The following is a 54,400-nucleotide window of genomic DNA, read 5'->3' as shown; positions in this document are numbered from 1 at the left end:
CGAACTGCTCCTGTCCGTGGCGGATTGGGCCAAGAGCCAGGCCCACGCACGCCTCGCACGGCACGGCCTGACGCCCGCGCGCGGCAGGATCCTGACGATCCTGGCCGACCGCGGCCCGACGCGCGTGACGGCGCTCGCCCAAACGCTCGGGATCACCGCCCGCAGCGTGACGGAATCACTCGACACCCTGGAACTGGACGGTCTGATCAGCCGCGTGACGGACCGCACGGACGGCCGGGCGGTGCTCGTGGATCTGACGGACCGCGGAAGCGCGCTCATCACCGGCGGCTCCCACTCCAAGGAACAGGCGCTCCACGCGATCTTCGAAGTCCTCGACGACGCCGAGCGCAGGGAGTTCCACCGGATACTCGCGAAGATCGACGGCTCGTCCCGCGCGGGCACGGTGCCCGGTTGAGAGCCTGTGCCCGTACGGACGGGAGGGCCGCGCTCCACGCACGGGCAGCCGTGCCCGTGCGAGCGCGAGAGCCGTGTCCGTACAGCCGCGCCGCGCCCCCGGCCGTACGGACCGCGCCGCCCCCAGTGGCATCGGCCCGGTGCGCCGGAGGCTCCCGCGGCCCCACCGCGGGCTCGGACTAGGGTTCGGCTTCAAAGTCGTCGACACCGACTGGGAGGCAGGACATGCACGACGTGCGCCCGGCCCGTACGGCCGACTACCCCACGCTCGTGGGGTGCGTACAGCGGTGGTGGGGCGACTCCCGCACCCCCGAGCAGGCGCGGGAGCTCTCGCTGCTGCTGCCCCGGCTGTTCCTCCAGCATTTCGCGGACACCAGTCTGGTGCTGGAGGACGAGACGGGGATCCGCGCGTTCCTGGTGGGCTTCGACTCCGCCGACCGCGCGCACGAGGCGTACATCCACTTCGTCGGCGTGGACCCGGAGCTGCGCGAGCGGGGAGTGGCCCGCCGGCTCTACACCGCCTTCTTCGAGCGCGCGGCGGCGGCCGGCCGCACCGAGGTGCGCGCCATCACGTCACCGGGGAACACCGGATCCATCGCCTTCCACCGGGCCATGGGCTTCGTGCTGGACGAGGGGGACCGCGAGGCGAACGGCCTCCCGGTGCACAGCGACTACGACGGACCGGGCCAGGACCGGGTCGCGTTCCGCAGGAAGCTCGGCGCGCCGGAGGTCCGTACGCTGGAGCCCTTCACGACGCGCGCGGCGGTGCCGCGGGACTTCGACACCGTCGTCGCGGTGGTCGACGAGTGGTGGGGCCGCCCCGCCTCCCGTGACCTGACCCGGGTGTTCGTGAACCACTTCTACGACACCAGCCTGATCGCCGAGCGCGACGGCGAGTTGGCGGGCTTCGTCGTCGGCTTCCTCTCCCCCGCCAATCCGCGGGAGGCGTACATCCACTTCAGCGGGGTTTCCCCCGCCTGGCGCCGCAGCGGCCTGGGCCGTTCCCTGTACGAGCGGTTCTTTGACATGGCGCGGGCGGACGGCCGCAGCGTCGTCAAGGCGATCACCTCGCCGCAGAACGACCGCTCCATCGCCTTCCACAGCGCCCTCGGCTTCGTCCCCTCGGCCCCGGTCGCGGACTATGACGGGCCTTCGCTGGACCGGGTCGCCTTCCGGCTCGACCTCTGAGCCGGCCCCCGGCGGCGAGCGGGGCCGCGGCTCCCGTGCCCGTTCCCTGTGTCTCCCCTCAACCCCCGTATGAGGAGAAGACACGGGGAACGGGTACGGGAGCCCGAAGGAAACCCCCGTGCCGTTAATGCGCACAGACACGCGTTAAGCTCTGTGGGACACTATCCGGACTGACCGCGTCTCGCAATGCAGGGCGATGAACGACAGATCACACTCCCCAGGTTCGGTCCGCCCCGGCGGGCGCACGGCCCGTACGCGCGAGGCCGTACTCAGCGCCACCCTGGACCAGATCGCGGAGGGCGGCTACGCCGCGCTCTCCGTGGAGAGCGTCGCCCAGCGCTCCGGCATCCATCCGGCGACGATCCGGCGGCGCTGGCGCACCGTCGAGGGCATCATGTGCGACGCGATGATCCAGGAGGGGGCGGCGAAGGTCGTGATCCCCGACACCGGCAGCCTCCAGCAGGACATGCGCCTTCTCGCCCAGGCCATCGGCGGCTTCTACGAGGTCGCGCGCAACCATGCCTTCCTCGAAGGGATCGTCTCCGCCGCCTCCCGTGAGGCGTTCGCCGGGAACGCCCTGCGCGACACCATCTCCGAGCGCCTGCGACTCGCCTCCGCGGTCATCCACCGCGCGGTCGAACGCGGCGAACTCCCCCCGGACACCGATGCGGAGGAGGTCATAGCGGCGATGTCGGCACCGTTCTACTACCGGATGCTCGTCTCCCGCCGTCCGCTCGATCCGGAGCTGCCCCGGATCTCCGCCGAAGCGGCGTACCACGCGGCTCGCGCCGGGGCGTTCTCGGCCTCCGGGGCCGCCGCCGAGCCGGACCCTGTCTGACGAACTGTCAGGTCTATCGGTGCACCGTTTCCGCGGACGCGGGCACCGCCCGTCCACGCGCCCGCCGATACGGCGCTCTCGTGCCCGCGGATGCGACGGGGCCGCGCCCGCCAACCACGGTGATGGTTGCGCTTGCGAATCCCGATGTCTTCTCGGTGCCCTCTCCGGCACAGACTTCACCCGCGACGCCGACTCCGGAGATTCACCAAAACGTTCACCCCACGACGCTAGGCTGACTTTCGCCCGGTGGATCATCGCCCGCGACCGCCGTACCGCGCCGGCCAGGAATCGGGAAGTCCGCCCGACCGCGCCATCGCCGGTCTGGCCATGATCATTAATTGGATGGCACAAGCCTCATGTCGTGGTTCGAATCCTTCGTCCTCGGGCTCGTCCAGGGGCTGACCGAGTTCCTGCCGATCTCCTCCAGCGCCCATCTGCGGCTCACCGCCGCTTTCGCCGACTGGAAAGATCCGGGCGCGGCCTTTACCGCGATCACGCAGATCGGCACCGAGACCGCCGTTCTCCTCTATTTCCGCAAGGACATCGCGCGGATCGTCTCGGCCTGGTTCCGGTCGGTCGTCGGAAAGGGCGCCCGGGACGACAGCGACGCGCGAATGGGCTGGCTCGTCATCATCGGCTCGGTCCCCATCGGCGTACTCGGTCTGCTGCTCAAGGACGCCATCGAGGGCCCGTTCCGCGATCTGCGGCTGATCGCCACCACTCTGGTGGTGATGGGCGTCGTGCTGGGCTTCGCCGATCGGCGGGCCGCGCGCGACGAGGGCGGCGGGCGGCACCGGGCCGCGGCCCAGCGCAAGGAGCTGACGGACCTCGACGTCAAGGACGGGCTGATCTACGGCGCGTGCCAGGCGCTGGCGCTGGTCCCCGGGGTCTCCCGGTCGGGCGCGACGATCAGCGGCGGGCTGCTGCTGGGCTACACGCGCGAATCCGCCGCCCGGTACTCCTTCCTGCTGGCGGTGCCCGCGGTGCTGGCCTCCGGCGTCTTCGAGCTCAAGGACGCGGGCGACGGGCATACGGCGTGGGGGCCGACGGTCTTCGCCACGGTGATCGCCTTCGCGGTCGGCTACGCGGTGATCGCGTGGTTCATGAAGTTCATCTCGTCCAGGAGCTTCATGCCGTTCGTGATCTACCGAATCCTGCTCGGTCTGCTCCTGTTCGCGCTGGTCGGGTCTGACGCACTGAGCCCGCACTCGGGCGAGAGCGCGGGCTGAACGGGGCTCGGCGGCCAAGCCTGCCGGCGCACTCGACGGCGCGACCAGCAGCGCACTCGGCGGCACTTTCGGCGGCACGGAAGGTGGGCCCTGCCGGACAGCGCGGGCGGGGCCCTCCTCACTCACCCCGACACGGGCTCGCCCTCAGGCGGCGCCTCGTCGGCATCGGCCGCCGCGCTCGGCGCCCCGGCCCAGGATCGCAGCGCGTCCATGTCGGCGAAATTCGCTACGTCCCGGTCCAGATTGCCCGCGGAACTGTACTGGTGGAAGGTCCACGGGTGTTTGACCGCGGGGTGCCCGGCCGCGTGTTCCGGGTCCGCGATCCACAGCCCGTCGCCGGCCTCGCTGGTGGTGTCCCGGTGCAGCCAGTAATCGCGGTTGCAGTAGAGAACGACCTTGTGCCCGGGCGCCTTGCGCTTCACATGGGAGAGCCAGGCGTCCTTTTCCGCGCACGTGACGCTGGTGCTCTCCCAGTCGAAAGCCAGGATGTCCCCGGCCCTCAGCTTGATTTTTCCGAGGAAGTAATCTCCCTGAGCGGACATGGAGCCCGCGCTGCCGAAGTGGTAATAGCCGACGACGAGCCCGGCCTTACGGGCCCGGTCGCGCTGAACCACCCACTTCGGGTTCGTGTACGAGGTGCCCTCGGTCACCTTGACGAACGCGAAGTCGATGTCGTCTACCGGGTATTTCTCGCTCTGGTAACTGCTGACGTCAATGCCGTGAAGCATGCCGGTCTCCTCCAAGGTTGCGGACAGCGACAACTCGCTATCGCAGTATCGGTGTTGGCCCCGCGCCAGAGCGAGAGCACTGTCCCTCGTACGAGGGACAGCATCAAAGGTTTCGCAAGACGTACTCGGGATAAAGGCGGATACGCCTCGAAGGCCCGGCCGTGCTCCTCTTCTTGTGGGCGCTCTCGCAGCGCCCGCGCGCCCCTCGCGTGCTCTTCTTGTTGTTCCCTGACAGCTCCCCGGCCAATCTCTTATGGCCATTTGCTTCCGATGCTCATTAAAGTTCGGCAGATGACAGATTCGATGATGAATCCGGGCACACCTGACCGCCGTAGCGCCGGCCGGTACCTGTGGTGGCTGGTCGCCAGCCAGCGTCATCGGGTCGCCGCGGGTGCGCTGTTGGGCAGCCTTTGGATGGTCTGCCTGACGCTGCCGCCGTACGTCCTCTCCCGCGCGATCGACGACGGGCTGCGGCCGGGCCGGGCCGACGTACTGGCCGGCTGGGCGGCCGCGCTGCTGGGCGTGGGGGTCCTGAACGCCTGGCTGGCCATCATGCGGCACCGCACCATGACCAGGATCCGGATGGACGCCGCCTTCCGCACCGTGCAGGTCGTGGCGCTCCAGACGACGCGGCTGGGCGCCTCCCTGCCCCGCCGGATGACCGCCGGAGAGATCCTCACCATCGGGATGGGCGACGTCCAGGGCATCAGCCAGACCCTGACCATCACCGGTCCGGGCGTCGGCGCGGTCCTCGCGTACATCGTCGTCGCCGCGCTGCTGCTGTCCGTCTCCTGGCTGCTCGCCATCGTGGTGCTGCTCGGCGTGCCGCTGCTCGCGGTGGTGCTCGGTCCGCTGCTGGAACGGCTGCAGGGCACGGAGGCCGCGTACCGGGAGCACCAGGGCGCCCTCGCCGCCCGCTTCGTGGATCTCGCCGGGGGCCTGCGGGTCCTGAACGGCCTCGGCGGCAAGGAGGTCTTCGCCGGGCGCTACCGGCAGGGCTCACGGGCGCTCCAGGCCGAGGGGTACCGGGTCGGGTCGGTGACGAGCTGGATCCAGGCCCTCGGCATCGGGCTGCCGACGCTGTTCCTCGCCGCCGTGACCTGGCTCGCGGCTCGGATGGCCGCTCAGGGCACGATCAGCGTGGGCGAACTCGTGGCGGTCTACGGCTATGCCGCGGTCCTGGTGGTGCCGGTGTCGTCCTTCATCGAGGGCGGTTACGACCTCAGCCGCGGGCTGGTCGCGGCCCGGCGCGTCATCCGCCTCCTGGACATGGAGCCCGATTCCGCGGGCAGCGGGGCCGCGGTGGACGGTCCCGGGGCGCCGTCCGTGCTGCGTGATCCCGACTCCGGTGTCGACGTGGCGCCCGGGAGGCTGACCGCGCTGGTCAGCACCAGGCCGTCGGAGTCCGCGGCCGTGGTCGAACGCCTCGGCCGGTTCGCCGATTCGGCGGCGGTCTGGGGGGACGTACGCCTCGGGGACGTCGACCTGCCACAGGTCCGCGCGCGGATCCTGGTGGCGGACAACGAGGCCGATCTGTTCGCGGGAACGCTGCGCGAGGTCGTCGCGGGCCGAGCGGACCCCGCCGCATCCGGTGAACCTGACGCACCCGGTGAGGGCGACGGGCCCCACGCACTCGACAGGACGGCCGTCGGCCGGGCCCTGCGCGCCGCCGCCGCACAGGACATCGTCCTCGGCCTGCCGAAAGGGCTCGACTCGCACATCGACGCGCAGGGCCGCAACCTCTCCGGCGGCCAGCGGCAGCGCGTCCGGCTGGCCCGCGCGCTGCTGGCCGAACCCGAGGTACTGATGGCCGTCGAACCGACTTCCGCGGTCGACGCGCACACCGAGGCGGCCGTCGCCGACGGGCTGCGCGCGTTCCGCGCCGGCCGGACCACGGTCGTCACCGGCACCTCCCCGCTCCTGCTGGACCGGGCGGACACCGTGTACTACCTGGAGGACGGCCGCGTCGCCGCCGTCGGCACCCATGGGGAGCTGCTGCGCGAGAACGCGGGCTACCGCTCGCTGGTCGGGCGGGGCGGAGGCTTCCCGGACCCCGCGCCCGGCCCGGACGGGACGGGCGGCGCGGACCGCGCAGGCGGCGCGGACCGCGCCGACGCCAGGGCCGCCCAAGGCGGCGACAGCCGTACGGACACAGATCACGGATCATCCGCCCCTCGGTCGCAGGAGGCCGCTCGATGACGACCGCCCCCGCCACACCGGCCGGCCCCGACCCGACGGACGGGCCGCCCGGCCAACTGCCCGTCGCCGAACCGGCCCAGGTGCGCCGGTCCGCGTTCCGGCTGATCAAGGTGGACAGGCGGGCCTTCGCCGCCATGCTCGCCCTCAACGCGCTGGCCGCTGCCGCCGGGCTCGTCGGCCCATGGCTGCTCGGCCGCATCGTCAACGCGGTCGGTGCCGGTGAGGGGGTGCGGACCGTGGACCGGTACGCGCTCGCCATCCTGGTCTTCGCCCTGGCCCAGCTCGTCCTGGCGCGCTACGCCCGCCGCGTCGGGCACCGCTTCGGCGAACGGACCTCGGCGCGCGTCCGCGAGCGGTTCGTCGACCGGGCGCTCGCGCTGCCCGCCTCGGTCGTGGAGCGGGCCGGAACGGGCGACCTGACGGCCCGTGGCACCACCGACGTCGCGGGCGTCGGCACCGCCATGCGTGACGCCGCGCCCGAGGTGTTCGTCGCCGCGGCCGAGGCGCTGTTCATCCTCGGCGCGGTCTTCGTCCTCGAACCCGTCCTCGGCGTGTGCGGGGTGCTCGCGCTGATCGGCATCCGGTTCGCCACCCGCTGGTATCTGCGCCGGGCGCGCTCCGCCTATCTCGATGAGGGCGCGGCCAACTCGGCGCTGGCGGAGGTGCTCGCGGCCACCGCCTCGGGCGCGCGTACGGTCGAGGCCCTCGGCTTGCGGGAGCGTCGGCTGATCGCGTGCCAGGAGGCCATCGAGCGGTGCCGTGCCACCCGGACCCGGACGCTGGCCCTGCGCACGGTGCTCCTCCCCGCCGTGGACGTCTCGTACGTGCTTCCCCCGGTCGGCGTCCTGCTGATCGGCGGCGTGCTGCACGCTCACGGCGCGGTGAATCTGGGCACGGTCGTCGCCTCGGCGCTGTACTTGCGGCAGTTGTCCACGCCGCTGGACACGGTCCTGCTGTGGGTGGAGCAGCTGCAGAGCAGCGGTGCCTCCTTCGCCAGGGTCGAGGGCCTGGCCCGGGCCCCGCGACCGGCGCAGGACGCCTCCCCCGCCCCCGCCGACGACCGGATCCAGGTGACCGGCGCGCGCTACGCCTATGACGGCGGCGGCGATATCCTGCGCGGGGTCGATCTGACGGTGCGGCCCGGCGAGCGGTTGGCGCTGGTCGGCCCCTCCGGGGCGGGGAAGTCGACGCTGGGCAAACTGCTGGCGGGCGTGGAGGCGCCGGGCGCCGGGACCGTGACGGTGGGCGGCGTCCCGATCGCCGGACTGGCCCCCGGCCGGCTGCGCGAGCACGTCATGCTCGTCACCCAGGAACACCACGTCTTCATCGGCTCGGTACGGGACAATCTGCTGATCGCCGCGGACCGCGCCACCGACGCGGAGCTGCACGCGGCGCTCGCCGCCGTCGGCGCCGAGTGGGCGGCGGAGCTGCCGGACGGTCTGGACACGGACTTGGGCGCCGGCGGGAACCGGCCGGACGGGGCGCGGTCCCAGCAGCTGGCCCTGGCCCGCGTCGTCCTGGCCGATCCGCACACGCTCGTACTCGACGAGGCCACCGCCCTGCTGGATCCGACGGTGGCGCGCCATACGGAACGGGCGCTGGCCGCCGTGCTCGAAGGCCGGACCGTCATCAGCATCGCGCACCGGCTGCATACGGCCCATGACGCGGACCGCGTGGCCGTGATGGACGAGGGGCGGCTGACCGAGCTGGGGACGCATGACGATCTGGTGGCGGGCGGTGGCGCGTACGCCGCCCTGTGGCACTCGTGGCACGGCGAGCCGGTGGACGAGTCGCCCTCACGGCCTCCGGCGTGAGCGGTCCGGGGCTGGGCTCGTCCGTCCCCTCCCCCGGTTCCGGAGGCGCACACTCCATTGACTAAGGTCAGGCTTACCTAAGCCAATGGAGTGCCCGTGCGCGTCAACCGTCTGCTCCCCCTGCCCGTCCTGCTCCTCGCCGTCGGCGGAGCCACCGCCCTGACCGGCTGCTCCGCCGACGGCTCCGGGGCCACCGGCGCGGCGCGGGGCTCGTCGCGGGCGGACGGCGCGTTCCCGCGAACCGTCACGCACTTCCAGGGCGGGACCACGATCAAGTCCCGGCCCAAGCGCGTAGCCGCCCTCAGCACCGGGCAGCTCGACGACCTCCTGACGCTCGGCGTGGTGCCGGTGGCCACCACCCGGGCCGATCACGCCGGTCTCGTCCCCGACTATCTGCGCCGCGCGTTCCCCAAGCAGTCGGACGCCCTCGGCACGATGGCCGATGTCGGCACCCGCAGCTCTCCGAACCTCGAAAAGCTCGCCGCCGCCAAGCCCGACCTGATCCTCATCAACAACACCCAGGGCGCGCTCTACCCCACCCTCGCCAAAATCGCCCCGACCGTGGTCACCAAGGGGCGGGGCGTCAATTGGAAAGACGACCTGCGCACCGTCGGGGACAGTGTCGGCAAGCGGTCCGAGGCGGAAAGGGACCTCTCCGACTTCGAGGGCGATGCCGCGCGTCAGGGGAAGAAACTGGGCGGCAGGAACGTGGCCGTCTCGATGGTGCGCTTCAACCCGGACCGCGTCCGCATGTTCGGCGCATCCTCCTTCACCAATACCGTCACCGACGACATGGGACTCGGCCGCGCCGCGGCCCAGCGCTTCGACGGCATCTCCCAGGACCTCAGCGGCGAGCGGATTCCGGAGATGGACGGGGACTGGATCTTCTATTCGATCCAAGGGCAGCGCGACAGGACACACGCCAACGCCTATCTGTCCAACCCGCTGTGGAAGAATCTGAAAGCGGTGAAGGCGGGGCACGCGATACAGGTGGATGACGATCCGTGGTACCTCAACGCCGGTCCGACCGCGGCCCGTACGGTCCTCTCGGACATCGCCCGGCGCGTACGGCCCTGACCACCGCGCGGCGCTCCCCCTTCGAGTGAGGGCACCGTGACGTCTCCGGGGCGGCCCGGGAATCCGAGGGCCGCCGAATTCCGGCGCATTCCGCGCCGTACGGTCAGCGTTCCTCGTACGGGCCTTGCGCCATCCCGGATTCGGCGACGATTCTGCGTTTCGCGTGCCGCACATGAGAGCGGACAACGGTCTCGTCCACGTTCAGGAGAGCACCGATCCGGTCGTCCGAATAACCGATCACAAACCGCAGCACCACCACGTCACATTGCCGCTCGGGAAGCCGGGAGAGCGCACTGTCCGAGCCCCCGCGACCTTCCAGCAGAACGAGTTGCTGCCCGTACTTCCGCAGCAGCGCGTGAGTGACGGCCGCGAGGGCGGCGGCCTGCGCCGCGGCCGTGCTGCGGCCGCTGTTCAGGAACCACTCGGCGATGTGCTCCTTGAACACCGTCCAGGCATAGGAGTCCACCGAGGGCTGGAGCAGGACATGCGCCCATTGGTCGGCCAGTTGCCGGTAGACGGCCTGGGTGAGTTTCTCCGCGACGAGTGCGTCACCGGTATGCAGACGGGCGTATTCCAGCCATTTGCGGGCGTGGAATTCGTGGAACGCCTCAAAGGAGATCTCCAGTCGTCGGCTGGGCCGCCGCGACGGCACACCGCCGGCCGCGGGCAGGTCGACATCACCGGTCACGGCCGTCCCTCGGTGCCGTCCGGGCCGCCCGCACGGACCGCGCGGCACCCGACCGTACGGGCCCCGACCAGCCGTTCTCCGGCGCTCGACCGCCGGAGCGTGGGCCTCCGTATGCCGTCGGCGGCAGACCGCGCCACAGTACAGAGCGAGAGGGAACGGACCCGGTCCGCGGTCACGAGGCACCTCGTTCCATGTCACCGCCGCTCTGCGCCCTTGAACAGACGTTGACGTCAGCGGGAGAGCGCGGGACTCCCGTCCCCAATGAACCTGATTTCAGGGCTCGTTGGGGCATGAATCCGAGAATTCCCCCGCGCTCCTTCGGCATATGACCACGGAATGCCAGGTGGCAGGGGCTTGGTCAATCCGTTCGAAGGGGTAAGTACCGTCCTGGCCGGAATTCCTATGGACCGGACGGTCACTCCGTGGTGGCGGGGAGCCGGCCCTCGGGCGTCAGGTCGGCCGGGTCCGTATTGGCGCCGCAGAGGATGACGGCGACGGTCTCACCGGCGGCCGGGGTATATCCCCGGGGCGCGCCGAGGGCGGCGAGGGCGGTGGCCGCGGCGTGTTCGACGGCGAGCCGCCGGCCGTCCCAGAGGGCCTGGCGGGCGCGGACGATTTCGGCGTCGGGCACGAGCACCGAGCGCACGTCGCCGCCCCGGGCGGCATCGAGGGCCGTCTGGGAGGCGCGCCGGGCCCCCAGGGAGTCCGAGGCGACCGAGTCCACGTCGACGTCGACGATCCGCCCGGCCTCCAGGGCCGCGTTCAGGGCGCGGCAGCGTTCGGGTTCGACGGCGACGGTGCGCAGCCCATGGTGCTCGGCGGCGGAGGCGACGCCGGAGAACAGCCCGCCGCCGCCGACCGCGACCACCACGGTGTCCAGGCCGGGTATCCGGTGGTGGATCTCATCGAGGAGCGTGCCGGCTCCGGCGGCGATCAGCGGGTGGTCGTAGGCGTGCGAGAGGAGCGCCCCCGTGGTGGCGGCGAACTCCTGGCAGGCTTCGGCGGCCTCCGCGTACTGGGTCCCGACGAGTCGCACATCGGCCTGGTAGCCGCGGAGCCTGGCGACCTTGACCGCCGGGGCGGTCTCGGGCAGGAAGACGGTGGCCCGTACGCCGTACCGCTGGGCCGCCCAGGCGCAGGCGAGCCCTGCGTTGCCGCCGGAGGCTATGGTGACGCCCGCGTCGGGGAGGGTGCCGGCCTCCCGGTGCGCCGCGAGGAAGTTGGCGGCGCCCCGCGCCTTGAACGACCCTGTGTGCTGCATGAATTCGAGGGCGAGCCACAGCCGGAAGGGCTCGCCGGCGGGTGCGCCACAGGCGTCGGCACGCGCGACGGTGACGGGCCGGATGTGCCCCGCGACACGGTCGGCGGCCTGCTTGACGTCACTGTAGGTGAGCTGCACGAGGGTTCCTTGAGAGTGGTCGGCGGCGGGCGGCGGGCCCCCGCCGGGGCCGGGGCGCCGGCTGGTGCGCGGGTCGGCGGGTCACCCGCGTACCGGCGCGGGTACCTGCCCATGATCCCACGGCGCCGTGGCAGCCACGAGAAATGCGGAATGGCCGATTACGCACCGTAAAGGTTGGCGCATTTGGCGCGGGTCCGTCGGAGCGGCCCCATGCCAAGATCTCGTCGACTTCAGCGCGCCACTCGACCGAAGGAACCTCCATGCAGACCCCTCGTCGTCTCGCCGCCACCGCCGTATCACTCGTCGTCGCAGCCGGCGGACTCGTCGTCATCAGCGCGCCGGCGTCCTCCGCCCGCGCGCTGAGCTGCGGAGTTTCCCGCATCGATGGGAGCGCGGGGCACAAGGGCGCCTACGCCAGCTGCGACGCGATGGGCAGCAAGTGGAGGATCTCCATCAAGTGCTTCGGCAATGGCAACCACTACACGCACTTGGGCAATGTCATCAAGGCCAACAAGTCCGGCGTCTCCACCGCGTGGTGCGACACCAACGGCGAGATCGAGGACGACGGCATCTCCATCGTCCCTGCCTGACAGGTCTTGGCGGGTCTTGATGGGTCTTGACGGGTCGTCTCCCGGCGCTCCGCTGAGGGGGACGCCCGCGCGGGCGAGCAGACCGAGCAGCGGTGGCAGGGGCCCGGCGCGACAGCCGCCGGGCCCGGGCCCTGCCTCCGGGCGCTCGCGCTCCGTACCGGTCAGGTGTGCTGAACACGCTGCGACCGCGCGCCCTACGCGGCTCGGCGCTCCTCGTCCGGCGCCTCGTCGTGGGCGGCGTCGTGGGCGTTCTCTCCGGCCAGGAGGGTGTACAGCGCCCCCGGCGTGACATAGCCCGACCAGCGCCGGTCGGCGAACAGGTGCGCTCCGGCGTCCTGATAGCACTGGTCGACGAGCTGGGAGCAGATCATGTGCTTCGTGCTGGCCACGTAACGGCGCAGCCCGGGAACCGGCAGATGGACGCGGTGCGTGGCGATGGCCAGGAAGTCGAGGAAGCTGTACTCCACTCCGACGTACCGGCCGCTCGCCTCGCACACGGCCCCGCGCTGCTCTTCGGTCAGGTCCGCGGGGCAGGTGTACACGACGGTCGAACTGTCGTACTCCGAGAGGGGCTTGATGCGGGCGCCGCCGGGTTCGGCTTCCAGCAGCCGTTCGTCGGGCAGGACGAGGAAGGCGTGTTCGTAGTCGGCGAATCCGTTGCCGTTCAGCCACTGGCCGAAGCGGATCAGCTTCCCGGTGGTACCGGATATCCGGGTGAGCCCGATGTCTCCGGGCATGGGCGTAGCGTGGATCACGTACTGCTCCTGTGTCGTGGGGGGAGGAGGACGGGCGGCGCAGGTGGCCGGCGGTGCGCGATGACGCCTCGTCACTCAGGTGATGCCCCCCGGGACCCCGGCAATAACACGCACAGGGGCGCGGACATGCCAGGTTTACGACGCTTACGACCGCGTGCCCTGCCGACGCCCCCGCTCTACGCTGAGCGCATGTGCCGCAGCATCAAAACCCTCCGCCCGCCCATCACCCCGGATGTCAGCGACGAGGACATCCGGGCGGCGGCGTTGCAGTACGTACGTAAGGTCTCCGGGTTCCGCGCGCCCGCCGCTCACAATCGGGGCGTGTTCGACGAGGCCGTCGACGCGGTGGCCGAGGCGACTCGGAAGCTGCTGGACGGACTGGAGGTCCGGCGGGCCGGGGGCCGGGGCGGCGGCAAGCCGACCTGATCCGCCGCCGCCATCGCCGCGGACCCTGCTGCCACCGGCCCCGGTGCCGCTGTTGCCGAGTGGGCGCCCTGGCCGGATCATGGTCATGACCTCGGGGAACGAGGTCCGACGGGGCGGCATGCCTGGTGGCCGGCACGCCGACGACGCGGTGAGCGGGTGAGCGATGGAGCCGGTGGAGGCGCTGGACCGTATCGCGTTCCTGCTGGAGCGCGCGCAGGCCCCCACGTACCGGGTACAGGCGTTCCGTACGGCGTCAGAAGTCATCGCCGCACTGCCGTCAGGGGAGCCGGCGGAGCGTGCCGCGTCCGGGACGCTGACCGAGCTGACGGGCATCGGTCCCAAGACCGCGCGGGTGGTGGCCGAGGCGCTCGCGGGTGACGTACCGGAGTATCTGGCCCGGCTGGAGGAAGAGGCCGAGGCGCCGCTCGCGGAGGGCGGCACCGCCCTGCGAGGCGCGCTGCGCGGCGACTGCCATCTGCACTCGGACTGGTCGGACGGCGGCAGCCCCATCGAGGCGATGGCCCGTGGCGCGAGGTCGGTGGGCCACCAGTGGGCCGTGCTGACCGACCACTCCCCCAGGCTGCGGATCGCGAACGGGCTGACCTCCGAGCGGTTGCGGGAACAGGTCGAGGCCGTGCACGAGGTCGACCGGCGGCTCGGCAAGGGCTTTCGGCTGCTGACCGGCATCGAGTGCGACATCCTCGCCGACGGCTCCCTGGACCAGGAGTCAGACCTCCTGGACCGCTTGGACGTGGTCGTGGCCTCCGCGCATTCCAAGCTCCGGATGGAGGAGGAGGCGATGACGCGGCGGCTGGTGGCGGCCGTCGCCAGCCCGCTGGTGGACGTACTCGGGCACTGCACCGGGCGGCTCGTGGCCGGCAAGGGGCGTCCCGAGTCGCGGTTCGACGCGGCGATGGTGTTCGCGGCCTGCGCCAGATTCGGCACCGCGGTCGAGATCAACAGCCGGCCGGACCGTCTCGATCCGCCGCTGCGTCTGATCCGCCAGGCCCTGGACGCCGGGGTCCTGTTCGCGATCGACAGCGACGCCCACGCGCCGGGCCAGCTGGACTGGCAGATCCTCGGCTGCGCCCGGGCCGAGGCGTGCGGTATCCCCGCCGAGCGCGTCATCAACACCTGGACCGCCCGCCAACTCCTGGACTGGACCCGTAACCGGCGGACACCATGACCGTCCCGCGTCGCCTTCGGTGAACGGCTTCGGTGAACGGCCTGCCGGACGGCGCGCGGCGGCGCTGCCCGTATCGGGTTCCGCGGGCGAGTGGGACAGTGAGGTCATGGATCGCGTCCCCCTCTTTCACCACGAGGCCCTGGCGTTCGAGGCCGCCGCCCGCCGGGCGGCCGGTATGGGTACGTCGCCCCTGGTAGCGGCCTGTCCCGGCTGGTCGGTGGCGGATCTGGTCCTGCATCTGGGGTAAGTGCACCGGCTGGTCATCCGTATCGTCGGTGAGCGGCTGAAGCACCTGCCGGACACCTCGGACCTCACCTTGTTCGGCCTCCCCGCAGATACCGAGGGCTGGCCGATGCCGGAGAACGCGCCGAGCCGGGCCGCGCCGCCGCGACAGCGTCCGCATGACAGCGCGTGTCACTCCTGGGCCACCGCCATCGCCGTACGACGCATCCGGCCGGCGGTGCGCTCCGGCCCGCCGCTACCCTCTCCCCCATGCACTCGGACGACGACAAAGCCTTCGCGGAACGCCTCACCGACCAGTTCGCGAGCCTGCCCGGCGTGCGGGCGGTCGCTCTGGGAGGGTCGCGGGCCACCGGTACCCACCGGCCCGACAGCGACTGGGACTTCGCCGTCTACTACCGGGAAGAGTTCTCGCCCGAGAGCCTGCGCGCGCTCGGCTGGCCCGGAGAGGTCTCCGAGATCGGCGAGTGGGGCGGCGGGGTGTTCAACGGCGGCGCCTGGCTCAAGATCGGCGAACGCGACGTGGACGTGCACTACCGCGATCTCGACGATGTCGAGCATCAGTTGGCCGAGGCCCGCGAGGGGCGGTTCGGCATCGAGCGGCTCATGTTCCATCTCGCCGGAATCCCGACGTACTTGGTCGTCGCCGAACTGGCCGTCAACAAGGTGCTCCACGGAGAGCTGCCCCGCCCCGAATACCCCGCGGCCCTGCGGCGCCAGGCCACCGAGCGCTGGTGGGGCACGGCTCAGCTGACCCTCGCGTACGCCCGTTCCGCCCATGCCGAGCACGGCCGCCTCACCGATTGCGCGGGCGCCATCGCCACCGCCGCCTGCCAGGCGGCGCACGCGGTGCTGGCGGCGCGGGGCGAGTGGGTCACCAACGAGAAGACACTGCTGGACCGGGCGGGGCTGCGCGGCGTCGACCGGATCCTGGCCGCCCTGGTCCCGGAGTCGAAGGCGCTCACGGCCGCCATCGACGAGACAGACGACGTGCTGAGGGCCGCGATCGAATCGCCGTGACGGTACGCGCGTACGTACGCCGCCGTCCGTACGCCGCCGTGCGGACCAGAGCAGGAGCAGGAAGCGCACGGCGGGTAGTCGGCAGTCGGCCCGCCCGGACTCCGCCGGAGATCAGCCGATGTCCTCGGGCGTCAGCCGATGTCCTCAGGAGCCAGATCGGGCCGCATCCGATGCCATGACGGATGCCGCAGGAGCCCGGCGCGGGTGCGGGTCGCGTACCCGATCTCGCCGACCAGGCGCGGCAACACCCATCGGGCGCCGGCCACCGGCGGCACGGTGTCGAAGGGGCAGTCGTCGATCGCGGAGATCCGCAGCAGGTCGGCGATGGCGGCGCGTTCGCGCTCGCTCCACCCGGTTCCCACGCTGCCCAGATAGCGCAGCGCGCCGCCGTCCTGGCGCTGTCCTACGAGCAGCGCCCCCGGGAGCCCGGCCAGCCGACCCCGGCCCGGCACCCATCCGCCGACGATCGCGTCCAGTGTGCGCACGTGCCGGATCTTGATCCACGCGCGCGAGCGGACCCCGGGCTCGTACCCGGAGTCGGTCCGTTTGAGCACCACGCCCTCCAGGCCGCGTTCGCGGGTGGCGTCCAGCGCCTGTTGGGCGTGGCCGACGACCGCGGCCGGCGTCGACCAGTGCGGACCCCGCAGGTCCAGCCGCTCCAGCAGCCGGCGGCGCTCGGCGTACGGGAGCCTCGTCAGGTCGCGGCCGTCGAGGAACATGACGTCGAAGAGGATCAGCTGAACCGGGACGTCCCGCGCCAGCCGAGCGGCCTTGGCCGGCGATCCGGACAGCGCCATCCGGGGCTGCAGCCGCTCGAAGTCCGGGCGGCCCCGGCCGTCGAGCGCGACGATCTCCCCGTCCAGTACGGCGGGGACGTCTCCGAGAGCGCCGCCCAGGGCGCCCAGCTCCGGGTAGGCGCCGGTGATGTCGGCGCCGGAGCGGGCCCTCAGCTCCACCGAGCCGTCCCCCGGCAGATACAGAACGCTCCGCTGACCGTCGTACTTCGTTTCCGCCGCCCACCGCTCCACCGCCCCCGGGACCGGCAAGTGCCCCGCCGTCGCGAGCATGGGGGCGATCCGGGGCAGGGGCGGGGACTGGCTGGCCATGGCCGAGATCTCGCCCGGTCCGGTACGGTTCACACGCGGTTGGCGGCCTTGTCCCCCGAACGGCGTATGGCCTGGTCAGCACAGGTCCGACGGCCTCACGGCAGCTCAGGGACAGCTCACGGCAGCCGTCCCCGCACCCCCTCGTCGGTAAGCGGCGCCAGCAGGTCGCCGCGGTCGGCCACCCGGTCCAGCACCTGTTCCGGCGTGAAGGCGAGATCCTGCGGCGCGCGGCAGTTCTCGACCTCGTCCCAGTCGACCGGCGTCGCGATGTGCGGGTGGTCGCGCAGCCGCAGCGTGTACGGCGCGGCCGTCGTCTTCGCCGTGGTGTTCTGCGACCAGTCGATGAACACTTTCCCGGCACGCGCCTCGCGCGCCATCGTCACGACGACCAACCCGGAGTGTTCGTCCTCCATCCGGGTGGCGAGCTCTTTGGCGTACGCGCTCACGGCCCGGCCCGCCGCCGGGTGCAGGGGCGCGTAGAGGTGCATCCCCTTCGAGCCGGAGACCACGGGGCAAGCGGTCAGCCCGTCGTCGGCGAGGAGCTGCCGCAACCGCAGCGCGACCCGGCAGCACACCACCAGGTCCGTGCCGGGGCCGGGGTCGAGGTCGAGTACGAGGCGGTCGTGGCCGTCCGGTCCCGCCGTGCCCGTCCATTGCGGCACATGGAACTCGTACGCGCCGAGGTTCGCCATCGCCACCAGTGTGGCGGTGGAGTCGACGGTGATGTGGTCGACGGGCCCTTCCTTGCCGGGTACGGGCACCAGGCGCACCCAGTCGGGGGTGCCGCCGGGCGGGTTCTTGGCGTACCAGGACTGCCCCGCGGGGCCTTCCGGGGCGCGGACGAAGGAGGCGGGGCGGTCGGCGGTGTGCGCCACCATCGCGTCGGCGATCGTGGCGTAGTAGTGCAGCAGCTGGGCCTTGGTGTGTCCCGAGGCGGGAAATACCACGCGGTCCAGGTGGGTCAGGGCGAGGCGGTGGCCGTCGAACTCCACGGCCTGCCGGTCCGGCGATGTGGGCATAGTGTGGAAATTCCCCATGGAGGTACAAAATTATGCGAACCATGTGGAAAGGGGCGATTGGTTTCGGGCTGGTATCCGTGCCGGTCAAGCTGTACGCGGCCACCGAGGACCACGGTGTCAGGCTCCACGAGGTGCACGACAAGGACGGCGGGCGCATCCGCCGCAGGAGCGTGTGCTCCGTGTGCGGGGAGGAGGTCGGCTACGAGCACATCGCCAAGGGGTACGAGGACGACGAGGGCCGTACCGCGATCCTGACCAAGGACGACCTGGCCGACCTTCCGCTCCCCAGCAAGAACCTCATCGACGTGCTCGCCTTCGTGGACGCCGACAAGATCACGCCGCTGCAACTGGCGCGCTCCTATTACCTGGCCCCCGACAGCGGCGCCGCCGACAAGCCCTACGTCCTGCTGCGCGAGACGCTGAAGAAGACGGACCGGGTCGCCATCAGCAAGATCACGATTCGGACCCGGGAGTCGCTGGCCCTGCTGCGCGTCCAGGGCGACCTCATGATGGTGCACACCATGTACTGGCCCGACGAGATCCGCGACAGCGCCGGTCTCGCCCCGCCCGACTCCGTGACCGCGCGGCCGCAGGAGCTGAAGATGGCGACGAGCCTCATGGACACCCTTTCGGAGGACTTCGACCTCGAAGAGCTGGAGGACGAGTACCAGCGCGCACTCGACGAGCTGGTCACCGCCCGGCTGGACAAGAAGACGGCCACCGCCACGTCGGACACCACCGCCGCACCGGACAACGTCATCGACCTCATGTCCGCCCTCCAGGCATCCATCGACCGGGCGGACAAGGACGACAAGGAAGATAGGGGGGATAAGGGCGGCAGGGGTGAGAGGGGCGGGCGGACGGCCCGTAGAACCGCCGAGTCCGCCCGATCCACCGGGGCCGCCAAGAAGACCGCCGCGAAGAAGAGCACGGCGAAGGACAGCGCGAAGAGCCCCGCGGCGAAGACCACGGCGAAAAGCAGCGGGGCCAAGAAGAGCACGGCGAAGAAGGCCACCGCCAAGTCCGCGAAGACGGCCGCCGCCAAGAAATCGTCCCGCCGCGCCTCCTGAAGCGGGGCCGACGACTCCGCCCGGCCGCGCATGGCCCGGCACATGGAGGGGAGACGGCCCGTACGCCCGTACCCGACGAAGGGCTGTTCATGGAGACGCGTACGCCGCTCGACGCGGACGAACTCGACCAGTTGCTGGCACACTGGCGCGCCCTGAACTACCTGGCCGCCTGTCAGCTGTACCTCACCGGGAACCCCCTGCTCCGCGAGGAGTTGCGGCCCGAGCACATCAAGCCCCGGCTGCTGGGGCACTGGGGCACCTGCCCCGGCCTCAACCTCGTCTACACCCATCTCAACCGGGTGATCACGGCCCGCGACCTCGACGCGGTCTGCGTGTGGGGCCCCGGGCACGGCGGTCCGGCCGTGCTGGCGGGGGCCTGGCTGGACGGTTCGTACGGCGATGTCGACCCGGATCTCGGCCGGGACGCCGCCGGGATGGCCCGGCTCTTCCGGCAGTTCTCCTTCCCCGGCGGGGTGCCGAGCCATGCCGCGCCGGAGGTCCCCGGGTCCTTTCACGAAGGCGGTGAGCTGGGCTACTCCCTCGCGCACGCCTATGGCGCGGCGCTCGACAACCCCCAGTTGCTGGCCGCCTGCGTGATCGGCGACGGCGAGGCCGAGACGGGGCCGCTCGCCGCGTCCTGGCACGCGAACAAATTCCTCGACCCGGTGCACGACGGTGCGGTGCTGCCGATCCTGCACCTCAACGGCTACAAGATCGCCAACCCCGCCGTGCTGGCGCGCCTGCCCCAGGACGAGCTCGACTCACTGCTGCGCGGCTACGGCCACGAGCCGCTGCACGTCCAGGGCGACGACCCGGCCCGCGTCCACCAGGACATGGCCGCCGCCATGGACCTCGCCCTCGACCGTATCGCCGGCCATCAGCGGGCGGCCCGCGTGGACGGCGAGAGGCGGCGTCCCCGCTGGCCGATGATCGTGCTGCGCACCCCGAAGGGCTGGACCGGCCCGGCCGAGGTGGACGGGCTGCCGGTCGAGGGCACTTGGCGCGCACACCAGGTGCCGCTGGCGGGCGTACGGGAGAACGCCGACCACCGGCGGCAGTTGGAGAGCTGGCTTCGCGGTTACGCGCCGGACGAACTCTTCGACCCCGACGGCCGCCCGCGACCGGAGGTGCTGGCCTGCGTGCCCTCGGGCGACCGCAGGCTCGGCGCCAATCCGCACGCCAACGGCGGCCGGCTCGTGAGGGAGCTGCCGCTGCCCGATCTGAAGCGCTTCGCCGTGCCGCTCGACAAGCCCGGCGACCAGTCGCACGAGCCGACCCGGGTGCTCGGCGCACTGCTGCGCCAGGTGATGGCCGACACCGCCCTCCGCCGTGACTTCCGGGTGATGGGCGCGGACGAGACCGCTTCCAACCGGCTGCAGGACCTGTACGCGGCGACGGACAAGGCGTGGCAGGCGGAGACGCTCCCGACGGATGAGCATCTGGGGCCGCACGGACGGGTGATGGAGGTGCTCTCCGAGCATCTGTGCCAGGGGTGGCTGGAGGGCTATGTGCTCACCGGGCGGCACGGGCTGTTCTCCTCCTACGAGGCGTTCGCGCACATCGTCGCCTCCATGGCCGCCCAGCACGTGAAGTGGATCGACAGCGCCCGCGCGGTCCCCTGGCGGGCTCCGGTGCCGGGCTTCAACTACCTGCTGACCTCGCATGTATGGCGCCAGGACCACAACGGCTTCTCCCATCAGGACCCGGGCTTCATCGACCACATCCTCAACAAGAGCCCGCACGCCGTACGCGCGTATCTGCCGCCGGACGCCAACACGCTGCTCTGCGTGGCCGATCACGTGCTGCGCACCCGGGACGCCGTCAACGTCGTGGTCGCCGGGAAGCAGCCGACGTTCGACTGGCTCGATCTGGAACAGGCCCGGGCGCACTGCGCGCGCGGCGCGGGCGTATGGGAGTGGGCGGGGACCGAGCGTCCGGGCGAGGGGCCCGACGCCGTCCTCGCCTGCGCCGGCGACGTTCCGACGCAGGAGGCGCTGGCCGCGGCGAGCCTGCTCCGCGAGCACCTGCCCGAGCTGGCCGTACGCGTCGTCAACGTCGTCGACATGACCCGCCTGATGCCGCGCGAGGACCACCCGCACGGCATGACCGACCGCGACTTCACCGCCCTCATCACCCCGGACCGGCCGGTGATCTTCGCGTACCACGGCTATCCCTGGCTGATCCACCGCCTCGCCTACCGGCGGCCCGGCCACGCGAATCTGCATGTGCGCGGCTACAAGGAGATGGGCACGACGACCACGCCGTTCGACATGGTCGTCCGCAACGACCTGGACCGCTACCGGCTCGTGATGGACGTCATCGACCGGGTGCCCGGCCTGGCCGTGCGGGCCACCGGGGTGCGGCAGGCCATGGAGGATGTGCGCGCCCGGCACCACGACTGGATCCGCGAGCACGGCACGGACCTGCCGGAGGTCGCCGACTGGCGGTGGCCCGGCTGACGCCGCCCGCGCGCTCCGGGCGAGGGGCCCGGCCCGTTCTTCGCGCTCCGCTCCGCGCGGCTTGCCGTCCGCGCGGGGCGGGCGTGCACCGCCCGTACCGCCCGGCCGACAGCCTCGTACGACGATCGGCGTACGGGCGGGTGGCGCGGGTGCCTTCATGGGCGGCCTCAGGCCGCCCCCTCACAACCCCACAGCCGCCAACTCTTCCCGCGCCTTCTTGGCGACCCCGTCCGCCCCGCAGTCCTCGGCGAGGCTCAGCCCCTGCCGGAGCTGTTCGGCGGCCCTGGCGCAGTGGCCGCGCAGCCGCAGCGCCGCGCCGTGGTCCACCAGAGCGGCGGCGTACTCGTATCTGCTCGGGGACCGGCGCAGATGGCCGACGGCGCTCTCCAGCATGGACAGGGCCTTGCCTTCCTCGGCGAGCGCCGAGGCCCGGCGCAGCGCCTCGCCCATGGCGGTGTCGGTGCCGAACCGGGCGGCGTGCTGGACGGCCTCTGCCGACAACGCACGGGCACGCTCCGGCTCTTCGGCGGCCAGCGCCTCCGCGAGGTCGAGCGCCCAGGGCGCCCACAGGGTGTTGTGACGGCCGCGCTCCGCCAACTGGCGCCCCGCGGCTTCCAGTTCGGCGACGGCCTCCGCGCGGTGGCCGCGGGCCAGCAGCAGCCGTCCCGCGAGGCAGGCGGCGTCGGGCATGACGATCGCCGGCGAGTAGGGCGCGCGGAAGGAGTTGACCTCCGCGACGGCCTGGGCCTCGGCCACATGGCCGCGGGCGAGCAGGGTGTCGATGAGCAGGCAGGTGCCGTCCCACTGGACGGGCAGGCCGGGGCCGAGGCGGCCGGCCAGCCGGAGCCCCTCGCGGAGAAACGTCTCAGCAACTGCGAGCCGACCGCGTCGGCGGTGGACGAGACCCACGAGGTCGTGGGCGAAGGCGAGGTGGGCCCCGCTCCAGCCGGAGATCTCGAAGGCGCGTACGGCCTCGTCCGACAGGTCCGCGGCATGGTCGAGCCGGTCGGTGTAGGCGAAGGTCAGGCAGATGATGCTGGGGATCTCGAAGCCCCACTCGGTGTTGGTCCAGCCCATACCCGGGGCGAGGCGGCCGTCGATGAGCGCGCGGTCGTTGATCTCGGTGACGCGCAGCGCGTTCTCGCCGCGGATCATGCCGTCGAACGCGCACAGTGCGAGCAGCGCCCGCTCGGCGTCGTCGCTGCCGCCGAGACGGTCGGCTATACCGGCGACCCGCCGCGCCCGGCCGGCGCTGTCCACCTCGTCGACCTGCATGCTCTTCCAGAGGTAGTGCGCGACTTGGAGCCGCATCAGGCCGGGGCCGTCGGGCGTACGGGCGGCCTCGACGGCCACCACCTCGGCTGCTTCGGGGAGTTGGCTGTTGTGCCCGTACGCCTGGGAGAGCCGGTAGGTGGCGTCGACGCGCAGTTCCTCGGGGAGATCGGGCAGGGCGAGCGCTTCGCGCAGGTGGTCGATGGTGGTGTGCGGCGAGGTGAGCAGGGTGGAGCAGCCGAGTTCGTACAGGAGGGCCGCGCGCTCCTCGTCGGGCGGGGGCTCCGCCAGGGCCCGCTCCAGACAGCGGCGGGCCGCGAGCGGGGCGCCGACGGCGAGGTGTTCGCGGGCGGCGGCGCGCAGCTGCCGCACCAGTTGCGGATCGTCCTCGGGGTGGACCTCCAGCAGATGCCGGGAGGCGGCGGCCGGGCCGTGGCCCGCCTGCGTGACCGCCCAGGCGGCCTGACCGTGCATGGCGGTGCGGGTGGCGGCCGGGATGGCCTGGTAGATGGCGGTGGCGATGAGCGGATGGACGAATTCGAGGTCACTGGAGCCGGTGAGGATACGGGCCTCGCGCAGCCGGTCCGCGCTCTCGGCGGCCACCGCCGGGGACACCGCGGCCAGGTTGGCGGCTAACCGGGGCGAGATCTCGGTGCCGAGTACGGCCGCGGCCCACGCGAAGCGGACAGTCTCCGCGCCGAGCCCCGCCAGCCGGGTGACGAGGCCGTTGCCGCGGGCCTCGGCGCCGAGCCCGCGCAGCAGGGCGGCGCTGTCCTCGACGGGTTCGATGGCGCGGTCCCGGGCCTTGGCGATCAGCTCCACGGCCTCGTACGGATTGCCGCCGGTGACGGCCCAGACCTCGCGGCAGAAGGGGGCGTCCGCGCCGTCGCCGAGCGTCGTGCGCACGAGCTCGGCCACGGCGGCCGGGGTGAGTTCGCGCAGCACGGCGGGGCGGACGTCGCGCCCGCCGACGAGGTCGGCGAAGTCCGGTGCGTGGGCGGGCAGTTCGTCGGGGCGATAGGAGAGGACGACGAGGAGGGGGAGTTCGGGCAGCCGGACGGCGAAGGAGGTGAGCCAGGCCAGCGACTCGGCGTCGGCCCAGTGCGCGTCGTCGATGACCAGCGCCAGCGGGTCGCCGCCGGCGGCGAGCCGGGTGATGACCCAGTCGATGCCGTCGCGCACGCCCTGCGGGTCGGCCCGCTGCTCACGGGGCGGCGCCACGCCCAGCGCCGGTCCGGCGATGTCGTACCAGCCTCCGAAGAGCTCTCTGCGCTCGGCGGCCGACATCGGTGCGATGGCCGGCTGGAGCAGTTGCCGTACGACGTGGAAGGGCACGGACCGCACCGATTCACTGCCGCGCGCGGAGAGTACGGTGCAGTGGCCGCGCTCCATGGCGATCCGCCGCACCTCGGCCAGCAGCGCCGTCTTGCCCAGGCCGGCCGCCCCGCTGTACAGGAGCAGTCCGCCGAGGGGTGCGCCCCCTTCGGCGGCGTCTGCGCAGAAGCTGTCCACCGCCCGCTCGGCAGCGGCGATCTCCGGTTCACGCTCGAACAGGGCGGCGGGGTACCGCTGTTCGCGCTGGTGCCCCGTCATGGCGGTGTCTCCCGACGGTCTGTCCGTATACCTGGTGCGGCGATCCTAGCCGCGTCGGGAGCCTCGCGGGCGGGGTTCCGGGCAGGAGCACCGGCACGGGTGACACCCACGGTCGAACGAACGCGCGTCCTATGAATTCGCATAATAATTCGCACGCGAAAGCGTGGGGCATTATGAACCCCTTCGAATTCACTCATCAGTGCGTCACTCCGAATATGACATCTTCGTCCCGGGGGCCGGCGTGACAAGCTACGCTCCATGGCGCGAAGTGGGTTGCCGTGACTACAGCACACCCCTGCCAACTGCTGCGCTGCCGCTGTTCTTCGAGGTAAATCGGGTCGGCGCCCAATCGCACACGCAGCTCAGCCCCCTTTCCACCCCCCTTTCCAAGAGCTCAAGGATCTCGATGGTTGGTATTGGCTCGTCATCTCACGCCAGGCGGCCCACCACCGCTTTCATATGGCTGCTCCCTCCCGCCGTGGTCGCGGTCTGCGCGGTGGCAGCGGTGGCGGCCGTCCGGGCCGAGGCACGGACGGCGGTGATCTGGTGCGGCACGATGGCCACCCTCGCGGTGGCACTGGCCGCGGCCGAGGCGGTCCGGCGCGGGCGGCTCATCGAGGCGTTGCGCGCCCGGTCCGCCGAGCGGGAGGCCGCCCTTCAGGGCCAGCTCGACCAGCAGGAGGCCGAGACCCTCCGACTGGCGCGGGAGATGCTGCCCGCGGCGGTGACCCTGCTCCGGCGCGGCACCCCGCTCGACGACGTGCTCGGCCGCGTACAACCGGTCGTCCGGCTGGAACCGCAGTACGCGAAGGCGCACCGGCAGTTGCTGCGCGCCGTGGTGGAAGCCGTCCACACCGAGGAGGGCATGCGCGATTCCGCGCAGCGCGCCTTCGTGAACATCGCCCGGCGCGTACAGGCCATCGTCCATCAGCAGGCGACGGACATCCGGGAGATGGAGGACCGGCACGGCGCCCAGCGGGAGTTCTTCCGGGACCTGCTCCACCTCGACCATGGGAACGCGCTGGTCGGGCGGTTGGCCGACAGTATCGCCGTACTCGGCGGCTCGCGGCCCGGCCGTCAGTGGAAATACCAGATCCCGCTGTACAACGTGTTGCGCGGCGCCATGTCGCGCATTCTCGACTACCGCCGGGTCGACCTGCATTCGGTGGCCGATGTCGCGATCGAGGGGCCCCTGGTGGAGCCGCTCATCCACGCCGTCGCCGAGCTGCTCGACAACGCCACCCGCTACTCCCCCCCGGAGACCCGGGTACACCTCACCGCGATCCAGGTCCAGTCGGGCGTGGCCATCGAGATCGAGGACTCCGGCGTGGGCCTCACCGACGAGACCCGGCGGCGTGCCGAAGCGGTGCTCAACTCCCTGCACGGCGGGCTGGACCTGGACGACCTCGGCGAGGCGCCGCGGCTCGGTCTGGCCGTGGTCAGCCGGCTCTCCAAAACGCACGACTTCCTGATCTCGCTGCGCCCCTCCGCCTACGGCGGCGTCCGGGCCGTCCTGGTCGCCCCGCAGGACATCATCCGGCCGACCCACGCGCCCGGTGGCGAGGTGGCCCGGGCCGCCACCTTCCCGCCCCCCAAGATCAGGAGGCGTCCGGGCTCGCCGCCTCCTCAGGTGCCGCCGCCCATGGAACACCCACCGGCCGCCGAGCACGACGGGGACGGACTCCCGCAGCGACGGCGCCGTATGCCCAACACCCCGCGCATCCGCTCGTCCCGCACGCCCGTGAACGCGCCGGACAAGCCCGCCGAGAGCGAGCCGCCCCGGGAGCCCGGGCTGTGGATCGACTCCTTCATGAGCGGCTTCAACGGCTTGACGCCCGCGGCCGATTCGGGCCAGTCGAACAGCGACGCAATGTCAGACAAGGAAGAGTAGCCAAGTGACGCAGCTGCGGTTCAACATGGACTGGATGCTCAAGGATCTGGCGACAGGTGTGCCCCAGACCCGCCACGTGATCGTGCTGTCCTCCGACGGCCTGCGCATGGCCCAGCACGGCCCGGACACCGACGCCGCCGACCGGCTCGCCGCCGCCTGCGCCGGCCTGCAGAGCCTGTCGACGGCCGTCGCCACCGAATTCCCGCACGGCGACGGGCAGATGAGACTGGTCGTGATCGAGGTCAGCGGCGGCTTCTTCTACATGATGGCGGCCGGGCCGGGCGCGTATCTCGCGGTACTGGCCGACGACGACGTGGATACGGGCCTGATGGGGCAGCAGATGCGCGATCTGGTGGCCCGCATCGGTGAACACCTCACCAGCCCGCCGCGGGTCAGCGGACCGGTGACATGAGCCAGGCGGGACGCCGCGCCTGGGATCCGGGCAACCCCGAACGGCTGTTCACCATCTCCGAGGACGCCGGCTCCGCGCAGCACAAGGGCCCTCTCGACCTGGTGACACTGATCGTGACCCGCTCCGTGCCGGACTCGGGGTTACAGCCCGAGCAGGCCGCGATTCTGCGGATGTGCGACTACCCCCTCTCGGTGGCCGAGATCTCCGCGTATCTCACCCTGCCCGTCAGCACCCTGCTCGTGCTCCTGGACGAGTTGGTCGCACGGGAGCAAGTAGAGGCGCGGCCTCCGGTACCGGCCGCCGCGCTGCCCGATATCCAGCTTCTGGAGGCGGTGATGCATGGACTACAGAATCTCTGACGCGTACACCGGCCCCAGGAGCGAGGACTACCTCCCCGCCTCGGTCGCCACGGCGGTGAAGGTGGTGATCGTCGGTGGCTTCGGTGTCGGCAAGACGACCCTGGTCGGCTCGGTGAGCGAGATCCGCCCGCTGACCACCGAGGAGACGATGACGCAGGCCGGCGTGGGGGTGGACGACATCGCCGGGGTGGAGGAGAAGACCGAGACCACCGTGGCGATGGACTTCGGCCGGATCAGCATCAACGAGCGGCTGGTGCTGTACCTGTTCGGCACCCCCGGCCAGCAGCGCTTCTGGTTCCTGTGGAACGGGCTGTTCGAGGGCGCCCTGGGCGCCGTGGTACTGGTCGACACCCGTCGGCTGGAGGTCAGTTACGACGTGGTCGGCCGTCTGGAGGAGCGCGGCGTGCCCTTCGTGGTCGCCGTCAACACCTTCCCCGGAGCGCCCTCCTATCCGATGCGTGAGCTGCGGTCCGCCATGGACCTGCCGGACGACGTGCCCATGGTCGAATGCGACGCCCGTGACCGCGGCTCCTGCCGCGACACCCTGATGGCGCTCATGCGATACCTCCACTCCATGACGACCGCATCCCCGGAGCGACAGTGACCTTCCCTGACGAACACACCCGCGTCCAGCCCCCCCTGGTGCCACCGCCGCAGTGCCCGGCGCACGGCGGCGCCGACGGGATCACGCGGCTCTACGGGCCCGAGGCCGAGACCGATCCCATGGGGCTGTACGAGCGGCTGCGCGAGCGGCACGGCCCGGTCGCGCCCGTACTGCTGGACGGCGACCTCCCGGCCTGGCTGGTGCTCGGCTACCGCGAGAACCTGGAGGTGGTCCGTACGCCCACCCGCTTCTCCCGCGACTCGCGGCACTGGAGCGCCCTGCGCGAGGGGCGGCTCACCGCGGACCACCCGCTGGCCCCCGTCTCCGCCTGGCAGCCCATCTGCGTCTTCGCCGACGGGCAGGTGCACGAGCGCTGGCGCGGGGCGGTCAACGACAGCCTGGACCGCTTCGACCGCCGCGGCATCCGCCGCCATATCACGCGGTTCTCCCACGAGTTGGTCGACGCCTTCTGCACCGAGGGCACCGGCGACCTGGTGCACCACTTCGCGGAGCCGCTGCCGATGCTGGTGATGACCCAGTTGCTCGGCATGCCGGACGACTACGGTCCGCGGCTGGTCGAGGCCGCTCGTGACATGGTCAAGGGCACGGAGACGGCGGTCGCCAGCAACGCCTACCTCCAGGAGACCCTGAGCAAGCTGGTGGCGCGCAAGCACCGCAGCCCCGGTCTCGACCTCACCAGCTGGCTGCTCGAACACCCCTCGGGGCTCACCGATGAGGAGGTCGAGCACCATCTGCGGCTCGTCCTCATCACGGCGTTCGAGAGCACCGCGAACCTGATCGCGAACACGCTGAAGATGGTGCTCACCGATCCGCGCTTCCGCGCCCATCTGGCGGGCGGCCATATGACGTGGCCGGACGCGGTGGAGCAAGTGCTGTGGGACGAGCCGCCGTTCACGACGATCCTCGGCCGCTGGGCGGCGCAGGACACCGAGCTCGCGGGACAGCAGATCAAGGCGGGCGACGCCCTGGTGATCGGGCTCGCGGCGGCGAACACGGACTCCGTGATCCGCCCCGACCCGATGGCGCCGGTCCACGGCAACCGGTCCCATCTGGCGTTCAGCGGCGGCACCCACGAGTGCCCCGGCCAGGACATCGGCCGGGCCATCGCGGACACGGGCATCGAGATGCTGCTGACCCGGCTGCCCGATCTCGTCATCTCCTGCGAGGAGTCCGAGCTGACCTGGAGCTCGTCCTTGATGGTCCGTCATCTGGACGCTCTGCCGGTGCAGTTCACCCGCCAGACCCAGCAGCCTCCCGCGCCCGAACCGGGCGCCGCGTGGGAGGCGTCGTTCGAGGAGGAGGACGCCGCGGCCGAGGCGCTCCGTCAGCCGCCCGCGGCGTCCCCGGAGCCGCCGGCCAGTGCGCCGCTGCTGCTCAAGTCCTGGTGGCGGTCGCTGGTCCAGTGGTGGCGCGGGCTCTGACGCGGTACGCGCAGCTGGTCCCACCACCAGGCCACGGTCGGTATGGGCAAGGGCTCGGTGCTCGGGTCGGTGGGGCCGTCCCGCCAGGTGACGTTCAACGTGGCGCCGGGGACGGGGAGTTCATGGCGGTTGCGCGGACTGGCGTAGCGCGGTGCGGTGTCGGACCACCGTATGTTCCCGGCTATGAAGTGGCCCAGCCCTTCGAGGTAGCGGCGCAGCGCCGGTCCGGCGTCGCTCAGGAGCTGGTCGCGCAGGGTCAGGAAGAGGGCCATGGTGCGGTCGCGGACGACGAGTGCGTCGGCGACCGCCCGGTCGAACGTGCAGCGGTTGTGGTGCATGAGGACGTTGATGACGTTCTGGCCGGGCTGCTGGCCGGTCGCGCGCCGGCTGTCCTCCTTGGCGTAGGAGAGGAGGTCGTTGTCGCAGGCCACGATCAGGCCCGTGGCCTCGGTCACCGCCCGGACGGGATCGGAGTACAGCTGCTCGGCCGGCACTTCGATGGCGTTGGCTATCTCGATGAAGGCCGCGTCGAACCGGCCGCCGACATCCGATATCCGGCCGGGCAGGTACTCCGCCAGGGTCGGCATGATGCCGCGGGCGCTGTTGCCGTTCTGCCAGGCGACCCCCAGCAGGAAGTCCCGGATGCCTTCGGCGAGCCGCTGGAACTGCACGGGGGTGGTCAGCTCCCGGGTGCGGGCGACGAGGTCGTCGAGGGCGGCGGCCACCGGGCCCGCGCCGAGCATGCCGGACCCCGGCGCCTCGACGCAGCGCGTCAAGCGGAAGCCGAGGTCGACGATGTCGAGGTGGCGGGCGGCCGGTGACCCGGTGTCGAGCCGCACGTCGTCGAGGGCGAACATCCAGTGGTTCCAGATGGCGAAGAGGAACAGCGGTTCCTCTTCGCCGTGCGGGGCCACCCGGCAGCTGAACTCCGTGGCGTGGGCGGCGAGGTTCCAGGCCCGGTCGACGTCGTTGGCGAAGATGCCGCTGGCGTCCAGCCAGGCGACGGCACGCCGTTCGATCCGGGCGGCCCGCGGATGGACGGCGGATTCGATGGGGCAGTAGAACGGCGGCAGTCGCCGGCCGGTGAGAGGCGCGCGGGCGGGCATCTCGGCTCCTGGTGTCAGCGGTCCTTGGGGCGGGTGTCGTGAGGTCTGGGGCCCGGGGAGGGCGGCGGACCTCGGGGGCCAGTACTCCTCCGGAGGGCCGCGGCCGGCGCTCCGGAGGCGATGGTCCTGGGGCAGTGAATCCTGGGGCCGGCGGTCCCGGAGGCCGGCGGTCCCGGAGGCCGGCGGCCCTGGGGCAGTGGTCCCGGAGGCCGGCAGCCCCGAGGTCAGCAGTCCTGAAGGCGGAAGAGGAGCTGCCGGGTCTCGACCGCGTGGTCGCGCCAGATGCGGAAGAGCTTTCCGTGGGTGAGAGCCGACTCCGTCAGCCGCTCGATCGCGATCGGCGACGGCGTGCCCGTGCGCTTGGCCAGGTCCAGTTCCGCCGTCGTCCAGGCCATGGACTGCACCCAGAACTCCGCCACCCGGTCGGTGATGTCCTCGTCCTGCTCCAGTTCGAAACCCGCGGCGTTCGCGGCGGCTATGTACTCGGCCAAGGTGCCCAGCCGTGTCTTGTAGTAGCCGTCGATGAACCGGGTCCACTCCGGGCGGCAGAGGAAGTGCTCCTGGATGCCGAACCAGCCCCCTGGCTCCAGCGCCCTCGCCACGACCGAGAAGAGCCGCTCGCGGTCCATGTAGCCGGAGCTCTCGAAGGCGACAGCCGCGCCGTACGCCCGTTCCTCCCGCAGGTCGTGGACGTCCGCGAGGACCGGGGTGACCAGCTTCCCCACCCCGGCCTGCTCGGCGAACTCCGCCACCAGCGGGACGTGTTGCGCGGCCACGGTCATCGCGGTGACGGCGCAGCCGTGCTCCTGCGCCCAGTACAGGGAGCCGCCGCCCAGGCCGCAGCCTATGTCGAGGAGCGCGGCCGGCCGGTCGCCCATCGGGGTCCAGGCCCGGGCGGCGTGCTCGATCGCGGCTTCCTGGGAGACGAGGAGACGGTCCTTGAGGACTCGTTGGGCCACCGTGGTGTTCGGGGCGGCACCGATGTCGAACAGTCCCATGTGGAAGTGCACGCGTGGACCCGGGCCGTACTTGTGCAGGATGTCAGTGGTCTTCCTCGAATAGTACGAGGGCACTTTCGCCTCGCCGATCACCGTGCCGCGATCAGCGGTAGCCTCGGCCACAATACTGTTGTCCATGGAGTCCCCTCCGAGACGTCGGCTCCCGGTGGACAGATGATCCGGGTGGTTCGACGCGCAGCGGGACATCTTCCGACAGCCGGATTCAGCTCCGGTCACGTATGTCCGTCACGCCGCCCCTCCGCTGACCTTTGGCCAACGTTCCTGTCCACTTTTGCGCGGTACCTGCCCAAGCCATCTCGCCGATAACCCGCATCGTGCGCCAGCGCACACCTTTCCAGCACGACAACTCGGGCTCACTTCGGATCGCTTTGACACCGGATGCGGCATATTTGGTTTTCTTCAAGACTAGAATCGCTGAATATTGGGCATCGTTGTCGGGGTTTTTTCCGCCCGGCGAGCCTCAATCTGGACAGAGAGGGAATGGCCGGAAATCACGCATGAGTCGGGTGGATATGCATATGCCGGAAGCCGTTGTTCGCGGCGCGCACTCCCAGGCGAACGGCGCTTTGACTCGGCGCGCGCCCCCAAATGGAACAACGGCCGGATGAACGCGGCGAAGAAATGCCCCGCCATCGCGTAGCCGAAGGCGCGCGGCGCCACTCCTCGCTCCTCGTACTCCGCGCTCCTCGTACTCCTCGCTCCCGGCGCCGTTGCCGGCCGGAGCCTCATCCAGCGCCGTAGTCACAGCCGTCACCGGGGCCTCGGACGCCGCCGATGCCTCAGTCGTCGCCGGAGTCGCGGCGGCCGCCGGAGCCTCGACCCCCGCCGCTCTCGGAGCGGACTCGCGGGCGGAAGCACGGCCGATCACTGCGTCCACCGCGGGCGACCCCGAATCGGCGCTGCGTGTCGCGCCCACGGCACCCTGTGCCTGATCGTCTCTCTCCCGCACACTGGTGACCGGCCAGCACGAGGGAGGCACGGCATGGCGGGGTCGATCGGCGGATGGCGGCGCCTCAGCTCACCGTGGTGGCGGGGGGCGGCCGCGGTCCTCGCGGGCGCGCTGCCCGCACTGGCGTTTCCGGCCCCCGCCCTGTGGTGGCTCGCCTATGCCGCTCTCGTGCCGTGGCTGCTGCTGATCCGGTCCGCTCCCACGGGCCGCCGCGCGGCACTGGACGGGTGGCTCGGCGGCGCCGGGTTCCTGCTGGCCGTGCACCACTGGCTGCTGCCGAGCCTGCACGTCTTCATCCTGGTGCTGGCCGCCCTGCTGGGGCTGTTCTGGGCGCCGTGGGGGTGGCTGGTGCGCCGGCTGCTGGGCGGCACGCCCGGTACGGGCACGATGGCGGCGGCGCTCATCCTCGTGCCGTCCGGGTGGCTGATGGTCGAACTCATCCGCTCCTGGCAGTACCTGGGCGGGCCATGGGGCCTGCTGGGCGCCAGTCAGTGGCAGGTCACGCCCGCGCTGCGGCTCGCGTCCGTCGGCGGTGTGTGGCTCGTCAGCTTTCTCCTCGTGGCGGTGAACACGGGTTTCGCCGCGCTGATCGCGCTGGACCGGGCCCGTACGGCCGCCGTCGCCGGGCTGCTGGTGTGCGCGGCGGTGGTCGGTGGGGTGTGGGCGTGGGCGCCGCTGCCGGAGGCCGCGGGCACGGTCCGGATCGCGATCGTCCAGCCGGGGGTGATCGCCGGCGGCGCGGACGGGCAGCGCCGCTTCGACCGCGAGGAAGCCCTGACCCGGCGGCTCGCGGGGCGCGGCGTGAGCCTGGTGGTGTGGGGCGAGAGCAGCGTGGGCCAGGACCTGGCGAACCGGCCGGACCTGCGGGCCCGCCTCGCCAAGCTGTCCCGGACGGTGGGGGCGCAGTTGCTCGTCAACGTCGACGCCCGGCGCGCGGACAAGCCGGGGATCTTCAAGAGTTCGGTGCTGGTCGGGCCGGACGGATCGACCGGTGACCGCTACGACAAGATGCGGCTGGTGCCGTTCGGCGAGTACGTCCCGGCGCGGTCGGTACTGGGCTGGGCCACCTCCGTGGGCAAGGCGGCGGGTGAGGACCGCAGGCGCGGCGACCGCCCGGTGGTGATGCGCATCGGGAGCGCGGGCGGCCTGCGCGTCGGCCCGTTGGTCTGCTTCGAGTCGGCCTTCCCCGACATGAGCCGGCATCTGGTGCGCACGGGGGCCCAGTTGCTCATCGCGCAGTCGTCGACCTCGACCTTTCAGCACAGTTGGGCCCCGCGGCAGCACGCTTCGCTGGCCGCGCTGCGGGCCGCCGAGACCTGGCGGCCGATGGTGCACGCGACGCTGACGGGGGTGAGCGCGGTCGCCGGGCCGCGCGGCGAGACGGTCGGCGACCCGCTGTCGACCTCCCGCAGCGCGTCCGCCGTCTACGACGTGCCGCTGGCGCGCGGCACCAGTGTGTACGTACGGGTCGGCGACTGGACGGTGTACGGGGCGCTGGCCGCGCTCGCGGTGTTCTGCGCGGCCGAGGGCGTACGGGCCTTCAGGAAGCCTGGTCGAGCGCGAGGTTGACGACGCGCTCGCACAGCTCGTGCGTGCGCAGGGCGTCCTCGGCGCCCCAGGGTCCACCGGTCCGTACCGCGTCGAGGAAGGCCAGTGTGATCTGCTCGATGCCGCGCTGGCGGGCCACCGGCACCCAGTCGCCGCGCCGGCGCACGCCGAGCCTGCCCTCGTGGTCGACGACGTCGGCGAGGTTGAGCACCTGCCGCTTGGCGTCCTGCCCTGAGACGTCGAGGATCTCCTCGGTGGAGCCGCTGAGCCGGTTCATGGTGCCGATGGCAGTGAAGCCGTCGCCGGAGAGCTGGAGCACGACGTGGTGCATGAGGCCGTCGCGGATCCGGGCCCGGACGTCGATGTGCTCGATGGCTCCGGGGGCGAGGAAGCGCAGGGTGTCGACGACGTGGATGAAGTCGTCGAAGACGAGGGTGCGCGGCGCCTCGGCGAGGCCGACGCGGTTCTTCTGCATCAGGATCAGCTCGCGCGGGTGCTCCGCGCACTGGGCGTAGCCGGGCGCGTAGCGGCGGTTGAAGCCGACCGTGAGGCCGACGCGGCGGCGCTGGGCGAGGCGGACGAGCCGCTCGCTGGTGGCCAGGTCGTACGCGAGGGGCTTGTCGACGTAGGTCGGCACCCCGGCTTCCAGGAGGCGGGTGACGATCTCCGGGTGGGCGGCGGTCGAGGCGTGCACGAAGGCCGCGTCCAGGCCCGCGGAGAGCAGCGAGTCGAGGTCGGTGTGGCGGTGCGCGGCGGGGATGCGGTAGGTGTCGGCGACGCGGTGGAGGGTGGCCGGGGTGCGGGTCTGCACGTGCGGTTCCAACCCCGGCTGGGTGGTGAGTACCGGCAGATACGCCTTCTGCGCGATGTCTCCGAGCCCGATGCAGCCGACCTTCACGAGTGCTCCCTGGTGCGCGTTCCGTCCGATCTTTGCCCCGGCAGCATACGGGCGCCACGGTGGCCGCCGGTCCGCGACGGCGTCCGGGGTGCGCGGGAGCCCCGGCAGCCCGATAATGGCTCGCTCCGTCGCCGCCCGAGTGGTCATGATTGCGCTCATGACGACTTCCGAGATCGAGATCCCCTCACCGTCCACGACCGCCGACGAACGCGCCATGCTGGAGGGCTGGCTCGACCAGCACCGGGCCACCTTGGCCGCCAAGTGCGCCGGACTCGACGACGCGCAACTGCGCGAGGCGTCCGTGCCGCCCTCGGACCTCACGCTGATGGGGCTCGTACGGCACATGGCGGATGTCGAACGCGGCTGGTTCCGGCGGGTGCTCGCCGGGGAGGACGCCCCGCCGATCCACTACAGCGACGACGACCTGGACGGGGACTTCCGCGTCACCGAGCGGGACACTTTCGAGAACGCCTTCGCCACCTGGCAGCACGAGATCGAGCGGGCCCGGGAAGCGGCCGCGTCCCGGTCGCTGGAGGACCGCAACTCCGGCACCCACCGCACCGGCTACGACTTCAACCTCCGCTGGATCATGACCCACATGATCGAGGAGTACGCGCGCCACAACGGCCACGCCGATCTCATCCGCCAGTGCATCGACGGTGCCACCAGCGACTGACCGCGTGTGTCGGCCCCTCCTCCCCATGGCGGCCCGGTCCAGTTTTCGACGATTGGACCGAGCCCTGCGGCCTTCGCCGGATTAGCGTCACCATCGCGAACCGACGAACGGAGCCCGTAGTGCACCCTCAACTCGCCGCAGACCTGGACCGGCTGCCGGATCTGCTGGAGGACGTCCGCCGGCATGCCGCGGCCTTCCTCGGCGGTCTGGACGAGCGGCCGGTCGTTCCCACGGCTCAGGCCCCCGCCGCCGCCGCTCTGCCCGCACGCGGGGACGGGCTGAGCGCCGCGCTGCGGGAGTTCGCCGAGCGCTGGGAGCCGGGGCTGTCGGCGGGGGCGGGGCCGCGCTACCTCGGCTTCGTCACCGGCGGCGTGACCCCCGCGGCGCTCGCCGGGGACTGGCTGACCTCGACCGTCGACCAGAACCCGATGTCGTCGCTGGACCCCGCCGGTCAGCGTCTGGAGCACGAGACGGTCGGCTGGCTGCGCGATCTCTTCGGCCTGTCCGGCGGCCATGGGGGGAACTTCGTGAGCGGCGCCACCATGTCCAACATCGTGGGCCTGGCCGTCGCCCGCGAGTGGCTCGGTGAGCGGCTCGGCGTCTCGCCGGCCGAGGCGGGGGCCGCGGCCCTGGGCCCGGTGCGGGTGTTCTCGGGCAGCCCGCATTCCAGCGTGGCCAAGGGCCTGTCGATGCTCGGCCTGGGCCGCTCCGCCCTGGTCCCGGTGGCCACCCTCCCCGGTCGGGAGGCCGTCGACCCGGCCGCCCTGGAACGGGCCTTGCGGGAGACCGGCGGCCCCTGCGTCGTCGTCGCCAACGCGGGCACGGTCAACACCGTCGACTTCGATGATCTGCGCGCCATCGCCGCGCTGCGCGAGAGGTACGACTTCTGGCTGCACGTGGACGCCGCCTTCGGCGCGTTCGCCGCCCTCTCCCCCGCGCACGCGCACCTGGTCGACGGCATCGACCAGGCCGATTCCCTCTGCGTGGACCTGCACAAGTGGCTGAACGTGCCCTATGACAGCGCGGTGCAGTTCACGCGCCGCCGCGACCTGCAAGCCCGGGTCTTCCAGAACGCCGCGGCCTACCTCGGCCCGCTGGACGGCGCGCCCGAGGCGGTCCATCTCACCCCGGAGAACTCCCGGCGGCTGCGGGCGCTCGGCGCTTGGTTCACCCTGCGCGCGTACGGGCGGGACGGCTACCGCGAGATCGTCGAACGGTGCGTGACCGGTGCCCGCACGGTGGGCGAGGCCGTCGACGCCCATCCCGGTCTGCGCCTTCTCGCGCCGGTCCATCTCAACGTCGTCTGCTTCACCCTGGCCGAGGACCCCACCGCCGAGCGGCTCGCCGCTCTCGCCCGGGAGATGGCGGGTACGGCCTTTCTGACGCCCACGGTGTACGCCGGGGAGCCCGCGCTGCGGGCGGCGTTCAGCAATTGGCGCACGACCGCGGAGGACGCCCAGCTGGTGGTCAAGGCCCTCACGGACGCGGTGAGCACGCTGCGGGGCACGGCGTCCGGCTGATCCACGGCCCTCTGCGGTACGGGTGTACGGACGGTACGGGCTATGTGCCCGTACAAGGCAGGCGCGGGCCCGGTACGGACGTACCGGGCAGACGCGGGCGCGGCACGGCCGGCCGTGACCGTACAGGGGACCGCCGCACCTCATGTCGGCTGCCCGTACCGCCGCGCCAGTTCCCCCACCTCCTCGGCGAGCGCGGCTCGCAGCTCCGGCGGGCCGAGCACCTCGGCCTCCACGCCCAGCCGCAGCACGTCGTGGACCGCGACCGGCAGCGACTCGACGGGCAGCGTCACCCGCACCCAGCCGTCGCCGTCCGGCTCCCCCGCCGCCGCGGCGGCCGCCCCGCCCACCGCGCCGAACTGCGCGGGCAGCAGCCGCAGCCCCCTCGGTGATATCCGCAGCAGCGCCTCGCCCTGGAAGCGCAGGTCCTCCAATCGGCGCGAGGACCGCTGCCAGTAGTCGGCCAGGTCGAAGCCTGCGGGACGCTCGAAGGGCTCGTCGAGGACATCGGCGGCCAGGATCCGGGAGACCCGGTACGTACGGACGCTCTCCCCGGCCCGCGCCACCAGATACCAGATGCCGCCCTTGAGGACGAGGCCCAGAGGCTGGAGATCGCGGTGCACCTCGCCGCTCCAGCGCCGGTAGTGGACGCGCAGCACACGCTGCTGCCAGACCGCCTCGGCGACCGCCGCGAGCTGCGGCACCGGATCCGCGTCGCGGAACCACGCGGGCGCGTCCAGATGGAACCGCTCCTGGATGCGGCGCGAGCGCTCCCCCAGCCCGTGCGGCAGCGCGGCCCGGAGCTTGAGCTGTGCGGTGGCGAGATCCGCGCCGAGGCCCAACTCGGCCGCGGCGCCCGGCGTCCCGGCGAGGAAGAGCGAGTCGGCCTCGTCGCCGGTGAGCCCGGTCAGCCGGGTGCGGTAGCCGTCCAGCAGCCGGTAGCCGCCGGCCGGTCCCCGGTCCGCGTAGACCGGCACGCCGGAGGTGCTGAGCGCCTCGACGTCCCGGTAGACCGTGCGGACGGAGACGTCGAGCTCCGCGGCGAGCTCGGGCGCGGTCATCCTGCCGCGGTTCTGGAGCAGCAGGAGCAGGGAGAGCAGGCGGTCGGCGCGCATGACGGCATTGTCCGCCGTCTTCCGCCGTACCTGACAGGAGGTGTCAGGTATGGCGGTCACGCTGGGCGCATCGCCGTACGGACAGACCCGTACGGCAGCTGAAAGGAACCGCCATGACCACACACGCCACCGGCACCTTCACCTTCGCCGACTGGGACGAGAGCCGGGTCAGCCAGGTCGAGGGCGCGGCCCGGCTCTCCCACGCGCGGGTGACCAACGGCTTCACGGGCGCGATCGAGGCGACCGGCACCTCGTGCGAGTACACGATCGTCTACACCAGCGAGACGACGGGTGTCTTCGCCGGCTACGAACAGGTCGACGGCGCCCTCGACGGCCGCAAGGGCAGTTTCGTCCTCACGCACCGCGGACACTTCGACGAAGAGGGCGCCGTGCACTGCGTCTTCGAAGTGCTGGCGGGGGCCTCCGGCGGCGCGCTGACCGGCCTGGCCGGAAAGGGCGCGTTCACCGCCCAGAAGGGCGAGAAGGAGACGCCCTACACCCTCGACTACGACCTCGGCTGACCGGTCCGGTCGACCGGCTGCGACGCCGTCCGATCCAGGTCGGGCGGCCGGCTGCGGCCTCCTCCGAGGAGGTCAGGCGGCGAGGTCCGGGATCCGCCAGTCTATGGGCCGGTGCCCCTGGGCCCCGACCGCCGCGTTGATCTGGGTGAAGGGGCTGGAGCCGAAGAACTTCTTGGCGGACAGCGGAGAGGGGTGTGCGCCCTTGACCACCGCGTGCCGCTCCTCGTCGATGAGCGGCAGCTTCTTCTGCGCGTAGTTGCCCCAGAGCACGAAGACCGCCGGGTCGGGGCGGTCGGCCACCGCACGGATCACCGCGTCGGTGAACTTCTCCCACCCCTTGCCCTTGTGGGAGTTGGCCTCGCCGCCGCGGACCGTCAGCACCGCGTTGAGCAGCAGGACTCCCTGCTCGGCCCACGGCATCAGATAGCCGTTGTCGGGGACGGGGTGGCCCAGCTCGGCGTGCATCTCCTTGTAGATGTTCCGCAGCGACGGCGGGGTCTTGACCCCCGGCCGCACCGAGAAGCACAGGCCGTGTCCCTGGCCCGCGCCGTGGTACGGGTCCTGCCCGAGGATCAGCACCTTCACCTGGTCGTACGGCGTCGCGTCGAGGGCCGCGAAGACCTCCTCGCGCGGGGGGTGGACCGGGCCCTTCGCCCGCTCCTCCTCGACGAAGCCCATCAGCTCCTTGAAATAGGGCTTCTCCAGCTCGTCGCCGAGGACGCCCGTCCAGGACTCGGGCAGCATGTCGGTCACGTTCAACAACCTCCGGTGTGTGATCCGCTGTCGACCACAGAACCTACCGGCGACCACTGACAGCGGGGGTGGGGGCGGCGGACCGGGGCCCGCCGCTCCCACCCCGGCGGCGGCTACACCCCGGCGTTGAGGAACAGTCCGCCGTCGACGACGAGGTTCTGGCCGGTGATCCAGCCCGCCGCGTCGGAGAGCAGGAACGCGGCGGCGCCCCCGATGTCCGCGGGGACGCCGAGCCGCCCCATCGGGTATCCCGCGACGGCCTCCGCCTCCCGGTCCTCGTAGAGGGCGGCCGCGAACTTGGTCTTCACGATCGCCGGAGCGATCGAGTTGACCCGGGCCATCGGGGCCATCTCGTGGGCGAGCTGCAGCGTGAGGTTGACCATCGCGGCCTTGCTCATGCCGTACGCCCCGATGAACGGGGAGGCGGAGACGCCGGCGACGGAGGCGATGTTGACGATCGCGCCGCCGTTCTCCTTCTGCCATGCCTGCCACGTCTGCTGGGCGAAGCCGAGCGCCGAGAGCACATTGGTCTCGTAGACCTTGCGGGCCACGCCGAGGTCCAGCTCCGTGATGGGGCCGAAGACCGGGTTGGTGCCCGCGTTGTTGACGAGGTAGTCGACGCGTCCGAAGGTCTCCATGGCGCGTTCGACGACCGTCGCCCGGTGCGCCTCGTCGGCGGCCTTGCCCGCGACGCCGATCGCGCGGTCCTCGCCGAGCCGCTGTACGGCCTCCTTGAGGGCTTCCTCACCGCGCCCGGTGATCACGACGCGGTCACCGCGCGCCACGAGCGCCTCGGCGATGCCGTACCCGATGCCCCGGCTCGCGCCCGTGATGATGGCGACCCGCCCGGAGCCGCGGCTCCCGGCGTCGTCGGTGCGCCCCTGGTCCTGTGCAGTCATGTGATGTGCCGTTCCTCGTCAGTTGAGCGGGCCGCCGGCCACGTACATGACCTGCCCCGATACGAACCCGGCCGCCTCGCCCGCGAAGAACGCGATCGCGTTGGCGATGTCGTCCGGTACCCCCACCCGCTGGACGGGGATCTGAGTGGCGGCAGCGGCCTGGAACTCCTCGAAGCCCATGCCGACGCGCTCGGCGGTGGCGGCGGTCATGTCGGTGACGATGAAGCCGGGGGCCACGGAGTTGGCGGTGATGCCGAACTTGCCGAGCTCCTTGGCGAGGGTCTTGGTGAGCCCCTGGAGGCCGGCCTTGGCCGCGGCGTAGTTGGCCTGGCCCCGGTTGCCGAGCGCGGAGGAGCTGGAGAGGTTGACGATGCGGCCGAAGCCCGCGTCCACCATGTGCTTCTGGCAGGCGCGCGACATCAGGAACGCGCCCCGCAGATGCACGTTCATGACCGTGTCCCAGTCGGTCTCGCTCATCTTGAAGAGGAGGTTGTCGCGGAGCACGCCCGCGTTGTTGACGAGGATCGTCGGGGCGCCGAGTTCGGCCGCCACCCGCGCGACGGCCGCCTCGACCTGTGCCGGATCGGAGACATCGCAGCCGACGGCGAGGGCCTTGCCGCCCGCCGTGGTGATCTTCTTGACGGTCTCCGCGCAGGCGGCCTCGTCGAGGTCGAGCACGGCGACGGCGCGGCCCTCGGCGGCCAGCCGCACGGCGGTGGCCGCGCCGATGCCGCGGGCCGCGCCCGTCACGACGGCTACGCGCTGCTCAGTGGTGGACATGCGGAATCTCCTCACCTCGGAAGCGGCTCACCGCCCCGGACCGTGTATGGGTGAGCAACCGCTTAGTACCTTCAGCAGAGCTGACGCTAGAAGCCCGGCCACCGGCTGTCAACGCCTCCTCCGCTCACCTCACCAGCAGGTCGAGCAGGCGCTCCGCCTCAGCCTCCGCGTCCAGGGTCAGCCCGGTGTGCACCGGCCCGGGCTGTACGACCGTACTGCGCGGCGCGATCAGCCAGCGGAACCGCCGCCCCGCGTCGTCCGCCGCGGCCTGGCCGGCCCGCTCGCCGCCGAGGCAGACGCCCTCGACCGCGCCGAGCGCCGCCCGTACGCCCTCGACGTCCACGGCGGGGGCCAGCGCGAACAGCCGCGCCTCGTCCAGGTGCGTACGGGCGACGACCAGGCTCTTCGCCCGGCAGTAGACGAGGACGCCCGCGTTGATCATCTCGCCGCGCTCGACGCTCGGCACGACGCGCAGCAGCGCGTACTCGAAGACGTCGCGGCCATGGTGCGGGGCGTTCACTTCACGGCCTTCCGGTGCAGTCGGGACGCCAGCCACTCCGGCGCCTGCGAGGGCTTGTCCTTCGAGGGCGCGCCGAGCGTGATCCCGTCGGTGACCGTACGGGCGCGCTCCAGCAGCGCCTCGACGTACGCGCGGCGCAGCGCGTCCGTACTGTCGAAGCCCGGTTCGTCGACCAGCCATTCCTCGGGCACGTCGGCGGCGACCTCGGTCAGCAGCTCCTCGGTGACCAGGGGCGCCAGCTCCGCGGCGGCAGCGGCGATGTCCGGCGCGAAGGGCGCCAGGACGTGGTCGGAAGCGTCGTACGGCTTGGCGGCCGACTTCTGGGCGCCGGGCCAGTTGTGGTGCCAGATCATGGTGGCCCCGTGGTCGATCAGCCACAGCTCACCGTGCCAGACCAGGAGGTTGGGGTTGCGCCAGGACCGGTCGACGTTGTTGATGAGCGCGTCGAACCAGACCACACGCCCGGCCTCCGCCGCACCGACCTCGAAGGCAAGCGGGTCGAAGCCGAGCGACCCGGGCAGGTAGTCCATCCCGAGGTTCAGCCCGGCGCTGGACTTGAGCAGCTCCTGCACCTCCTGGTCCGGCTCGCTCAGCCCGATGACCGGATCGAGCCGCATCCCCACCAGCTCCGGCACCCGCATCCCGAGCCTGCGGCCGAGCTGCCCGCAGATGACCTCGGCGACGAGGGTCTTGCGGCCCTGCCCGGCGCCGGTGAACTTCATGACGTACGTACCCAGGTCGTCGGCCTCGACGATGCCGGGGAGCGACCCGCCCTCACGCAGGGGCGTTACATAGCGGGTCACGACGACCTCATTCAACATTTTCCCAAGCCATCCATCTCTTCAGCCTTTCAATCAACGGCCCGCTCCAGAGAGGTCCAGCAGCGGGAATCGCCCCTCAACATCCCTGGGGAGAATTTGGGGAGTTTCCACTGGCACGTGGTCTATCCCCGCTCCCCGAGCAGACCGTCGATGGCAGTACGCCCCTTGCTCCCTGCCTCGGGCATGAAGTGAGCATAGTAACCGAGGGTGATCGCCGGGGAGGAGTGTCCGAGCCACCGCGCCAAGGTCACGACGGACTCTCCGGCCTCCAGCATCAGCGATGCGAAGATATGCCGCAGTACATGGAAGCCGTCCTTCGGTGCCGCCCCCCACTGCCAGGCTTTGGCACCCTTAGTACGCGGCGGGATGACGCCGGCCGCGGCCAACGCGGGCTTCCAGGTGTAGGTGTTCCACGTGTTCACCGCGACAGCGTTACCGAAGCGTGTAGTGAGCAGCAGCGAGAACTTCCTCCCCTGCCCCTCCGGCTTCCCCCACGGAAGCTCCACTTCCACCGGCGGGAACGCTTCGACGTGGCGTTTCAACTCCTCGGCAACCGAGGGGGGCATGTCGACGAGACGGGCCTTCTTCCCCTTCGGCAGGGAGAAGTACAGCTTCCCGTGGATCGTCTGGACTTGGCGCCGGACATGAAGCGCGCCTCGCGCGTAGTCGATGTCCTCAGGGCTCAACCCGAACACCTCGCCCTGCCGGAGACCGCACCCCAGACCGACCACGACAGCTATCCGGTTGCGCGGGTTGATGACGTCGCGGACTCGCAGCGCCCTCTCCAAGGGCCAAGCCTCGCGCCGCTCCTGCGGCGCCTTGGGCCACTGCACGGACTTGGCGTGCATGAGGTTACTGGCGAGCCGCCTGTCATCGACGGCCGCCTCCAGAATGGAAGAGAGCTCGGACAGGATGCCGCGCTGGTAATCGACCGAGGCGACGGTCTTCCCCAACGTGGCTATGTACGCGCGCAGAACCGCCGCCGTGATGCTCCTGAGCGGGAGCTGGCCCAGGTGCGGAATGATGTGAAGTCGCGCCCTCCGCTCCTGGTTGTCCCGGGTCTTTGGAACTCCGCCTCTGCCCGGCGCCCAATGCATCGCGATGTAGTCGGCCAAGGCGATGGACCCGTCGCGCGGGTCCACGAACTCGCCTCGCTCCTCATCCGTGGCTGCCCGACGGAGTCACGCCTTGGCATCCTCCAAAACGTCGAAGGATCGGTCCCGCACTCCGGGCACGCCGGCGACCTTGTACCGCTTCCCTTGGCCGTAGCGAGCGGTCTTCTCCCTTTTCCCGGTGGCCGGGTCCTTCTTCTTCTTGATCCAACGGTCTTCTAGCGGTAGTTCGTTGAACTCGTCGGTAGTGGGGGTTGACGGCCGGCCGGGGCGGGCGTACGGCGGTGGTGCGGGGGTTTCGCCGAGCTGGGGGCGACGATGACCGCGCGACGTCCGTGTCCGCCCGCGCCGGGGCCGCTGGAGGAGTACGCGGCGCGCTTCGACGGCCTGTTCGTCAGCCTGGCCCAGCGGCGGGGGTTCCGGGAGTACCTGACGGGGCTGCTCGCACCGCGGGACCGGAACAAGACCATCACCTGCCTGGCCGGAGCGGAGCCCGTGGCGGGGGCGGGCTCACCGGCGGTGCAGCGACTGCAGTTCTTCCTCGCGGAGTCCACCTGGGACGCCGACAGGATCAACACCCGGCGGCTCGGGCTGCTGCGCGAGCAGGCGGAAACCGCGCCGCACGAGGGCGGGGTCATCGTGATCGACGACTCCGGGGACCGCAAGGACGGCACGGCCACCGCGCATGTGGGCCGCCAGTGGCTGGGCCGGCTCGGCAAGACGGACAACGGCGTGGTCACCGTGACCACGGTATGGACCGACGGGCGGGTGTACTACCCGCTGCATGCCCAGCCCTACACGCCCGCCCACCACTTCCCTCGCGGCCGGAACGATCCCGGCTTCCGCACCAAGCCGCAGCTGTCCGCCGCCCTGGCGGCCCAGGGCAAGGAGGCAGGGTTTGCCTGCCGGGCGGTGGTGGCCGACTGCGCCTACTCCGCCAGCGACGACTGGTATTTCGCACTGCGCGAGGCCGGGCTGGCCTACGTGGTGGCCCTCAAGCGGCACCGCGGCACCTGGACCCCCGCGGCCGAGCCACACACCCCCGTCGACGCCGCCCGCACTCTGGCCTGGCAGGATGCCCAACACCCTGGGGACTGGACACCGGTTGAACGGCGCTTCCACGACGGCCATACCGAGACCTGGTGGGCGGCCGACGCCACCCTCCTCGGCTGGCAGCCGCTCGGCCCGTGCCGCCTGGTCATCGCCACCACCGACCCGGCCACACTGCCGGAGAAGGCCACCTGGTATCTCGCCACCAACCTGCCCCACCCCGACGCACCACACGCCGCCACCAGCGCGCACCCGCCCGCCGACCTCGCCGAGATCGTCCGCCTCTACGGGCTGCGGCCGTGGATCGAGCAGAGCTACAAACAGATCAAGGACGAACTCGGCTGGGCCGACTTCCAAGTCCGCTCCGACATCGCCATCCGCCGCCACCAGACCCTGGTCAACTGCGCGTTCACCTTCTGCTGGGACCAGTGGCTCGCCCCACCCGGACCGCTGGACGCCACCGCACCGGAACCCTGCCCCACCCCTGGGCCAGAGAGGGGGAACCGCCACACCCCACCAGCACCAACTACCCTGCCGGCCCAGGGCATTGCGCGCCGTCCGCTCCTGGCTCACCCCCGCCACCACCCTGCACCGCTGGTGGCAAGCCTGGACGGACAAGGACCCGCCCGCCGAACTCCAGGCCCTGCTCGACGCGGTCACCACCGGCAGACCCCTTGATCTCTACCACCAGGTTTAACGAACTACCGGTAATACTCCGGTCGACCGCATGGCCTGCGCTCGCTGCGACTTCTACACGCCCAAGGCTTCCAGCAAGGGCCAGCTCCTGGAGGCCAAGGACAACCTCCAGCGCATGTTGGCGAACGTTCCGCTCAACGACGACGAACGCGCCGCCGTCGACGACGGGCAGGCCGCACTCAACCAGCTTCTGGAGCGGCTGGTCGACGTTCCTACGCCAGCTGGCGCGACGCCTCGACAGATCGGTGTTCCGGCGACCGCGACGCTCCTGCCCATCGTCGCCGTCAACCAGGGCAAAGGCTGAACTACTTGACAAATCAGATTCCACAGAAGCTTGGGCAGCACGACGAAGCCCCGCATGTCGCCGCTGCGTTTGACGATGGCGAGGACCAGAGCGAGGGCCGCGAGGCAGTACTCGACGAGGCTGCCGGTGTATCCGCCGTCGGCCCAGACCAGGGCCAGCAGGTGGTGCGCGGCAGTGACCTGGGCGAGCAGGACCTGCGCCGCGACACGGTCGCCCACATCCGCTGCGGCGACCATCACCGCGAGCAGCAGGCCAAGGGTGTCGACCACGACGTGCCGCTTGCGGCCGTTGATCAGTTTGCCGCCGTCAAAGCCGCAGCTGTCAGAGCCGACGACCGCGTCCGCTTTGACCGACTGCGAGTCGATCACGCCCGCGCCCGGCTCCGAGTCTCGCCCGGCCCGCCCGCGGACCCGGCGGCGGAGCCGGTCGTGGAACTCGCGGACCAGATCGTGGTTGCGCCAGCGCCGGAAGAACGCGTAGACCCGGTCCCACGGTGGGAAGTGGTAGCAATGGCCCGCCACTTCGTGCCATTGTCGACCAGGTAGCGGATCGCGTCCAGCATCGCGCGGTGGCAATAAGCCTCCGGTTGCCCGCCCCGGCCCCGCAGCCAGCCCGGCACCGGCAGCAGTGGCCGGACCACCGCCCACTCGGCATCCGACATGTCGGTGGGATACCGACGCTCGCGCACCCCGTGGTCTCTGGCATTCCCGAACCTGTGATCCAGACAGTCACATGCAAGAGTGGCCGAAGTGGACCCCACTCCCGCGTTGCCGTAGAAATGCGACAACAGGGCTTCCTGGACCGCACGTTGGCTTCGACACCTTTCGAGCTACCAAGAGGCCCTGCTCTCATGCACGGCAGCCACCGCAGTCACCCGATCGACTGACTTCTCGACGAGATCGGGACGACGGCAGTCGCGTCGCTTCTCCTAATCGCTGGGACGGACAAATTCGCACTGCCATCCAGGTAGACGGTCGGCTTGGTGACGCCCCGAGGCCGCCTCGCGGGTTTGAGCCCGGTGCCGCGACTGATGAACCTGGCGAAGAATCGTGTCCTACCGGCTCGAGGCCCGGCCACCGCCCCCGCTACGTCCTACTTCTCCTCCGGCTCCCAGGCGCGGAGCAGGTCGAGCAGCCCTGCGTCTCCGTCAACGTGCAAGGAGTCGGCCTGGATCCGGTCGTACAGGTAGAGGATCAGCTCACTGGCCGTGCAGTGGACGGAGGCGCCGGCTGCGTCCAAGTCCTCGCCGGTCGCGGCGGTGGGCGCGGGGATGCGGGTGGTGCGTGCGCCGTCGCCGTCGACGGCGAGGCGCCAGGAGCGACCCTCGGCGGCGTGGAAGTCGAAGGCCGTGGGCTTGTGCGGCCAGGCACTCGGCGTTCCGCAGACGGTGAACAGGAACTCCTCCACACCGTCGAGTACCACCTCGACAGGCAGCGGCTGCGGAGCGCCCCAGGCGAGCTGGGCGTCGTAGGTGTGCACCGCGGTCTCCTGGACCCGGTGCCGAGCGGTGCCGCCGGCGGTCTGCGGTGACTGCGACGCGGGCCACCACGTCCAGCAACCGCTCTCCGGTCCCGCCGCGCGCAGGGCGCCCAGCAGAAGCTGCGTCGACGCGGCCAGCCAGGCCAGCAGGGCCTCATGCTCCCGAGGCACTTCCAGCGCGGCGCGCGCGGCGACGGCCTCGGCCGGGGGCGCGTCGGCGGGCCCCGCGCCGACGATGGCGGCCCAGAAGCGGTCTCCCCCGCCCAGGTGCTTCACCAGATCGAACAGCGTCCACCCGGGGCAGGTCGGCACCTGCGCGTCGAGACCGGGCGCGGCGGCAACCACGGCGCGGAAGGCAGTCGACCGTTCATCGATCAGTCGCAACAGGTCGGGGAACTCAAGGTTCTTTTCCACGCCGGATGTCTATCACCGTGCTCCGGTGATCGGACAGCGATTTTCACAGTGAGCCCTTTCCAACCTGACGGTGGGGGCTGGCGGTTGGCGGACCGTACGAACTAACGAAGCTCCTGGCAGACGGGTTCACGACCAAGATCGCCCGTGCCGACCAGGAGCTTCGTGTGCTTGTCTACCCATCGGCGATCGATCTGTCCAGCAGGGCACCTTCGTGAGCTCACTCAGCACCTGGCTGCTCGCCGTCGCGAGATCGGCACCCGATGGCGGCGCATCTTACCGGGCCGTCAGGCCCTGCTGGTCCTCGCCCACCTGCGCTGCGGCGACAACTACGCCCAACTCGCCGCCGGGTTCGGCATCGGAATCGCGACGGTCTACCGCTACATCCGCGAGGCGGTAGAGGTCCTGGCCGCACTCGCGCCGAGCCTGGCCGAGGCCATGCGGACCGCGAGCCGACTGGCCTTCGTGATCCTCGACGGAACGCTCCTGCCGATCAACCGGATTGCCGCCGACACCCCGTACCACTCCGGCAAACACAAACGACATGGCATGAACGTCCAGGTCCTGACCGCCCCGTTCGGACGGCTGCTGTGGGCCTCGCCCGCTCTTCCGGGCTCTACGCACGACCTGACCGCCGCTCGCACTCACGGCATCGTCGACGCACTCACCGATGCGGGGCTCAAGTGCTGGGCGGACAAGGCATACCAAGGAGCCGGCGGGCTCATCCGGGTCCCGTTCCGGGGCCGCCGGCTGAAGCGATGGAAGCGCCGCCACAACAGCAGCCACGCCAAGATCCGCTGCCTCGGCGAACAGGCCATGGCCACCCTCAAGGGCTGGCGCCTCCTGCGAAAGCTCCGCTGCAGCACCAACCGAATCACCGACGTCGTGAAGGCCGTCCTCGCCCTTCACCACGCATCAACGTGAGGTTGGAAAGGCTCAGTTACAGCCTGGGTCTGTACAGGTTCGTGGACCGGGAACTGGACGAGCTGGACGCGGACACGCCGGGGCCGTGCGCCACGCGGATACCGACGAGCAGCAATTCGTCGATGCCCTGCCGGAGGAGGGAGGGGATCTGCCCGCCGCACACCTCCATGATCCGCCAGGGCGGGTGGCGACGCAGCGCGGTTCGGCGAGCAGTCGGCGGACGCACAAGGGGCGGCCGTACCCATCGAGGTACCGCATCAGAACATCGGGCCCACAGCCGGGGGATCGGGTGCCCGCTTCGGGAGGCCGGTCAGATCGAACCGGATGTCCACCACTCCCTCGACGGCGCGCACCAGCCGCGCCGCGACCGGGACCAGCGAGGTGTCACGGATCTGCCCGGCCAGAGTTACCACGCCCTCCTCGACGGCGACGGTCACGGTCCCGTTCGGAAACAGACGGTCCACGGCCTCCCGGCGAGCCTCCTCTGCGAGGTCCTCGTCCGACCGCAGGAAGACCTTCAACAGATCACTGCGGCTGACCACACCCTGAAGCATCATCCGCGCGTCGACCACCGGCAGGCGTTTGACCTGCCGGGTCGCCATGATCCGAGCGGCTTTCGCGAGAGGCGCGTCGGGGTGGACGGTAATCGCGGGCGAACTCATCACCTCCCAGGCCACCAACGCCCCGGCCTTGGCCAGATCGGCCAGCCGCCGACGCTGGACGAGGCGGCTGGGATCACTGTCGCGGAACTCCTCCTTCGGCAGCAGGTCGGCCTCGGAGACGACGCCGATCACTCGCCCCTCGCCGCCCACCACGGGCAGCGCGCTGACCTTCCATTGGTCCATCGTCCGGACGATCTCCTTGAACGGAGCGTCCCGGCCGATGGCGATGACCGTGTGCGTCATGACGTCACTCACGGTGCGCGGGCTCTTCTTGACGTCGTCCATGGCAGACTCCCTCAAGTGCGGTCGACGGCGAGATCGAGGAAAAGCGCGGAGCGGCAGACACACAGGTCATGGCCGCGGGCTCCGCGTCCGTACGCTGCGGCGACTTCCGTGTCGATGGCCGCGCCGCGGTAGAGCCGACCCTGGCGGATACCGGCCCGCCCGTGCGGCAGTTGCTCCGAAGAGGCGATCTCCGCGAGCACGGCCGCCCCGCCCCGTACGGTGGGCCCGGCAACCGTATGCCCGCTGTCGGCGAGCGCGCGAGTTCGGCCCGGTCGAGCACTACCGTGTTTCGCGCTCTCGGACATCCATGCCTCCCCGCATGCCAGGCTTGCTCCAGACTGCGGCGGGGCCCGCCGGGGCGGGATGGGTCGAACAGCCCTGACCGTTGCCGGTCGGCCCTCGCGGAGCTCGTACGGAGGCACCGATTGCATGGACGGTCCATGACGACAAGTTCCGGGCAGGTCCCTTGGCCACCACACGATCATGCCGGGGCGCCGAGTCGCCGGAGGACGTCGCTGTCATCCGCCCGAGCGCACCCGAGGAACAGAGACCAACTTGGCGGACGCTGCCAAGGAGTCCCGCACCGCATCGGCTACGCCGGAACCCGTCCAGGGCGTCTTGGGGGGTTGTGTCCGCCGCCGCACCGGGGCGGACACTCTCCGCGAGTCCTCCCTGCTCAGGCAGCGGAAGCTCTGGGGCGAATGGAAGGCCCCTGTCACCCGCGCGCGCAAGCTGTCGGCGAGGGCGTCCCTACGGCTGGGGCGCGTCGCGGCGAGTGTGTCAGCCGCGGTCGGGGGCAGCGGTGGCCGAGTAGCCGTCGTGCCAGGCGGCTTTGGCTCCTGAGTCGCCGAAGCGGTAGACCTGCGCACCCGCGCCGACTCCGATGACGAGGGCCAGTACCACGGCGGCGATGCGCAGCGGCGCGGTCACCGTGATGCTGGTGGCTCCGGCTGCGCCGGGCGCACGGTGGGTGGGGCGACGGTAGAGCCACCACACCGCCGCGGCTACCAGAAACAGGGCGAAGGCCCACGGGAGTGCGGAGCCACCGCCACAATGGGCCGGGCGCACGCTGAGATCGAACGCCTCTCGCGGCGCATAGCCGCCGACCTGGATATCGCCGACGCCTCCGGCGCGAGGTTGTGGCCCGAACGGGCCAAAAACTTGCGCGCCTGCCTGTACGGCCTGCACACCGTCCTGAAGCTGCATTTCGCGCAGGAGGAGGAGAACTGCTTCTCCCTCACCTCCTGTCCTCCTGATCGGCGGCTCTTCTTCACGGCGCTTGCGGCGGTCAGCGCGGCGCCATCCCCGAGACGCGGCCCTGTACCGTTCCGCTCACGCTCGGACCGTTCGGCACCTGACGGCCGACGGCGGGAGCGGACTCAGGGCGGCGGCTCTCCGCAGGACCCTCAGGACCGTGGGGTACGGGCACACCAGCGGCAGGCGACCGCTTCCGGCTGCAACCCGGTGACGGGCTCGGCACAGGAGGCGCAGCCCGGGGCAGTCGAAGAAGGCGGCCGGGGGCAGATCGCTCACGGCCAAGGGTTCCGGCGGGGTGGTGGTTCTGTCCAGACGCGGGGCAATCGGACCTCGGGGACGGCATGGGCGAAGATATACAAGATGAGCTTGCGGACGTTGTCGTAGATACGGCGGCCGGCCTCGATGGCGGGGACGATGGTGTTGAAGTCGTCGTCGGTGAGCACCATCGTGGAGGCTTCCCGGGCGACGTCGGTGCCGAAGGGCCCGTGGCGATCCCGATGTCCGCCCTGCGCAGTGCGGGGGCGTCGTTGACGCCGTCCCCGGGCATGGCGACGACCTGGCCTTCGGCGCGCAGCGCGTCGGCGATGCGGAGCTTGGCCTCCGGTGTACTGCGGGCGAAGACCACTTCGCCCTCCGCTGCCAGGAGTTGACCCAGTCCCGGTTCGGTGAGCCGGTCGAGTTCGGCGCCGGTGATGATGTGGGCCACTCGGGCGCGGGAAAGCCCCTCCGGCCCGGCTTTGCAAGCGCTACGGGCAGAATTCGACACCGCCGACGAGGTGGTGCCGACGACACTGGCCGCCGCGGCCGGAGGGCCGACCGACAGCACCAGCCTGTACGACGCCGTACAGCGTCGCGAACGCCGGTTGACAGCCAGCAGCGAACTGACCCGCAGCCTCCTGCCCTCAGGCGGGGCCCGTAGAGGTCCGGTCCTGGAGACCTTCACCGCCATGGCCTGCGAGATAGCCCATGTCAGTTTGGTCATACTCGCCGTGCCCGTGCCCGTGCCCGTGCCCGGCACCGGAATCCTGATCGCCGCTGACATCGCCGACCGGCTGCCCCTCGTACTCGGCGTAGCCCTCACCAGCACCGCCGGCACGCCAACGCCAACGCCGCATGTGGCACCGCCGACGCCGCCGTCACCCGCCTGACGCCGCGGGTCACCCACGACGGCTGGACCTCCCAGGACGAACCCCGGCGCGTCGGGGACCGTTCGGCCCAAGCGGCGGAGGCACGCGACGAGCGATGCTGAGCACACAGCGGGTCCGCGGCCCGCGTCGCGCTCACGTGACAGCGCGCCGTTCACGAAACGAGCTGAGCGCACCGAGCACCGAGCACCCCGAGTAGACGGACAGTGTGCCGGTGTCCCCGCGGCTCACACACCGCCGCCCCATCCCCGGGACCTCTCGCGACAACGAAGTGGTCCTCACCTGAGGAGCAGCACATGGGAGTCCTGATCTTCCTACTGGTCACCGTCGCAATCCTTGCCGTCCTGGCACTCGCGATGGCCGTGAGAATCGTCAAGCAGTACGAGATGGGAGTGCTGTTCCGCTTCGGCCGCTTGGTGGGAACCCGGGATCCGGGGCTGCGGTTCATCATCCCGTTCGTCGACGTCCTGCACCGGGTGTCGCTGCGGGTCATCACCATGCCCATCCAGTCCCAGGGCATCATCACCCGGGACAATGTGAGCGTGGACGTGTCCGCGGTCGCCTACTTCCGGGTGGTCGACGCGGTGAAGTCGGTCATCGCCATCGAGAACGTCCATGCGGCGATCAATCAGATCGCCCAGACCACCCTGCGGAAAGTCGTCGGACAGCACACCCTCGACGAGACACTGTCCGAAACCGATCGCATCAACCTGGACATCCGCACGATCCTCGATGTCACCACAGCGGAATGGGGCGTACAGGTCACCCTCGTCGAGCTCAAGGACATCCAGCTGCCCGACACCATGAAGCGCGCCATGGCCCGCCAGGCGGAAGCCGAGCGGGAGAAGCGAGCGAAGATCATCAACGCGGAGGGCGAGTCCCTGGCCGCTGCCGCGCTGGGCGACGCCTCGGACACCATGATGGCCCACCCCCTCGCCCTCCAACTGCGCAACCTGCAGAGCCTGGTGGAGATCGGCGTCGACAAGAACACCACTGTCGTCTTCCCCGCCCCCCTCATGAGCACCATCGGCGAACTCGGCACCTTCCTCGCCCGGGAAGCAACCGCGGCCGCCTCGCCGGCGCCGCCCGCCGACCTCATCAAGACCATCCCCGGCCCCACACCGAACGGCGTACCCGAGACCGTCTGACTGTCATACACCGGCGCCACCCTTCCGCCTCGCGGGACCTCGCGGGAGCATCGCTGGTGGTGAAGAGTCGGCCCTCCGTGGCGTCCATGAGCCACAGGGGGCCGAGGCGGGCCACGTCAAGCGAATACATTGAAAATCACCCCGCAGGGTGAACTCCGGCTACACACGGTCATTTTATCGTGCGAGGGGCGACAATAGGCCATACGCTTGTCGCCTGTTGCCGCCCCAGCCCCTGGTGGCCAAATGCTCCCGCTCCCGCGCTATCGGGCAGCCGAGCCGACCCGGGGGAACTGCCATGCAACAGGGCGACAGCGCGTGGCCCATGGGGCACATCCGCGCCCAGCAGGTCAGCGAAGTCACCGTCATCGATTTCCACGGCGAGATCGACATCGCCGCCGCCCAACAGATCCTGCCGGACCTGGACATAGCGACAGCCGCCCCCGGACGAACCGTGGTGGTCGATCTGACCCCGGTGGAGTTCTTCGACTGCTACGGGCTGCGGCTGCTGTGCCACGCCGAGCAGCGGGTTACGGAGCGGGGCGGATGTCTGCTTCTCGTCTGCCCGCATCCGCTGATCCTGAGGATGCTGCACGCCGGCAACCTCAACCGCAGGTTCACGCCGCTCGCTACGCGGGAAGAGGCCGTGGCGCTCACCGACTCCGAAGCCGCCGGCTGACACACGAGCCACGCCGGCGCCGGCACGACGGGAACGCCAGGCCCGTCCCCGTCCTGCCGGCGGCCGCCCCAACTCATCCGCGGACAGGCCCGGCCCGCCCCCTCACGTCGAAGGCGTCGAGTCCCACCGCGAGGACCTTGTCGCGGCCGCCCTGTGCCGCCAGCCTCACGGCACTTGCCTTGACAGCCGACTGAGGCTCCCGCCAACCGGCTGCCCCGTCCTGACCAGGCGTTTGCGAAATGGTCACGGACCAGACACCGCAGTTTCTCCTGGTGCTGCCGAGCAGCCGGTCACGCGCCGAAGAACGGAGCCCCGCTTTCAACGGTGCGTTCGCGGAGGGGTCAGCCCGTCCAGGTCCAGTCCGCGACCTCCGGCATATCGGTGCCGTGCTCGCGGATCCAGGCATGGTGTCGGGTGCGGGCGTCGGTCATGGTCTGGCGGACGGTCGCGGCGCGTACGGCCAGGCCGGGGACGCGGTCGATGACGTCCATGACCAGTCGGTAGCGGTCGAGGTCGTTGCGGACGACCATATCGAAGGGCGTGGTGGTGGTGCCCGCCTCCTTGTAGCCGCGGACGTGCAGGTTGGCGTGGCCGTTGCGGCGGTAGGCGAGGCGGTGCACCAGCCAGGGGTAGCCGTGGTAGGCGAAGACCACGGGCTTGTCGGGGGTGAAGAGGGCGTCGTACTCGGATTCGGGCATGCCGTGCGGGTGCTCCTCGCGGGGCAGCAGGCGGGTCATGTCCACGACGTTGACGACCCGGAATACGAGGTCGGGGAGGTGACGGCGCAGGAGGTCCGCCGCGGCGAGCGTCTCCTGGGTGGGCACGTCCCCCGCGCAGGCCAGGACGACGGCGGGCTCGTCCCCGTCGTTCTCGGTCCCCGCCCACTGCCAGATGCCCGCACCCCGGGCGCAGTGGGTGCGGGCGTCGTCCAGGGAGAGCCAGTCGAAGCAGGGTTGTTTGCCGGCGACGACGACGTTGACGTAGTCGCGGCTGCCGAGCACGTGGTCGGCGACGGAGAGCAGGGTGTTCGCGTCCGGCGGGAGGTAGACGCGGACCACCTCGGGGCACTTGTTGAGGACGTGGTCGACGAATCCCGGGTCCTGGTGGGAGA

53 protein-coding genes and 4 pseudogenes (2 of these 57 only partly in view) are annotated in these 54,400 nt (G+C 71.1%); 29 read left to right on the top strand and 28 right to left on the bottom strand.

Annotated elements, in window-relative coordinates:
- From AC07AB_RS11695 to AC07AB_RS11680, 4 genes are all read left to right on the top strand, one after another.
- Positions 1-415, top strand: the 3' portion of a protein-coding gene (locus AC07AB_RS11695) for a MarR family winged helix-turn-helix transcriptional regulator (protein ID WP_478563889.1). It extends 38 nt beyond the left edge of the window; the window shows 415 of its 453 coding nt (coding positions 39-453); its start codon lies beyond the left edge, outside the window; its stop codon occupies positions 413-415.
- Between the two features lie 224 nt (positions 416-639).
- Positions 640-1,602 carry an N-acetyltransferase family protein gene (locus AC07AB_RS11690; RefSeq protein ID WP_478563887.1) on the top strand — a complete coding sequence of 321 codons (963 nt, stop codon included), beginning with the start codon at positions 640-642 and terminating at the stop codon, positions 1,600-1,602.
- A gap of 196 nt (positions 1,603-1,798) precedes the next feature.
- Positions 1,799-2,440: a TetR-like C-terminal domain-containing protein gene (locus tag AC07AB_RS11685; RefSeq protein WP_478563884.1), complete on the top strand. Its 642-nt coding sequence runs from the start codon at positions 1,799-1,801 to the stop codon at positions 2,438-2,440.
- Positions 2,441-2,796: 356 nt separating this feature from the next.
- Positions 2,797-3,669, top strand: a complete 873-nt coding sequence (locus AC07AB_RS11680) for an undecaprenyl-diphosphate phosphatase (protein WP_478563881.1) — start codon at positions 2,797-2,799, stop codon at positions 3,667-3,669.
- 122 nt (positions 3,670-3,791) lie between these two features.
- On the opposite strand, the gene AC07AB_RS11675 is transcribed toward AC07AB_RS11680, so the two are convergent.
- Complete coding sequence (locus AC07AB_RS11675; RefSeq protein ID WP_478563878.1) at positions 3,792-4,397, bottom strand: glycoside hydrolase family 25 protein; 606 nt, start codon at positions 4,395-4,397, stop codon at positions 3,792-3,794.
- 291 nt (positions 4,398-4,688) lie between these two features.
- On the opposite strand from AC07AB_RS11675, the gene AC07AB_RS11670 reads away from it, so the two are divergent.
- The 3 genes from AC07AB_RS11670 to AC07AB_RS11660 all read left to right on the top strand — a co-directional run bounded on the left by AC07AB_RS11670 (position 4,689) and on the right by AC07AB_RS11660 (position 9,487).
- Entirely contained in the window at positions 4,689-6,596 is a 1,908-nt protein-coding gene (locus AC07AB_RS11670; protein WP_478563875.1) for an ABC transporter ATP-binding protein, read from the top strand.
- Complete coding sequence (locus tag AC07AB_RS11665; protein WP_478563873.1) at positions 6,593-8,410, top strand: ABC transporter ATP-binding protein; 1,818 nt, start codon at positions 6,593-6,595, stop codon at positions 8,408-8,410. Before AC07AB_RS11670 ends, AC07AB_RS11665 begins: the two co-directional genes overlap by 4 nt.
- Before the next feature lie 96 nt (positions 8,411-8,506).
- Positions 8,507-9,487: an ABC transporter substrate-binding protein gene (locus AC07AB_RS11660; protein ID WP_478563871.1), complete on the top strand. Its 981-nt coding sequence runs from the start codon at positions 8,507-8,509 to the stop codon at positions 9,485-9,487.
- A gap of 103 nt (positions 9,488-9,590) precedes the next feature.
- Here AC07AB_RS11660 and AC07AB_RS11655 read toward each other — a convergent pair whose 3' ends face one another.
- Positions 9,591-10,175 (bottom strand): sigma-70 family RNA polymerase sigma factor, encoded by a 585-nt coding sequence (locus tag AC07AB_RS11655; protein ID WP_478563869.1) that lies wholly within the window; start codon positions 10,173-10,175, stop codon positions 9,591-9,593.
- Positions 10,176-10,590: 415 nt separating this feature from the next.
- Positions 10,591-11,574 carry a threonine/serine dehydratase gene (locus AC07AB_RS11650; protein ID WP_478563867.1) on the bottom strand — a complete coding sequence of 328 codons (984 nt, stop codon included), beginning with the start codon at positions 11,572-11,574 and terminating at the stop codon, positions 10,591-10,593.
- A 260-nt stretch (positions 11,575-11,834) separates the two neighbouring features.
- On the opposite strand from AC07AB_RS11650, the gene AC07AB_RS11645 reads away from it, so the two are divergent.
- Positions 11,835-12,164 carry a hypothetical protein gene (locus tag AC07AB_RS11645; RefSeq protein WP_478563865.1) on the top strand — a complete coding sequence of 110 codons (330 nt, stop codon included), beginning with the start codon at positions 11,835-11,837 and terminating at the stop codon, positions 12,162-12,164.
- Between the two features lie 194 nt (positions 12,165-12,358).
- Here the strand turns inward: AC07AB_RS11645 and AC07AB_RS11640 are convergent, their stop codons facing one another.
- Positions 12,359-12,901 carry a hypothetical protein gene (locus AC07AB_RS11640; RefSeq protein WP_478563863.1) on the bottom strand — a complete coding sequence of 181 codons (543 nt, stop codon included), beginning with the start codon at positions 12,899-12,901 and terminating at the stop codon, positions 12,359-12,361.
- A gap of 207 nt (positions 12,902-13,108) precedes the next feature.
- Here AC07AB_RS11640 and AC07AB_RS11635 point away from each other — a divergent pair, with 207 nt between their 5' ends.
- From AC07AB_RS11635 to AC07AB_RS11620, 4 genes are all read left to right on the top strand, one after another.
- Positions 13,109-13,345, top strand: a complete 237-nt coding sequence (locus tag AC07AB_RS11635; protein ID WP_478563861.1) for a DUF2277 domain-containing protein — start codon at positions 13,109-13,111, stop codon at positions 13,343-13,345.
- 163 nt (positions 13,346-13,508) lie between these two features.
- The gene (locus AC07AB_RS11630; RefSeq protein WP_478563859.1) at positions 13,509-14,531 is read left to right on the top strand and encodes a PHP domain-containing protein; all 1,023 of its coding nucleotides are present in this window, start codon (positions 13,509-13,511) and stop codon (positions 14,529-14,531) included.
- 106 nt (positions 14,532-14,637) lie between these two features.
- Positions 14,638-14,778 carry a hypothetical protein gene (locus AC07AB_RS11625; protein WP_478563857.1) on the top strand — a complete coding sequence of 47 codons (141 nt, stop codon included), beginning with the start codon at positions 14,638-14,640 and terminating at the stop codon, positions 14,776-14,778.
- 245 nt (positions 14,779-15,023) lie between these two features.
- Positions 15,024-15,791 (top strand): nucleotidyltransferase domain-containing protein, encoded by a 768-nt coding sequence (locus tag AC07AB_RS11620; protein ID WP_478563855.1) that lies wholly within the window; start codon positions 15,024-15,026, stop codon positions 15,789-15,791.
- A 131-nt stretch (positions 15,792-15,922) separates the two neighbouring features.
- Here the strand turns inward: AC07AB_RS11620 and AC07AB_RS11615 are convergent, their stop codons facing one another.
- Complete coding sequence (locus AC07AB_RS11615) at positions 15,923-16,897, bottom strand: ATP-dependent DNA ligase (RefSeq protein ID WP_478564694.1); 975 nt, start codon at positions 16,895-16,897, stop codon at positions 15,923-15,925.
- 116 nt (positions 16,898-17,013) lie between these two features.
- Positions 17,014-17,916, bottom strand: coding sequence for a non-homologous end-joining DNA ligase (ligD, locus tag AC07AB_RS11610; RefSeq protein WP_478563853.1), 903 nt, complete (start codon positions 17,914-17,916; stop codon positions 17,014-17,016).
- A 32-nt stretch (positions 17,917-17,948) separates the two neighbouring features.
- Between ligD and ku the strand changes: the two genes are divergently transcribed.
- Together ku and AC07AB_RS11600 are read left to right on the top strand one after the other, a co-directional pair.
- A complete protein-coding gene (ku, locus tag AC07AB_RS11605) occupies positions 17,949-18,986 on the top strand; it encodes a non-homologous end joining protein Ku (protein WP_478563850.1) in 1,038 nt (345 codons plus the stop codon).
- An 89-nt stretch (positions 18,987-19,075) separates the two neighbouring features.
- On the top strand, positions 19,076-21,445 hold the full coding sequence (locus tag AC07AB_RS11600; RefSeq protein WP_478563847.1) for a phosphoketolase family protein: 2,370 nt from the start codon (positions 19,076-19,078) through the stop codon (positions 21,443-21,445).
- Between the two features lie 180 nt (positions 21,446-21,625).
- On the opposite strand, the gene AC07AB_RS11595 is transcribed toward AC07AB_RS11600, so the two are convergent.
- Positions 21,626-24,310: an ATP-binding protein gene (locus AC07AB_RS11595; RefSeq protein ID WP_478563844.1), complete on the bottom strand. Its 2,685-nt coding sequence runs from the start codon at positions 24,308-24,310 to the stop codon at positions 21,626-21,628.
- 406 nt (positions 24,311-24,716) lie between these two features.
- Here AC07AB_RS11595 and AC07AB_RS11590 point away from each other — a divergent pair, with 406 nt between their 5' ends.
- From AC07AB_RS11590 to AC07AB_RS11570, 5 genes are read left to right on the top strand one after another with little or no spacing between them, the layout of a single operon-like run.
- Entirely contained in the window at positions 24,717-26,201 is a 1,485-nt protein-coding gene (locus AC07AB_RS11590; protein ID WP_478563841.1) for a sensor histidine kinase, read from the top strand.
- A gap of 25 nt (positions 26,202-26,226) precedes the next feature.
- On the top strand, positions 26,227-26,613 hold the full coding sequence (locus AC07AB_RS11585) for a roadblock/LC7 domain-containing protein (RefSeq protein ID WP_478564691.1): 387 nt from the start codon (positions 26,227-26,229) through the stop codon (positions 26,611-26,613).
- The gene (locus tag AC07AB_RS11580) at positions 26,610-26,972 is read left to right on the top strand and encodes a DUF742 domain-containing protein (RefSeq protein WP_478563838.1); all 363 of its coding nucleotides are present in this window, start codon (positions 26,610-26,612) and stop codon (positions 26,970-26,972) included. Before AC07AB_RS11585 ends, AC07AB_RS11580 begins: the two co-directional genes overlap by 4 nt.
- Positions 26,953-27,576, top strand: coding sequence for a GTP-binding protein (locus AC07AB_RS11575; RefSeq protein WP_478563835.1), 624 nt, complete (start codon positions 26,953-26,955; stop codon positions 27,574-27,576). The genes AC07AB_RS11580 and AC07AB_RS11575 overlap by 20 nt, the downstream gene beginning before the upstream one ends.
- Positions 27,573-29,018 (top strand): cytochrome P450, encoded by a 1,446-nt coding sequence (locus AC07AB_RS11570; RefSeq protein ID WP_478563832.1) that lies wholly within the window; start codon positions 27,573-27,575, stop codon positions 29,016-29,018. The genes AC07AB_RS11575 and AC07AB_RS11570 overlap by 4 nt, the downstream gene beginning before the upstream one ends.
- Here the strand turns inward: AC07AB_RS11570 and AC07AB_RS11565 are convergent.
- The 3 genes from AC07AB_RS11565 to AC07AB_RS11555 all read right to left on the bottom strand — a co-directional run bounded on the left by AC07AB_RS11565 (position 28,922) and on the right by AC07AB_RS11555 (position 31,872).
- Positions 28,922-30,124, bottom strand: coding sequence for a terpene synthase family protein (locus AC07AB_RS11565; protein WP_478563829.1), 1,203 nt, complete (start codon positions 30,122-30,124; stop codon positions 28,922-28,924). The two genes, AC07AB_RS11570 and AC07AB_RS11565, sit on opposite strands and share 97 nt — an antisense overlap.
- Before the next feature lie 224 nt (positions 30,125-30,348).
- On the bottom strand, positions 30,349-31,260 hold the full coding sequence (locus tag AC07AB_RS11560; RefSeq protein WP_478563826.1) for an SAM-dependent methyltransferase: 912 nt from the start codon (positions 31,258-31,260) through the stop codon (positions 30,349-30,351).
- A gap of 288 nt (positions 31,261-31,548) precedes the next feature.
- Positions 31,549-31,872: a DUF6126 family protein gene (locus AC07AB_RS11555; RefSeq protein ID WP_478563823.1), complete on the bottom strand. Its 324-nt coding sequence runs from the start codon at positions 31,870-31,872 to the stop codon at positions 31,549-31,551.
- A gap of 253 nt (positions 31,873-32,125) precedes the next feature.
- Here AC07AB_RS11555 and lnt point away from each other — a divergent pair, with 253 nt between their 5' ends.
- Positions 32,126-33,661, top strand: coding sequence for an apolipoprotein N-acyltransferase (gene lnt, locus AC07AB_RS11550; protein WP_478563820.1), 1,536 nt, complete (start codon positions 32,126-32,128; stop codon positions 33,659-33,661).
- Here the strand turns inward: lnt and AC07AB_RS11545 are convergent.
- A complete protein-coding gene (locus AC07AB_RS11545; protein WP_478563817.1) occupies positions 33,633-34,538 on the bottom strand; it encodes a Gfo/Idh/MocA family protein in 906 nt (301 codons plus the stop codon). The two genes, lnt and AC07AB_RS11545, sit on opposite strands and share 29 nt — an antisense overlap.
- Positions 34,539-34,695: 157 nt before the next feature.
- On the opposite strand from AC07AB_RS11545, the gene AC07AB_RS11540 reads away from it, so the two are divergent.
- Entirely contained in the window at positions 34,696-35,214 is a 519-nt protein-coding gene (locus tag AC07AB_RS11540) for a DinB family protein (protein ID WP_478563814.1), read from the top strand.
- 119 nt (positions 35,215-35,333) lie between these two features.
- The gene (locus AC07AB_RS11535; protein ID WP_478563811.1) at positions 35,334-36,734 is read left to right on the top strand and encodes a pyridoxal phosphate-dependent decarboxylase family protein; all 1,401 of its coding nucleotides are present in this window, start codon (positions 35,334-35,336) and stop codon (positions 36,732-36,734) included.
- A 140-nt stretch (positions 36,735-36,874) separates the two neighbouring features.
- Here AC07AB_RS11535 and AC07AB_RS11530 read toward each other — a convergent pair whose 3' ends face one another.
- Complete coding sequence (locus AC07AB_RS11530) at positions 36,875-37,846, bottom strand: helix-turn-helix transcriptional regulator (protein ID WP_478563808.1); 972 nt, start codon at positions 37,844-37,846, stop codon at positions 36,875-36,877.
- A 113-nt stretch (positions 37,847-37,959) separates the two neighbouring features.
- On the opposite strand from AC07AB_RS11530, the gene AC07AB_RS11525 reads away from it, so the two are divergent.
- Positions 37,960-38,367, top strand: a complete 408-nt coding sequence (locus AC07AB_RS11525; protein ID WP_478563805.1) for a DUF3224 domain-containing protein — start codon at positions 37,960-37,962, stop codon at positions 38,365-38,367.
- A gap of 72 nt (positions 38,368-38,439) precedes the next feature.
- Here the strand turns inward: AC07AB_RS11525 and AC07AB_RS11520 are convergent, their stop codons facing one another.
- The 6 genes from AC07AB_RS11520 to AC07AB_RS11495 form a co-directional block, all read right to left on the bottom strand.
- Positions 38,440-39,111, bottom strand: coding sequence for a uracil-DNA glycosylase (locus AC07AB_RS11520; RefSeq protein WP_478564688.1), 672 nt, complete (start codon positions 39,109-39,111; stop codon positions 38,440-38,442).
- A 122-nt stretch (positions 39,112-39,233) separates the two neighbouring features.
- Entirely contained in the window at positions 39,234-40,019 is a 786-nt protein-coding gene (locus AC07AB_RS11515; protein WP_478563802.1) for an SDR family oxidoreductase, read from the bottom strand.
- Positions 40,020-40,037: 18 nt separating this feature from the next.
- Positions 40,038-40,799 carry a 3-oxoacyl-ACP reductase FabG gene (gene fabG, locus AC07AB_RS11510; RefSeq protein WP_478563799.1) on the bottom strand — a complete coding sequence of 254 codons (762 nt, stop codon included), beginning with the start codon at positions 40,797-40,799 and terminating at the stop codon, positions 40,038-40,040.
- Positions 40,800-40,923: 124 nt separating this feature from the next.
- Positions 40,924-41,319, bottom strand: coding sequence for a DUF3037 domain-containing protein (locus AC07AB_RS11505; RefSeq protein ID WP_478563796.1), 396 nt, complete (start codon positions 41,317-41,319; stop codon positions 40,924-40,926).
- Positions 41,316-42,140 carry a HipA family kinase gene (locus AC07AB_RS11500; RefSeq protein ID WP_478563793.1) on the bottom strand — a complete coding sequence of 275 codons (825 nt, stop codon included), beginning with the start codon at positions 42,138-42,140 and terminating at the stop codon, positions 41,316-41,318. The genes AC07AB_RS11505 and AC07AB_RS11500 overlap by 4 nt, the downstream gene beginning before the upstream one ends.
- A gap of 122 nt (positions 42,141-42,262) precedes the next feature.
- Complete coding sequence (locus tag AC07AB_RS11495; protein ID WP_478563790.1) at positions 42,263-43,282, bottom strand: tyrosine-type recombinase/integrase; 1,020 nt, start codon at positions 43,280-43,282, stop codon at positions 42,263-42,265.
- Positions 43,283-43,570: 288 nt separating this feature from the next.
- Here AC07AB_RS11495 and AC07AB_RS11490 point away from each other — a divergent pair, with 288 nt between their 5' ends.
- Positions 43,571-44,980 carry an IS701 family transposase gene (locus AC07AB_RS11490; RefSeq protein WP_478563787.1) on the top strand — a complete coding sequence of 470 codons (1,410 nt, stop codon included), beginning with the start codon at positions 43,571-43,573 and terminating at the stop codon, positions 44,978-44,980.
- A 72-nt stretch (positions 44,981-45,052) separates the two neighbouring features.
- On the opposite strand, the gene AC07AB_RS11485 is transcribed toward AC07AB_RS11490, so the two are convergent.
- From AC07AB_RS11485 to AC07AB_RS11475, 3 genes and pseudogenes are all read right to left on the bottom strand, one after another.
- Positions 45,053-45,823: a transposase gene (locus AC07AB_RS11485; protein ID WP_478563784.1), complete on the bottom strand. Its 771-nt coding sequence runs from the start codon at positions 45,821-45,823 to the stop codon at positions 45,053-45,055.
- Positions 45,824-45,867: 44 nt separating this feature from the next.
- Positions 45,868-45,963: pseudogene (locus AC07AB_RS11480) on the bottom strand (IS5 family transposase); the annotation flags it as partial.
- A 431-nt stretch (positions 45,964-46,394) separates the two neighbouring features.
- On the bottom strand, positions 46,395-47,195 hold the full coding sequence (locus tag AC07AB_RS11475; RefSeq protein WP_478563782.1) for a maleylpyruvate isomerase family mycothiol-dependent enzyme: 801 nt from the start codon (positions 47,193-47,195) through the stop codon (positions 46,395-46,397).
- A 164-nt stretch (positions 47,196-47,359) separates the two neighbouring features.
- Here AC07AB_RS11475 and AC07AB_RS11470 point away from each other — a divergent pair.
- Positions 47,360-48,116, top strand: a pseudogene (locus AC07AB_RS11470) (transposase family protein).
- 16 nt (positions 48,117-48,132) lie between these two features.
- Here the strand turns inward: AC07AB_RS11470 and AC07AB_RS11465 are convergent.
- From AC07AB_RS11465 to AC07AB_RS11450, 4 genes are all read right to left on the bottom strand, one after another.
- Positions 48,133-48,285, bottom strand: a complete 153-nt coding sequence (locus tag AC07AB_RS11465; RefSeq protein ID WP_478564685.1) for a hypothetical protein — start codon at positions 48,283-48,285, stop codon at positions 48,133-48,135.
- An 88-nt stretch (positions 48,286-48,373) separates the two neighbouring features.
- Entirely contained in the window at positions 48,374-49,063 is a 690-nt protein-coding gene (locus AC07AB_RS11460) for a CBS domain-containing protein (protein ID WP_478563779.1), read from the bottom strand.
- An 11-nt stretch (positions 49,064-49,074) separates the two neighbouring features.
- Entirely contained in the window at positions 49,075-49,368 is a 294-nt protein-coding gene (locus AC07AB_RS11455) for a hypothetical protein (protein WP_478563776.1), read from the bottom strand.
- A 475-nt stretch (positions 49,369-49,843) separates the two neighbouring features.
- The gene (locus AC07AB_RS11450) at positions 49,844-49,993 is read right to left on the bottom strand and encodes a hypothetical protein (protein WP_478563773.1); all 150 of its coding nucleotides are present in this window, start codon (positions 49,991-49,993) and stop codon (positions 49,844-49,846) included.
- 111 nt (positions 49,994-50,104) lie between these two features.
- Between AC07AB_RS11450 and AC07AB_RS11445 the strand changes: the two are divergent.
- Positions 50,105-50,302, top strand: a pseudogene (locus tag AC07AB_RS11445) (hypothetical protein); the annotation flags it as partial.
- A 290-nt stretch (positions 50,303-50,592) separates the two neighbouring features.
- Here the strand turns inward: AC07AB_RS11445 and AC07AB_RS11440 are convergent.
- Together AC07AB_RS11440 and AC07AB_RS11435 are read right to left on the bottom strand one after the other, a co-directional pair.
- Positions 50,593-50,766 carry a hypothetical protein gene (locus tag AC07AB_RS11440; protein WP_478564718.1) on the bottom strand — a complete coding sequence of 58 codons (174 nt, stop codon included), beginning with the start codon at positions 50,764-50,766 and terminating at the stop codon, positions 50,593-50,595.
- Positions 50,767-50,879: 113 nt separating this feature from the next.
- Positions 50,880-50,945: pseudogene (locus AC07AB_RS11435) on the bottom strand (hypothetical protein); the annotation flags it as partial.
- Between the two features lie 67 nt (positions 50,946-51,012).
- On the opposite strand from AC07AB_RS11435, the gene AC07AB_RS11430 reads away from it, so the two are divergent.
- The 3 genes from AC07AB_RS11430 (at position 51,013) to AC07AB_RS11420 (ending at position 53,289) form a co-directional block, all read left to right on the top strand.
- A complete protein-coding gene (locus AC07AB_RS11430) occupies positions 51,013-51,468 on the top strand; it encodes a hypothetical protein (RefSeq protein WP_478563770.1) in 456 nt (151 codons plus the stop codon).
- 293 nt (positions 51,469-51,761) lie between these two features.
- Complete coding sequence (locus AC07AB_RS11425) at positions 51,762-52,613, top strand: slipin family protein (protein WP_478563768.1); 852 nt, start codon at positions 51,762-51,764, stop codon at positions 52,611-52,613.
- Between the two features lie 295 nt (positions 52,614-52,908).
- Positions 52,909-53,289 carry an anti-sigma factor antagonist gene (locus AC07AB_RS11420; protein WP_478563765.1) on the top strand — a complete coding sequence of 127 codons (381 nt, stop codon included), beginning with the start codon at positions 52,909-52,911 and terminating at the stop codon, positions 53,287-53,289.
- A gap of 341 nt (positions 53,290-53,630) precedes the next feature.
- Here the strand turns inward: AC07AB_RS11420 and AC07AB_RS11415 are convergent, their stop codons facing one another.
- Positions 53,631-54,400, bottom strand: the 3' end of a protein-coding gene (locus AC07AB_RS11415; RefSeq protein WP_478563762.1) for a phosphoketolase family protein. 1,615 nt of this gene lie beyond the right edge of the window; the window shows 770 of its 2,385 coding nt (coding positions 1,616-2,385); its start codon lies beyond the right edge, outside the window; its stop codon occupies positions 53,631-53,633.

The organism is Streptomyces sp. NPDC044033 (assembly GCF_056434425.1).
Note: the sequence above shows the minus strand (reverse complement) of the source record. Positions and strands in the feature narration are given on the sequence as shown.

Excerpts from the sequence above, each read along its gene's own strand:
- AC07AB_RS11615 (WP_478564694.1), bottom strand. The coding sequence starts at position 16,897 with ATGGCCAGCCAGTCCCCGCCCCTGCCCCGGATCGCCCCCATGCTCGCG.
- AC07AB_RS11635 (WP_478563861.1), top strand. The coding sequence starts at position 13,109 with ATGTGCCGCAGCATCAAAACCCTCCGCCCGCCCATCACCCCGGATGTC.
- AC07AB_RS11555 (WP_478563823.1), bottom strand. The coding sequence starts at position 31,872 with ATGAGGCTCCGGCCGGCAACGGCGCCGGGAGCGAGGAGTACGAGGAGC.
- AC07AB_RS11525 (WP_478563805.1), top strand. The coding sequence starts at position 37,960 with ATGACCACACACGCCACCGGCACCTTCACCTTCGCCGACTGGGACGAG.
- AC07AB_RS11600 (WP_478563847.1), top strand. The coding sequence starts at position 19,076 with ATGGAGACGCGTACGCCGCTCGACGCGGACGAACTCGACCAGTTGCTG.
- AC07AB_RS11580 (WP_478563838.1), top strand. The coding sequence starts at position 26,610 with ATGAGCCAGGCGGGACGCCGCGCCTGGGATCCGGGCAACCCCGAACGG.
- AC07AB_RS11675 (WP_478563878.1), bottom strand. The coding sequence starts at position 4,397 with ATGCTTCACGGCATTGACGTCAGCAGTTACCAGAGCGAGAAATACCCG.
- AC07AB_RS11515 (WP_478563802.1), bottom strand. The coding sequence starts at position 40,019 with ATGACTGCACAGGACCAGGGGCGCACCGACGACGCCGGGAGCCGCGGC.
- AC07AB_RS11585 (WP_478564691.1), top strand. The coding sequence starts at position 26,227 with ATGGACTGGATGCTCAAGGATCTGGCGACAGGTGTGCCCCAGACCCGC.
- AC07AB_RS11640 (WP_478563863.1), bottom strand. The coding sequence starts at position 12,901 with ATGCCCGGAGACATCGGGCTCACCCGGATATCCGGTACCACCGGGAAG.
- AC07AB_RS11645 (WP_478563865.1), top strand. The coding sequence starts at position 11,835 with ATGCAGACCCCTCGTCGTCTCGCCGCCACCGCCGTATCACTCGTCGTC.
- AC07AB_RS11490 (WP_478563787.1), top strand. The coding sequence starts at position 43,571 with ATGACCGCGCGACGTCCGTGTCCGCCCGCGCCGGGGCCGCTGGAGGAG.
- AC07AB_RS11670 (WP_478563875.1), top strand. The coding sequence starts at position 4,689 with ATGACAGATTCGATGATGAATCCGGGCACACCTGACCGCCGTAGCGCC.
- AC07AB_RS11430 (WP_478563770.1), top strand. The coding sequence starts at position 51,013 with ATGATGTGGGCCACTCGGGCGCGGGAAAGCCCCTCCGGCCCGGCTTTG.
- AC07AB_RS11685 (WP_478563884.1), top strand. The coding sequence starts at position 1,799 with ATGAACGACAGATCACACTCCCCAGGTTCGGTCCGCCCCGGCGGGCGC.
- AC07AB_RS11565 (WP_478563829.1), bottom strand. The coding sequence starts at position 30,124 with ATGCCCGCCCGCGCGCCTCTCACCGGCCGGCGACTGCCGCCGTTCTAC.
- AC07AB_RS11665 (WP_478563873.1), top strand. The coding sequence starts at position 6,593 with ATGACGACCGCCCCCGCCACACCGGCCGGCCCCGACCCGACGGACGGG.
- AC07AB_RS11420 (WP_478563765.1), top strand. The coding sequence starts at position 52,909 with ATGCAACAGGGCGACAGCGCGTGGCCCATGGGGCACATCCGCGCCCAG.
- AC07AB_RS11465 (WP_478564685.1), bottom strand. The coding sequence starts at position 48,285 with ATGGAGGTGTGCGGCGGGCAGATCCCCTCCCTCCTCCGGCAGGGCATC.
- AC07AB_RS11425 (WP_478563768.1), top strand. The coding sequence starts at position 51,762 with ATGGGAGTCCTGATCTTCCTACTGGTCACCGTCGCAATCCTTGCCGTC.
- ku (WP_478563850.1), top strand. The coding sequence starts at position 17,949 with ATGCGAACCATGTGGAAAGGGGCGATTGGTTTCGGGCTGGTATCCGTG.
- AC07AB_RS11530 (WP_478563808.1), bottom strand. The coding sequence starts at position 37,846 with ATGCGCGCCGACCGCCTGCTCTCCCTGCTCCTGCTGCTCCAGAACCGC.
- AC07AB_RS11440 (WP_478564718.1), bottom strand. The coding sequence starts at position 50,766 with ATGGTGCTCACCGACGACGACTTCAACACCATCGTCCCCGCCATCGAG.
- AC07AB_RS11595 (WP_478563844.1), bottom strand. The coding sequence starts at position 24,310 with ATGACGGGGCACCAGCGCGAACAGCGGTACCCCGCCGCCCTGTTCGAG.
- AC07AB_RS11500 (WP_478563793.1), bottom strand. The coding sequence starts at position 42,140 with ATGTTGAATGAGGTCGTCGTGACCCGCTATGTAACGCCCCTGCGTGAG.
- fabG (WP_478563799.1), bottom strand. The coding sequence starts at position 40,799 with ATGTCCACCACTGAGCAGCGCGTAGCCGTCGTGACGGGCGCGGCCCGC.
- AC07AB_RS11540 (WP_478563814.1), top strand. The coding sequence starts at position 34,696 with ATGACGACTTCCGAGATCGAGATCCCCTCACCGTCCACGACCGCCGAC.
- AC07AB_RS11460 (WP_478563779.1), bottom strand. The coding sequence starts at position 49,063 with ATGGACGACGTCAAGAAGAGCCCGCGCACCGTGAGTGACGTCATGACG.
- AC07AB_RS11630 (WP_478563859.1), top strand. The coding sequence starts at position 13,509 with ATGGAGCCGGTGGAGGCGCTGGACCGTATCGCGTTCCTGCTGGAGCGC.
- AC07AB_RS11455 (WP_478563776.1), bottom strand. The coding sequence starts at position 49,368 with ATGTCCGAGAGCGCGAAACACGGTAGTGCTCGACCGGGCCGAACTCGC.
- AC07AB_RS11575 (WP_478563835.1), top strand. The coding sequence starts at position 26,953 with ATGGACTACAGAATCTCTGACGCGTACACCGGCCCCAGGAGCGAGGAC.
- AC07AB_RS11560 (WP_478563826.1), bottom strand. The coding sequence starts at position 31,260 with ATGGACAACAGTATTGTGGCCGAGGCTACCGCTGATCGCGGCACGGTG.
- lnt (WP_478563820.1), top strand. The coding sequence starts at position 32,126 with ATGGCGGGGTCGATCGGCGGATGGCGGCGCCTCAGCTCACCGTGGTGG.
- ligD (WP_478563853.1), bottom strand. The coding sequence starts at position 17,916 with ATGCCCACATCGCCGGACCGGCAGGCCGTGGAGTTCGACGGCCACCGC.
- AC07AB_RS11690 (WP_478563887.1), top strand. The coding sequence starts at position 640 with ATGCACGACGTGCGCCCGGCCCGTACGGCCGACTACCCCACGCTCGTG.
- AC07AB_RS11520 (WP_478564688.1), bottom strand. The coding sequence starts at position 39,111 with ATGCTGCCCGAGTCCTGGACGGGCGTCCTCGGCGACGAGCTGGAGAAG.
- AC07AB_RS11620 (WP_478563855.1), top strand. The coding sequence starts at position 15,024 with ATGCACTCGGACGACGACAAAGCCTTCGCGGAACGCCTCACCGACCAG.
- AC07AB_RS11625 (WP_478563857.1), top strand. The coding sequence starts at position 14,638 with ATGGATCGCGTCCCCCTCTTTCACCACGAGGCCCTGGCGTTCGAGGCC.
- AC07AB_RS11590 (WP_478563841.1), top strand. The coding sequence starts at position 24,717 with ATGGTTGGTATTGGCTCGTCATCTCACGCCAGGCGGCCCACCACCGCT.
- AC07AB_RS11680 (WP_478563881.1), top strand. The coding sequence starts at position 2,797 with ATGTCGTGGTTCGAATCCTTCGTCCTCGGGCTCGTCCAGGGGCTGACC.